This is a genomic window from Streptomyces sp. NPDC048521 (assembly GCF_043199855.1).
In the GTDB taxonomy this organism is placed as follows: domain Bacteria; phylum Actinomycetota; class Actinomycetes; order Streptomycetales; family Streptomycetaceae; genus Streptomyces.
This window is the reverse complement of the sequence record NZ_JBICWR010000006.1, coordinates 415,601-461,600: the sequence shown is the minus strand read 5'-3', so window position 1 is coordinate 461,600 and position 46,000 is coordinate 415,601. Positions and strand designations below refer to the sequence as shown.

Annotated in this window: 32 protein-coding genes and 2 pseudogenes; 18 read left to right on the top strand and 16 right to left on the bottom strand. The window is 71.9% G+C overall.

Annotated elements, in window-relative coordinates; translation table 11 throughout:
- Positions 1 to 149: 149 nt before the first annotated feature.
- On the bottom strand, positions 150 to 6,647 hold the full coding sequence (locus ACGFRF_RS17945) for an RHS repeat-associated core domain-containing protein (protein ID WP_393740856.1): 6,498 nt from the start codon (positions 6,645 to 6,647) through the stop codon (positions 150 to 152).
- Positions 6,648 to 7,092: 445 nt separating this feature from the next.
- On the opposite strand from ACGFRF_RS17945, the gene ACGFRF_RS17940 reads away from it, so the two are divergent.
- Entirely contained in the window at positions 7,093 to 8,073 is a 981-nt protein-coding gene (locus ACGFRF_RS17940) for a Tat pathway signal sequence domain protein (protein ID WP_393740854.1), read from the top strand.
- 17 nt (positions 8,074 to 8,090) lie between these two features.
- Here the strand turns inward: ACGFRF_RS17940 and ACGFRF_RS17935 are convergent, their stop codons facing one another.
- Positions 8,091 to 9,038 (bottom strand): ABC transporter substrate-binding protein, encoded by a 948-nt coding sequence (locus ACGFRF_RS17935; RefSeq protein WP_393740852.1) that lies wholly within the window; start codon positions 9,036 to 9,038, stop codon positions 8,091 to 8,093.
- Between the two features lie 440 nt (positions 9,039 to 9,478).
- Between ACGFRF_RS17935 and ACGFRF_RS17930 the strand changes: the two genes are divergently transcribed.
- From ACGFRF_RS17930 to ACGFRF_RS17885, 10 genes and pseudogenes are all read left to right on the top strand, one after another.
- Complete coding sequence (locus tag ACGFRF_RS17930; protein ID WP_393740850.1) at positions 9,479 to 10,336, top strand: amino acid ABC transporter permease; 858 nt, start codon at positions 9,479 to 9,481, stop codon at positions 10,334 to 10,336.
- Positions 10,333 to 12,090, top strand: a complete 1,758-nt coding sequence (locus ACGFRF_RS17925) for an FAD/NAD(P)-binding protein (protein WP_393740848.1) — start codon at positions 10,333 to 10,335, stop codon at positions 12,088 to 12,090. Before ACGFRF_RS17930 ends, ACGFRF_RS17925 begins: the two co-directional genes overlap by 4 nt.
- Before the next feature lie 28 nt (positions 12,091 to 12,118).
- Positions 12,119 to 12,880, top strand: coding sequence for an amino acid ABC transporter ATP-binding protein (locus ACGFRF_RS17920; protein ID WP_393740846.1), 762 nt, complete (start codon positions 12,119 to 12,121; stop codon positions 12,878 to 12,880).
- 215 nt (positions 12,881 to 13,095) lie between these two features.
- Positions 13,096 to 14,175 carry an LLM class flavin-dependent oxidoreductase gene (locus tag ACGFRF_RS17915; RefSeq protein ID WP_393740844.1) on the top strand — a complete coding sequence of 360 codons (1,080 nt, stop codon included), beginning with the start codon at positions 13,096 to 13,098 and terminating at the stop codon, positions 14,173 to 14,175.
- Positions 14,172 to 15,431, top strand: a pseudogene (locus ACGFRF_RS17910) (NtaA/DmoA family FMN-dependent monooxygenase); the annotation flags it as partial. The gene ACGFRF_RS17915 and the pseudogene ACGFRF_RS17910, both read left to right, overlap by 4 nt.
- A 27-nt stretch (positions 15,432 to 15,458) precedes the next feature.
- On the top strand, positions 15,459 to 16,241 hold the full coding sequence (locus tag ACGFRF_RS17905) for a DUF1684 domain-containing protein (RefSeq protein ID WP_393740892.1): 783 nt from the start codon (positions 15,459 to 15,461) through the stop codon (positions 16,239 to 16,241).
- Positions 16,242 to 16,464: 223 nt separating this feature from the next.
- Entirely contained in the window at positions 16,465 to 17,367 is a 903-nt protein-coding gene (locus ACGFRF_RS17900; RefSeq protein ID WP_393740842.1) for a S1 family peptidase, read from the top strand.
- A gap of 266 nt (positions 17,368 to 17,633) precedes the next feature.
- Positions 17,634 to 18,716, top strand: coding sequence for a S1 family peptidase (locus tag ACGFRF_RS17895; RefSeq protein ID WP_393740840.1), 1,083 nt, complete (start codon positions 17,634 to 17,636; stop codon positions 18,714 to 18,716).
- A gap of 340 nt (positions 18,717 to 19,056) precedes the next feature.
- Entirely contained in the window at positions 19,057 to 22,563 is a 3,507-nt protein-coding gene (locus ACGFRF_RS17890) for a DNA polymerase III subunit alpha (protein WP_393740838.1), read from the top strand.
- The gene (locus tag ACGFRF_RS17885; protein ID WP_393740836.1) at positions 22,560 to 23,534 is read left to right on the top strand and encodes a hypothetical protein; all 975 of its coding nucleotides are present in this window, start codon (positions 22,560 to 22,562) and stop codon (positions 23,532 to 23,534) included. Before ACGFRF_RS17890 ends, ACGFRF_RS17885 begins: the two co-directional genes overlap by 4 nt.
- Positions 23,535 to 23,551: 17 nt before the next feature.
- On the opposite strand, the gene ACGFRF_RS17880 is transcribed toward ACGFRF_RS17885, so the two are convergent.
- Positions 23,552 to 23,926, bottom strand: coding sequence for a cupin domain-containing protein (locus ACGFRF_RS17880; RefSeq protein ID WP_393740834.1), 375 nt, complete (start codon positions 23,924 to 23,926; stop codon positions 23,552 to 23,554).
- Positions 23,927 to 23,956: 30 nt separating this feature from the next.
- On the opposite strand from ACGFRF_RS17880, the pseudogene ACGFRF_RS17875 reads away from it, so the two are divergent.
- The 3 genes and pseudogenes from ACGFRF_RS17875 to ACGFRF_RS17865 form a co-directional block, all read left to right on the top strand.
- Positions 23,957 to 24,325 (top strand): annotated as a pseudogene (locus tag ACGFRF_RS17875) (MarR family winged helix-turn-helix transcriptional regulator); the annotation flags it as partial.
- Between the two features lie 170 nt (positions 24,326 to 24,495).
- Positions 24,496 to 25,356 carry an esterase/lipase family protein gene (locus ACGFRF_RS17870; protein WP_393740832.1) on the top strand — a complete coding sequence of 287 codons (861 nt, stop codon included), beginning with the start codon at positions 24,496 to 24,498 and terminating at the stop codon, positions 25,354 to 25,356.
- A gap of 254 nt (positions 25,357 to 25,610) precedes the next feature.
- A complete protein-coding gene (locus ACGFRF_RS17865; RefSeq protein WP_393740831.1) occupies positions 25,611 to 26,081 on the top strand; it encodes a GNAT family N-acetyltransferase in 471 nt (156 codons plus the stop codon).
- A gap of 29 nt (positions 26,082 to 26,110) precedes the next feature.
- Here the strand turns inward: ACGFRF_RS17865 and ACGFRF_RS17860 are convergent, their stop codons facing one another.
- Positions 26,111 to 26,245 (bottom strand): hypothetical protein, encoded by a 135-nt coding sequence (locus ACGFRF_RS17860; protein ID WP_393740829.1) that lies wholly within the window; start codon positions 26,243 to 26,245, stop codon positions 26,111 to 26,113.
- Between the two features lie 137 nt (positions 26,246 to 26,382).
- Between ACGFRF_RS17860 and ACGFRF_RS17855 the strand changes: the two genes are divergently transcribed.
- Positions 26,383 to 27,003, top strand: coding sequence for a class I SAM-dependent methyltransferase (locus ACGFRF_RS17855; RefSeq protein ID WP_393740827.1), 621 nt, complete (start codon positions 26,383 to 26,385; stop codon positions 27,001 to 27,003).
- A 24-nt stretch (positions 27,004 to 27,027) separates the two neighbouring features.
- Here the strand turns inward: ACGFRF_RS17855 and ACGFRF_RS17850 are convergent, their stop codons facing one another.
- Both ACGFRF_RS17850 and ACGFRF_RS17845 read right to left on the bottom strand, forming a co-directional pair.
- A complete protein-coding gene (locus tag ACGFRF_RS17850; protein WP_393740825.1) occupies positions 27,028 to 27,528 on the bottom strand; it encodes a DUF402 domain-containing protein in 501 nt (166 codons plus the stop codon).
- Positions 27,509 to 28,438: a GNAT family N-acetyltransferase gene (locus ACGFRF_RS17845; RefSeq protein WP_393740823.1), complete on the bottom strand. Its 930-nt coding sequence runs from the start codon at positions 28,436 to 28,438 to the stop codon at positions 27,509 to 27,511. Before ACGFRF_RS17845 ends, ACGFRF_RS17850 begins: the two co-directional genes overlap by 20 nt.
- Before the next feature lie 71 nt (positions 28,439 to 28,509).
- Between ACGFRF_RS17845 and ACGFRF_RS17840 the strand changes: the two genes are divergently transcribed.
- Complete coding sequence (locus ACGFRF_RS17840) at positions 28,510 to 28,878, top strand: GntR family transcriptional regulator (protein ID WP_393740821.1); 369 nt, start codon at positions 28,510 to 28,512, stop codon at positions 28,876 to 28,878.
- A 173-nt stretch (positions 28,879 to 29,051) separates the two neighbouring features.
- Here the strand turns inward: ACGFRF_RS17840 and ACGFRF_RS17835 are convergent, their stop codons facing one another.
- Together ACGFRF_RS17835 and ACGFRF_RS17830 are read right to left on the bottom strand one after the other, a co-directional pair.
- Positions 29,052 to 29,822: a DUF72 domain-containing protein gene (locus ACGFRF_RS17835; RefSeq protein ID WP_393740819.1), complete on the bottom strand. Its 771-nt coding sequence runs from the start codon at positions 29,820 to 29,822 to the stop codon at positions 29,052 to 29,054.
- A 39-nt stretch (positions 29,823 to 29,861) separates the two neighbouring features.
- Entirely contained in the window at positions 29,862 to 30,956 is a 1,095-nt protein-coding gene (locus ACGFRF_RS17830; protein WP_393740817.1) for a DUF5925 domain-containing protein, read from the bottom strand.
- Positions 30,957 to 31,085: 129 nt separating this feature from the next.
- Between ACGFRF_RS17830 and ACGFRF_RS17825 the strand changes: the two genes are divergently transcribed.
- A complete protein-coding gene (locus ACGFRF_RS17825) occupies positions 31,086 to 32,501 on the top strand; it encodes a xylan 1,4-beta-xylosidase (RefSeq protein ID WP_393740815.1) in 1,416 nt (471 codons plus the stop codon).
- A 15-nt stretch (positions 32,502 to 32,516) separates the two neighbouring features.
- Here the strand turns inward: ACGFRF_RS17825 and ACGFRF_RS17820 are convergent, their stop codons facing one another.
- From ACGFRF_RS17820 to ACGFRF_RS17800, 5 genes are all read right to left on the bottom strand, one after another.
- Positions 32,517 to 36,425 (bottom strand): lipopolysaccharide biosynthesis protein, encoded by a 3,909-nt coding sequence (locus tag ACGFRF_RS17820; RefSeq protein WP_393740813.1) that lies wholly within the window; start codon positions 36,423 to 36,425, stop codon positions 32,517 to 32,519.
- Complete coding sequence (locus ACGFRF_RS17815) at positions 36,418 to 37,218, bottom strand: polysaccharide deacetylase family protein (protein WP_393740811.1); 801 nt, start codon at positions 37,216 to 37,218, stop codon at positions 36,418 to 36,420. The genes ACGFRF_RS17820 and ACGFRF_RS17815 overlap by 8 nt, the downstream gene beginning before the upstream one ends.
- Complete coding sequence (locus tag ACGFRF_RS17810; RefSeq protein ID WP_393740810.1) at positions 37,211 to 38,248, bottom strand: glycosyltransferase family 2 protein; 1,038 nt, start codon at positions 38,246 to 38,248, stop codon at positions 37,211 to 37,213. The genes ACGFRF_RS17815 and ACGFRF_RS17810 overlap by 8 nt, the downstream gene beginning before the upstream one ends.
- Entirely contained in the window at positions 38,245 to 39,066 is an 822-nt protein-coding gene (locus ACGFRF_RS17805; RefSeq protein WP_393740808.1) for a glycosyltransferase family 2 protein, read from the bottom strand. The genes ACGFRF_RS17810 and ACGFRF_RS17805 overlap by 4 nt, the downstream gene beginning before the upstream one ends.
- 391 nt (positions 39,067 to 39,457) lie before the next feature.
- Positions 39,458 to 39,889, bottom strand: coding sequence for a hypothetical protein (locus tag ACGFRF_RS17800; protein ID WP_393740806.1), 432 nt, complete (start codon positions 39,887 to 39,889; stop codon positions 39,458 to 39,460).
- A gap of 297 nt (positions 39,890 to 40,186) precedes the next feature.
- On the opposite strand from ACGFRF_RS17800, the gene ACGFRF_RS17795 reads away from it, so the two are divergent.
- Positions 40,187 to 40,993 (top strand): SGNH/GDSL hydrolase family protein, encoded by an 807-nt coding sequence (locus ACGFRF_RS17795; protein WP_393740804.1) that lies wholly within the window; start codon positions 40,187 to 40,189, stop codon positions 40,991 to 40,993.
- 18 nt (positions 40,994 to 41,011) lie between these two features.
- On the opposite strand, the gene ACGFRF_RS17790 is transcribed toward ACGFRF_RS17795, so the two are convergent.
- From ACGFRF_RS17790 to ACGFRF_RS17780, 3 genes are read right to left on the bottom strand one after another with little or no spacing between them, the layout of a single operon-like run.
- Positions 41,012 to 42,640, bottom strand: a complete 1,629-nt coding sequence (locus ACGFRF_RS17790) for a protein kinase (protein ID WP_393740802.1) — start codon at positions 42,638 to 42,640, stop codon at positions 41,012 to 41,014.
- Between the two features lie 44 nt (positions 42,641 to 42,684).
- The gene (locus ACGFRF_RS17785) at positions 42,685 to 44,259 is read right to left on the bottom strand and encodes a nickel transporter (RefSeq protein WP_393740800.1); all 1,575 of its coding nucleotides are present in this window, start codon (positions 44,257 to 44,259) and stop codon (positions 42,685 to 42,687) included.
- The gene (locus ACGFRF_RS17780) at positions 44,256 to 45,647 is read right to left on the bottom strand and encodes a tetratricopeptide repeat protein (RefSeq protein ID WP_393740890.1); all 1,392 of its coding nucleotides are present in this window, start codon (positions 45,645 to 45,647) and stop codon (positions 44,256 to 44,258) included. Before ACGFRF_RS17780 ends, ACGFRF_RS17785 begins: the two co-directional genes overlap by 4 nt.
- Between the last annotated feature and the right edge of the window lie 353 nt (positions 45,648 to 46,000).

Sequence of the window (46,000 nt, the reverse complement as noted above, 5' to 3'; positions counted from 1 at the left end):
CCCCCCCCCCCCCCCCCCCCCCCCCCCCCCCCCCCCCCCCCCCCCCCCCCCCCCCCCCCCCCCCCCCCCCCCCCCCCCCCCCCCCCCCCCCCCCCTCCCCGGTGGGCCGGGGAGCCGGGCGGCGCCGCTGAGCTGCGAACGGGCAACGGCTAATACTCGGGGTAGAACTGACCCACCCTGCCGTTGTTCAGTCCGACGACATAGCTCTCGCCATTGTACTCGCCCCTGATCTGGTACGAGCCGGATGCGCCACCCTTGGCGATCACGTCATCACGCTTTTCGCGGATGATGTGGGTGATCGCATCACCGACATCATCGATGGACATGTCCTTGTCGAAGAAGGACTGCTTCTTCTTGACGGTGCCGTCCCAGTACTTCGGGTGATGACGGGACAGGATGTGCTTCATTCCGGACGCGTCCAGGAGGAACTTCTCACCCCCGATGGTGAGCGAGCGGTTCTTCCACTTCGCCATGTCCTGCGCCATCTTCGCGGGCCGGGACAGCTTCACCGCGTCCTTGATCCGCTTGGTCGCCTTGGGCATTTTGGCGATATCGCCGAACGGGAGGAATCCGATCCCGGCGGCAGCGACGTCCCACCCGTTGCCGTCGGTGATGGCCCGCTTCAGATCGTAGAGATCACAACCGGTTCCGAGGATGGGAATCCAGCCGCAGGCCGCTACATCGATCTCCTTCTGTGCCGCCTTGGGGATCTCCGGCGCGGCCGGGGCCGCTTCTCCCCAGTTCCCCTGGTACGGGGTCATCGGGCAGGAGGAGATGTTGTACCCGGTGTTGCACGTCGGGGTCCCGGTGCTCGTGCCGGAACCTGTGCCGGTGCTCGTGCTGTTCCCGCCGCCCAGGTCGCCCGTGTCCACGAGGGCCCATTCGCCGCCGTCCGGGGTGCGGCCCCCGATGAGGCCGCTCGGGTCGTTGTAGGCGATGGGGTTGTTGGCCGAGTACGAGTAGGCGTTGAGGGTCTGCGGTTGGTACGGCGTGCTCAGCGGGTCCGGGTTGAGGAACCGGCCGAGCGACGCGTCGTACATGCGGGCGCCCAGGATGGACAGACCCGCGGTGTCGTCCTCCGGCTTGCCCAGGAAGCCGCGGTCGGTGGCGGCGGGCAGGGAGGTGCTTCCGCGCTGGGCGCCGAAGGGCAGGTAGCGACGCCGTTGCGCGGTGCCCGTGGCGGTGTCGACGGTCAGCTGGGTCGACGCCTGATCGTCCGACATGATCCAGCTCAGCTTGCTGGTGGTCGGGTCCACCGCGGTGCGCGAGGCGACCGTGGAGGAGCCGTCGCTGTAGTACCGCGTGGCCTTCGGAGTGGCGTCGGTCCTCTTGTGGACCTCCTGACCCGAGAGGTACAGGACGTTCTCGTCCGGGGAGGTGCGCAGCAGGAGGTTGCCGGAGGCGTCGTAGACGTAGCCCGTGGTCTTGGGTCCGCTGGTCGCGGTGACCTGGTTCAGGGCGTTCCAGGCGATGTCGGTCTTGGCCCCGGCCACGGTGCGGCTGATGAGCCGGCCGGCGTCGTCGTAGGAATAGCCGTCGGTGCCGGTGGGCGTCTTCACGCTCGCCACGGCGTGCGGGCGGGGCGCTCCCGGGGTGTACGTCGACTGGTCGGCGGAGTAGCCGGGGTAGACGTAGTCGCGGACGCTGCTGCCGGAGGCCGTGGTGCTGGTGACCTTCTGCAGGTTGCCTATGCCGTCGTAGCCGTAGTCGAGCTGATAGGGATCCTGTCCGGTGCCCGAGTCGGGCAGGAAGGGACCGGCGCAGCCGGTCGTCGCCCCCGAAGTCCAGGCACGCGCGAGTCGGTTCAGCTCGTCGTACGAGAAGCACTGGTGCTGTCCGGTGATCCGGTCGGCCAGGTCGGTGGTCTGGCCGTCGTTGTCGCGCCGGTAGTCGTCGTTCTGGACGGTGCCCTTCGTGCTGGTGGTCGAGGTGATGTTCTTCAGCCAGCCGGTGCCGTTGGTGTCGTCGTAGGTGTAGGAGCGGCGTGCCGTGGTGGTGGTCGTGGCCGGGGTGCCGTAGGTGCGGTCGGTCAGACGACCCACGGTGTCGAAACCGGTGGAGTCGATGTAGACCGCGTTGCCGAGGTCGCTGGTGACCTTCTCCGGGTTGCCGTAGGCGTCGTACTGGGTGGTGACGGTCTCCTTCGGCAGGTCGCCGACGGCCGGGTAGGTCACGCTGGTCTGCTGCCCCGCCCTGTTGTAGGTGTAGGCCGTCTTGTAGGTGCCCTGCAGGCCGCTGCCGTCGGCGGGGACCGTCGTCTGCGACTCGGTGACGTTGCCCTCGGCGTCGTACGAGTTGACGGCGCTGGTGTAGGCGTTGCTGCCCTTGTAGGAGGTCGACGTCGCCAGCTCACCGATGCCGCCCGGGGCACTGTCGTACGTGTTGCGGGTCAGCACGGTCGCCCCGTTCTGCACGGTCAGCAGACGGTTGAGGGCGTCGTAGGCGTAGGTCAGGACGGTGCCGTTGCCGTCCTTGACCGTGTCGACATTGCCGTTCGCGTCGTACGTGGTGGCGGCGATGCCGTTCGGGTCGCTGTCGGGGTCCTTGCCGCCGATGCGCTCGCCGAGCCAGTTGTACGCGTAGGTGGTGATGTTGCCCTTCGCGTCGGTGATCTTGGAGAGCTTGCCGCTGCGGGTGTACTCGTACGACGTCGTGTACGTCGACGGGCCGAACTCGACGACCTTGCTGACCTGGCCGAACACATCGGTGTAGGTGTTGGTGCGCTCACCGGCGGCGGGCATGGTGGTGGTGTAGTCGCCGTGGTAGTTGGTGATCGTCTGACCCTGGGCCTGCGGATCGCCGTTCACCATGATCCGGGACTCGGTGGTGCGGCCGGCGTAGTCGATGACCAGGTCCGTGTAGGAGGGCAGGCTGTCCACGGTCGGCAGGACCATGCCCGTGCCGGCGCCTGATGAGTTGGAGAAGGCGGCGCTGGTGCCGGTGACGTTGCCGGAGGTGTCGTAGCGGGTCGAGACCACGGTCCGCCCGGTGCCGGTCGGTGCCGGGCTCTGCGTCTCGCGGGTGCGGCCCAGGCCGTCGACGTACTCGTACTCCGTCGCGATCTTCCCGCTGGAGTCCAGCAGGGTCTTCGTGGTGATCCGCGGCGGGACGGCGGAGACGAGGTCCGGAACGCCTTCGCTGTTGTCCGAGGTGGTGACGGTGTAGTCGTACTGGAGGGACGGTGTGCCACTGGGGTAAGCGGCGATCTGCGAGGGCTTGAACACCTTCGAGATGCGTCCCACGGAGTCGAGCACGATCCGGGTCGTCTGCCCGTTGGCGTCCTCGACGCGGTACGGGCTGCCCCACAGGCGCGAGTACCACGTGGTGGTGGACTGAGGTGCCGCCGGGCCGCCGCTGCCGTCCGGGTCCGGTGTGGTCACCTTGACGCCGTTCACCGGCCAGGACGTGGTCGGCTGGTACGTGGTCGTGGTGGTCCTGTGCTTGCCGTCCGTGGTGCTGGTCTGGCGGCCGGCCTGGTCGAAGCCGGCTGTCGTCTCGCGGTAGTCGGCGGCGTCCGTGTACTTGCGCACGGTGGTCGGGTGGCCGTCGGACGGCTTGTTGGTGTCGACCGAGGTGGCGTTGTCGTACAGGGTCACCTCGTACGAGTCCTGGTTGGCGGACGCCCGCTTGGCGCAGTCCTCCGCGTAGTGCCGGGTCTCGTCGGGCAGCACCATCCAGCGCTGCACCTGGGAGTCGGTGAAGTAGTCGGTGTTGTAGGCGCGGCCGTAGGTGGTGCACCGGTTGTCGTCGGTCGCCGACAGGCCCCAGTCGTTGGTGCGCATCGGCAGGCCGTACTTGGTGCTGGCCGGCTCTGCGTCGTCGTACTCGTCCTTGACGGTGTGCTCGCGCCAGCCGCTGGAGGTCAGCTCGTCCGTGGTGACCTGCGAGTCACGGACGAACCGGGCGTCGGGCAGGCCCTCGTACTGGGCGGTGTCGTGCACCCAGTACTTGTGCCACACCCGCTTGTGCGACTGCCCGGAGCCGTCACGGTCGCTGGTCTCCAGGACCTTGCCGCTCAGCCACGCGTCGTCCGGGACGGCCGCGCTGCCGCTGTCGCCGTCGTCGACCGTGACGTCGCGGGTGGCGGACGGGTCGGTCTTGGACGTGCGGTCGCCGTCCATGCCGCGGTACAGCCAGTAGTAGGTGGAGGCGGCGTTGGACTTGGTGCCGGTGTGGACCTCGACCTGCTGGTAGCCGCGCCAGTCGGTCCAGGACTCGTACTCGTCCTTGGTCAGCGGGTCGTTGGGGAACGCCCAGGCGGGCTTGCCCACGTAGTCGTAGGTGGTGGTCATCACCGGGTCGCCGTCGTTGTTCGCTCCCGCTCCGGGGCCCGGGTCGACGCTGACCTTGGAGACCACGTACTTCTTGAACCAGCCCGTCTTCTCAGCCGTCGCCCCTTCGGGCAGCCAGCGCTGCTTGAAGCAGGCCTGGGTGTTGTTCGACTCCGAAGGCGGATTGTCGATGTCGCAGGTGTCCTGGTCGTCATAGTTGCGGTAGGTGACGTCGACGAACGAACCCAGGTCGCCGTGGATCTGCGTCACGCGGCGGAAGTTGAGGGTGCCGCCGCCGAGCTGGTTGTCCCGCCACTCACCGTTGATATTGATGGTGGGCAGGGTGATGTCGTCACCGTCGCCGTACCCCCGGCGCTGGACGTAGTCCAGCCACAGGGTGTTGTCGATGGTGCCTTCGGGGTTGGGCAGCCCGTACTTCATCTGGTACTGCATCGCCGGGTCCCACGGCGAGGAGTCGTTGTCCCGGACGAAGGTCTTGACGTCCCACAGCATCTTCGTGGCGAAGAACGTCGGCGAGTACGTCTCACCCGTGATCGTCTTGCAGCCGTCGTCGGCGGACGTGCCGTCGCACATCAGGTCCGTGGGCACATCCGGGTAGGAGTCCGGGTTGCCGGAGATGCCCGGGCAGTCCGCCGGCTCGCTCGCCAGCGGATCCTTGTCCGCCATCCGCTCCACACACCGGCCCACGTAGCGCAGGTCGACCTTGGCCGGCAGCTGGGCGCCCGGGATCTGGGAGGCCCAGCCGTACTCGATGCGCACCGGGTAGGCGGCGGAGTCGTAGACACGCGCCTGGTCGCTCAGCAGGACCGAGCGGTAGTGGTTCTGCTCCTTGTCGTAGAAGTAGGAGGTCTCCACCTCGTCGGCGTCCACGACGCGGTCCAGGCCCCAGCGGTAGGCCTGCGTGCTGACACCGACCCCGCCGTTGTAGCCGGGCTCGCCCGGGTTGTTGCCGAAGACGGGCACGGTCAGCACCGAGTCCGTGGCCGCGTCGGTGCGCTCGGAGCGTCCCCAGCCGAAGTAGTAGCGCATGCCGTCCTGGGTGGATATCACCCAGTACTCGTCGTCCGAGCCGTGGCCGCCGGTCAGGTGCTGCACCCGCCAGCCCGGGTCGTCCTGGACGTGGTAGGAGCCGGTGCCGTTGTTGTCCTGGACCAGGTTGGAGCTGATGCCGTTGAAGTTGATGACGTAGACGGCGCCGTCCGGCTCATTGGTGGAGTTGGGGGAGTCCCAGCACAGGTCACCGACCCAGCCGGTCCCGGTGCCGTCGTCCTGGCAGCCCCGGTAGCGGCGCTCGATGAAGCCGATACCGCCCAGCTCCCAGCCCAGCCCCGCCCAGTTCGCCTGGGTGTTCTGCGCCGAGGTGAGCGCGTCGACGGACTGCGAGTTGTACGACAGCGCCAGCGACGGCGCGCTGCCCGCGGGCGGCTTGGGCGCCTCGATCGGCAGGTTGTAGGTGAACGCGCCGGATCCGACGGAGACGTTCCAGGAGCCGGAGGGCTTCAGGGACGAGGCCCGGTAGTCACCGGCGTCCGAGGACGAGCCCGGGGCCAGGGCGTAGACGGTGCCGCCCGACGTGGCGGACGTGGTCATGGCCGAGGACTGGAAGGTGGACTTCGTCCGCTGGTCGGGCTGGATGACCGAAATCTCGGTCTGGGGGTCCGGATCCGCCTGCACGGTCGCCGTGAGGGTGCCCTTGGCCACGTCGTTGATGACCGGGACGGGGCGGGGGTCGGCCGTCGAGCAGCCCTTCGCCTTCGGCGTGGTCAGGGCGCAGGCGGGCAGGGCGACCAGCCGCAGACGGGAGGCGAAGTTGCCGCCGTAGGCGTACTTGAACTTCGAGTAGTCGATCGAGACGTTGACCGGGCCGGGAGTACCGCGGCCGTCGCGGCGGGTGACCTGGACGCCGAGCCCGATGCCGCTCGTCCGCTTCAGCTGGGCGCGGTCCAGGACCTTGACGTCGACGTCCGTGGGGGCCGGCGTCGCGATCGCGGACCGCCGCTTGGTCAGGGCCGTCGCTGGAGCCGGTCCCACGTGCACGGTGGCCCCGGCCGCAGAGGTGCTGCCGGAGGGCGTCACCGGCAGCGTCCTGCCCGTCTTCAGACCGGACAGGGCGAGGCGGGCACGGGCCGCCTTGGGCCACACCGGGCGGATGGGCTTGGTCTGCGTCGGCTCCGCGCCGTCACGCGGAACGCCGCCGGCCGCCTGCGCGGGCACGTTCACCGGCTGTTTCCGCCCCGCCGTCGCGGCCTTGGCCGTGCCGGCGGCCTCGGCGGCGGGCGCGGCCAGCAACGATGCCGCCAGCGCCACGGCCAACGCCCATGAGGCGTTCTTCCCCTGTCTGCGCGCAAGTCGCACGGACCATCCCCAACCCAAAGAGGCCGGGACCCGGTCCCGGCACAAGTGGAAAGCAAAGCGACCGTGGCCCCGGGCATGACAAAGTGAAAGCCGCGCAAGGCCAGGTCAAAGCTGCACGCTAAGTGGAATGCCTGTTCCGCCGACAGTCCCTCAAACCGGGCTGATCGACAGCAACCGTCTCTTCACAGGCCGTTTACAACTGTGGCGTGCGCCACTTCTGCAGATTGGTTCGGGCCGACGCCCTGAGCTGGGCAAACGACTCTGGCGTAAGGGACAGGTAAGTGATTCAATCCTGCGGCACACGTACCCCGTACACATCGACGCCCCCTCCAGACCGACGAAGGGTCCCGGAAGACAGATGAAGCGCGAGACGCCCCACCACCTGAGCCGACGACAGGTACTGCGGCGAGCAAGTGGACTGACCGCGGCAGCCCTTGTCGGGTCCGTGGCCCTGACGCAGGCGGGTACGGCGTCGGCGGCGGTGGCCGCGTCCAAGCGCTTCGACCTCACCGACCCCTCCGACGAGTGGTTCCGCGAGATCCTGCTCAACGAGACCCGGATCCTGCAGTCGTTCGCGTTCGACAACGCCAACAAGCACCTGTACACCGCCCAGTTGGTGCAGGGCGGCCGGGTCCTGCCCGGTGAGACGCAGGCCGTGAGCGGGACCGACCGGTCCAAGAACGGTGACCTGTGCATCACCCGCCTGGACTGGCAGGGCTACATCATCGGCCGGATGTACCTGAAGGGCTTCGGGCACGGTGTGTCCATCGGCGTGGAGCCCTCCGGCAACAGCGCCTACCTGTGGACCGAGTGCGACTCGGTGCCCGACAGCGAGAACAACGGCTACGGCACGAAGATCGCCCGCTTCAAGTTCGCCAACGGCACCGTCATCCAGCCCGACTCGCCCCAGGTCACCCGCTACACCCCGGTCCCCGGCTCGGACCACAACACCGTCGCGATCGACCCCGTCACCAACCGGATCGTGCACCGGCACCGGATCAGCGGCACCTGGAAGTACAGCCTGTACGACCTGGCGACCTTCAAGGCCGGCACCTTCACCCCGCTGGCCACCGTCACCCAGCCCTCGGTGCTCACCGGCCCCACCTTCCAGGGCTACACGTCCATGGGCCAGTACCTCTACACCCTGGACGGCACCGCCTACACCTACGACGCCGACGGCAACCGGACCAGCACCAGCAACACCTACGTCACCTCGATCGACTGGAACACCGGCACCGTCTACGAGCGGCGCCTGAGCAAGGCCGGCGAGAGCCTCTTCTACCGCGAGCCGGAGGGCCTGGCCATCCAGATCCCGGACACCGGCACCCCCACCGTCGCCCGTCTCCACCTCGGCTTCGGATCCGAGGAATCCCTCTCCCGGACCGACAAGAAGGCCAGCTTCTACTACAAGGACCTGCTCGTCTGACCACCTGCCACGGGGGCTCAGTCCTTCAGTTCCGGCGGTGAGACACGGGACTCGGTGATCGCCGAGCCCGTCGTCCCCCACTTCTTGAGGATCCTGTCGTACGTGCCGTCGGCGATCAGCTTGTTCACCGCCGCCCGGAAGGCCGGGGCCAGGTCGGTGCCCTTCTTGAAGGCGAAGCCGACGTCCAGGCGGTGGTACTCGTTCAGGAACCGCAGGCCCGGCTGGTGGGCGACGGCGTAGCGCAGGCCGTTGATCGTGGACATCACGACGTCGCTGCGTCCCTGCTGCACCGAGGACCAGAGCGCACTGGGCTCGGAGTACGTCTGCACCTGGTACGGCTTCTTGCCCGCGTCGGCGCACACGTGCCGGTTGTCCTCCAGTGTGGCCTCGAAGGTCGTACCGGCGCCGGTCGCGACGTTCAGGCCGCACAGCTGCCTGAGGTCGGTGATCTTGGACAGCTTGCTGTCCCTGCGGGTGGCGAAGCCCTGGCCGTCGTTGACGTAGGTGACGAAGTCGATGGTCTTGCGGCGCTCGTCGGTGACACCGAAGTTGCTCGCGCCGAAGTCGTACTTCCCGCTGTCCAGGGCCGGCAGGATCGCCTCGAAGCTGGCCTGCTCCACCTTGAGTTCGATGCCCAGGGTCTTGGCGACCGCCTTGGTGAAGTCGACGTCCTGGCCGGTCAGGGTCCTGCCGTCGGAGAGGTAGGTGGTGCCGGGCGGGGTGCCGCCGACGCTGACCGCGACGGTGAGGTGCCTGGTGCCGGCCGGCAGCAGCTTCGCGGCCGCGTCGTCCTTCTTCACGGCGGAGACGACGTCCGTGGTGGGCACCTGGTCGGACGTGGCCGCCACACCGGCGGCGTCCGTCCGGCCCGCGTCACCGGATCCGGAGCCGCAGGCGGTGAGGAACAGAGCGGCCGACGTGATGGTGACAAAAGGAAGAAAATGGCGATAAACGGGCGTACGCATCGGGTGGCGATCTCCTGAAGCAGCAGGGTGTGAGCAGCGCGAGCGGAAGGGCGCGAGGGGGAGGGGTGCGCGAGGGGAAGGGTGCGCGTGTGAAGGCGTGAGGAAGACAGGGAGAACGCGAATGCGCCCGCTACCGGGCAGGCGCGCGCAGGGGGTCAGCTCAACAGGAAGAGGACCACACGCGACCGAAGTCGATGTGGGAGCGGGTGACCAGCCACTGCTGTGGATGCATGGGCCAAGTGGAACAGGCATCCGGTTCCGCGTCAACTGACCTGAGACGTACGGCTCACAGTGTGGACAGCCTTGACAGCGCAGGGAAACGCCCACGTACTCTCGGTGCACGGCCCTGCTGAGGGGCTCGGCCGTGTCCGCGCCACGCGGCGCACTCGTGTGAAGGCACCACCCCGTTCTGACGAATCGACGCGTCACGGAGCCTTCGCATGTCATCCGACACCCTCGCCAAAGTCCCCACCGCACCGGAGATACCGGAGCCGGCAGGCGCCCCACGGGTGGTCCCGCAGCGCCGGTACGGGCAGTGGGCCGCCGCCGTCGTGGTCCTCCTCCTGCTCGGGTTCGCCGTCAACTCGGTCGTGCGCAACAAGGCGTTCCAGTGGGACGTCGTCGCCGACTACTTCACCTCGGACTCCATCCTGCGCGGACTGTGGCTCACGCTGTGGCTGACCGCGGTGGTGATGGTCCTCGGCTTCGCCCTCGGTACCCTGCTCGCCGTCTTCCGGCTGTCCGCCAACCCGGTGCTCCGGGCGGTCAGCTGGGGATACGTGTGGCTGTTCCGGTCGATCCCGATCCTGGTGCAGCTGCTGCTGTGGTTCAACATCGGGGCGCTGTACCCCGAGGTGCTCGGCGTCAGGACGGTCAACCTCCTGAGCCCGGTCGCCGTCGCCGTCGTCGGCCTCACCCTGCACGAGGCCGCCTACGCCGCCGAGGTCGTCCGCGGCGGCATCCTCTCCGTGGAACGCGGGCAGATCGAGGCCGCCCAGGCGCTCGGTCTGAGCCGGTGGCGGCGCCTGCGGCGGATCGTGCTGCCGCAGGCGATGCGCTCCATCGTGCCCCCGGCCGGCAACATGCTGATCGGCACCCTCAAGGGCACCTCGATCGTCAGCGTCATCGCCGTCAACGACCTGCTGTTCTCAGCCCAGTTGATCTACCACCGCACCTATCAGGTGATCCCGCTGCTGATGGTCGCCACTCTCTGGTACGCCGTCGTCACCTCGGTGCTCGGCATCGGCCAGTACTACGTGGAGAAGCACTACGCGCGCGGCACGGAGAGCGCCCGATGAGACCACAGCTGGTGATCGTGGGAGCCGGGCCGCGGGGGACCGGCGTCCTCGAACGCCTCGCCGCCAACGCGCCCGAGCTGTACCCCGGTACAGGCCTCGACATCCACCTCGTCGACCCCCATCCGCCGGGCGGCGGACGCATCTGGCGCGAGGAGCAGTCCCCGCTGCTGTGGATGAACTCGCACGCCGAGGACGTCACCATGTTCACCGACGAGACGGTGGTCATGGACGGACCGGTACGCGAGGGCCCCACCCTGCACGAGTGGGCCGCGCTGGACGGCCGCACCTTCGCCGACCGGCAGCTCCAGGGCCGCTATCTGCGCTGGGTGTACGAGCGGGCCCGCGCCGAACTGCCGCCCGGCGTCACCGTCCGCCACCACCCGCGGCGTGCCCTGCGGATCAGCGGATCACGCGAGGGCCGCCAGCAGGTGTGGCTGGAGGGCCGCCCACGACCCCTCCTCGCCGACCTGGTGATCCTCGCCCTCGGCCACCTGGACGCCGAACCCGACGACACACAGGCCGAGTTGGCCGCCTACGCCCGTGCGCACGACCTGGTGCACCTGCCGCCCGACTTCACCGCCGACAGCGACCTGTCCTCGCTACGGGCCGGCGAACCCGTCCTGGTGCGGGGCTTCGGGCTGGCCTTCGTCGACCTGATGGTGCTGCTCACCGAGGGACGCGGCGGACGCCACGAGGGCGACACCTACCTCCCCTCGGGCCGGGAGCCGGTGCTGTACGTCGGCTCGCGGCGCGGGGTGCCGTACCACTCGAAGATCGGCTACGACTGGACCGGCGGCCGGCCCCCGCTGCCCCGCTTCCTCGGACCCGCCGAGGTCGAGGAGCTGCTGGCCAGGCCGGAGGGCTTCGACTTCCGGCGCGATGTGTGGCCCCTGGTCGAGAAGGAGCTGGGCTTCGCCCACTACCACCGGCTGTTCACCGCGCACCCGGAACGCACGGGGATGGCCTGGACCGACTTCGAGGAGAAGTACGCGGCCACCGCAGGCCCCGCCGAGGCCCGGGCACTGATCGCCGCCGCCGTGCCGGACCCGGCCGACCGTCTCGACCTCGCCGCGCTCGACCACCCGCTGCACGCAGTGCGGTACGCCTCCCACGAGGCGTTCCAGGAAGGGCTGCGGGACTACATCGAGGGCGACCTGAGCCGCCGTCACGACCCCTCGCACAGCGCGGACCTGGGGGTCTTCCTCGGGCTGCTCTCCGTGTACGGGCAGCTCGTCCGGCTCGGGAACGTCGGCCCCTGGTGGCACGGGTTCTTCAGTTACCTGGCGTCCGGTCCGCCCGGTCCCCGACTGCGCCAGATGCTCGCGCTGTCCCGGGCCGGCCTGCTCCGGTTCGTGGGCGCCGACATGGCCGTCACCGCCGAGGACGGGGTGTTCCGGGCCACCAGCCCCACCGTGCCGGGCTTCGCCGTCGAGGCCCGGGCGCTGGTCGAGGCCCGGCTGCCCGAGCCCACCGTCGGACGGGCCCGCGACAGCCTGCTGCGCGAGCTGCAGGGGGACGGCGCCGCCGAGACCCCCGAGGGGCTGCTCCGGGTCGACCCCGGCGACGGCCGCATCCTGGACGGCGCCGGGCGCCCGCATCCCCGGCGCTTCGCCCTCGGCCCCTACACCGACGCCCGTACCCCCGGTGCCTTCACCCGTCCGCGCACCGGCGGGGCCGCGTTCCGGCAGAACGACGCCACCGCCCGGGCGGTGCTGGCCTTCCTGCGGGACCTGGCCGGCCGCGCGGCCGCGTAAGCCTCCCACTCGTAAAGGAACCCACGCCATGACCGTCATGGTCGACATCAGGTCGGTGCACAAGAGCTTCGGCTCGCTCGACGTGCTCAAGGGCATCGACCTCCAGGTGCGTGCCGGTGAGGTCACCGTCGTGCTCGGCCCCTCCGGCTCCGGCAAGTCCACGCTGCTGCGCACCATCAACCACCTGGAGAAGGTGGACCGGGGCGAGATCAGCGTGGACGGCTCGCTGATGGGATACCGGCGCGCCGGGGACAAGCTGTACGAACTGCCCGAGCGCGAGGTGCTCCGGCAGCGCACCCGGATCGGCTTCGTCTTCCAGAACTTCAACCTCTTCCCGCACCTCACCGTCCTGGACAACGTCGTCGAGGCGCCGGTGTCCGCGCTGAACCGGCCCCGGAAGGCGGCGGTGGAGCGCGCGCACCGGCTGCTGGAACGGGTGGGGCTCGGTGACAAGGCCGACGCCTACCCACGGCAGCTGTCCGGCGGGCAGCAGCAGCGGGTGGCCATCGCACGGGCGCTCGCGCTGGAGCCCAGGCTGCTGCTGTTCGACGAGCCGACCTCGGCGCTCGATCCCGAGCTGGTCGGTGAGGTCCTGGACGTCATCCGGGACCTGGCGGGTCAGGGCACGACGATGATCGTCGTCACGCACGAGATCGCGTTCGCCCGGGAGGTCGCCGACACGGTGGTCTTCATGGCCGACGGAAGGATCGTCGAGCAGGGGCCGCCGGGTGAGGTGCTGGAGCAGCCGCGGCATGAGCGGACGCGGGCGTTCCTCTCCAAGGTGCTGTGAGGGATGGCCGTGACTGCTGGTGGTAGCACTCGGTCCGGCACCGCCGGTTCGCCCCGTCGTGCTTGCTCGCCGTCGCGGCGGGGTGGAGCGGGCCGGTGGGCCGGAGGGAGCCGGCGGCGTGCAGGAGGCCGGTGGGACGAACCGGTGGGACGAAGGGGAGCGGTCCGGGGGGTCGGCATGAGTGCGCGGTACGGCAAGCGGTTCGGGGTGTCGGCATGAGTGCGCGCTTCGGGCGTGGGCTGTTGCATCTCGCCGCCGCCGTCGACCAGCCCGGTTCCCTCGACGCCGGCTCCTACGTCGAGCTGGCCCGGCTCGCCGAGCGCGGTGCGCTGGACTTCGTGACGCTGGACGACTCCTTCGCCCGGCCCGGCCCCGACGCGCTCTCGGTGCTGTCCCGGGTGGCGCCCGCGACCCGGCGGATCGGGCTGGTCCCCACGGTCACCACCACGCACACCGAGCCCTTCCAGGTGCAGGCCGCCGTGGCCACCCTGGACTGGGTCAGCCGGGGCCGGGCCGGCTGGCGGATCGACGTGTCCACCACCGAGGGGGAGGCCCGGCTGTTCGGCCGCCGGCACGCTGCCCCGGCAGCCGGCCTGTGGCAGGAGGCCGGTGAAGTCGCCGACGTGGCGGCACGGTTGTGGGACAGCTGGGAGGACGGCGCCGAGATCCGGGACGCGGCGAGCGGCCGGTTCCTCGACCGGGCCCGGCTGCACCACGTCGACTTCACGGGGACCGCCTTCTCGGTCCGCGGCCCCTCGACCGTGCCCCGGCCGCCGCAGGGCCACCCCGTACGCGTGGTCGACGCCACCGAGGGCCCCGCCCGGACCGTCGCCGCCCGGTACGCCGACGTGGCCCTGGTCCGCGCCGTGTCCCCGGCGCAGGCCGCCGCCGCCCGTGACGGACTCCGCGCACAGGCGGGGGAGTTCGGGCGGAAGCCGGACTCCCTGCGGGTGCTGGCGAGCCTGCTGGTGGATCTCGGCGACGGCGAGCACGCGGCCGAGCCCGGGCACGGGGGAGGGGGCCCACGGCCGACCGCGCAGGGCCCGCTGTACCGGGGCGGCCCGGTCGACCTTGCGGAACTGGTCGCCGGCTGGCACGCCGACGGCGTCACCGACGGCTTCCACCTCGTCCCCGTCGAGCCGCGCCGCGATCTGGAGCGGCTGGTCAACGGCACGGTGGCGCTGCTCCAGCACCGCGGGCTGTTCCGCACCTTCTACCCGGGCAGCACCCTGCGCGAGCACCTGGGCCTGGCCCGGCCCGCCAACCAGTACGCCGTGACCGGGGGGACGTCATGACCGTACGACGGCAGGTGCACCTCGCGGCCCTCTTCCCGGGCACCGAGGCCACCACCGGGTGGGCGGGTCAGCGCGCGGACGCGCGGATCGCGTTCTCCTCCTTCGAGCGCCTGGCCCGGGTCGCCGAGCGCGGGCTGTTCGACTTCCTGCTGCTCGACGAGGGGCTGCGGCTGCCCGAGCACCAGGGCCGGATCCACGACCTGGAGCCGGTGGGATGGCCGGAACCGGTGGCCGTGCTGAACGCGCTCGCCGGGGTCACCACACGGCTGGGGCTCGCCGCCACGGTGCACGCCGGCTCCGCGGAGCCGTACGAACTCGCCCGCACGATCGCCACGTTGGACCATCTCAGCGGGGGCCGGGCGGCCTGGCGGGTGGGGGCCGCGCCGGACGACCGTCCCGGCGAGAACCTCCGTCCCGCCGCCCACCCCGACCGGTCCACGAGGACGAACGAACTCGTCGGGGTGGCGGGGGGTTTGTGGAGCTCCTGGACGCCTGACGGGCAGCCGCGGCCGTTCGCCCACCAGGGCCGGCACTTCGACATCGCGGGCGAGTTCGGGCTGCCCCGGTCACCGCAGGGGCAGCCGGTCGTGATCCAGGCGGGGGAGTCCGAGGAGGCGCGGGAGTCGGCCGCGGCCTCGGCCGATGTGTTCCTGGCCCGGCACGGCTCGCCGGCGGCGGCCCGCTTCCGCTACGCCTACGTCAAGCAGCGGCTCGCGGCGTACGGCCGGGCACCGGAGGACCTGAAGATCATGCCCGGTGTGACCGTCGTCCTCGGGGACACCGCCGCCGAGGCCCAGGAGCGGGCCGCCGGGATCAGACGGCAGCGGATCACCCCCCAGTACGCGCTGTACGCGCTGGAGCGGCTGTGGGGAGTGGACCTCTCCGGTCACGACCCCGACGGTCCGTTGCCCGGGATCGCGCCCCGCGGCCGCGACGGCGAGACGTTGGCGCTCGTCGAGAGGTGGCGGGCGCTGGCGGAGGAGAAAGGTCTGTCCAGCCGGGAGACCGTGATCGAGGCGAGCGGCCGGCAGTCCTTCGTCGGCACTCCGGAGACGGTCGCCGCCGACCTCCACACCTATGTCCGCGAGGGGGCCGCCGACGGTTTCGTCCTCGTCCCCCAGCTCACGGCCGACGGGCTGGAGGAGTTCGTGGACCGGGTGGTGCCGCTGCTCCAGGCACGCGGCGCGTTCCGTACGGAGTACCAGGGCGGCACTCTGCGCTCCCATCTCGGGCTGCCTCACCCGGTGGGGGAGCGCCGACCGCACAGGAAAGGAAACGATGACATGACGACGGAAGCACCCGACGCGTGGAAGCAGTGGCACGAAAGGCGTGTGGAGACGGTGTCGGCGCCCTACGGCCCGCTGGCGCTGACCGCCACGCACTGGGTCGAGGACTATCCGGACGGGCGACTTCCGGACATTCCCGGGATCTGGGTGGCGGATGATGAGGGGGTTGTGCTCACCGCCGCCGGGACCGACGGCCTGACCGTGGACGACCGGCCCTTCACCGGCGCGGTCCACCTCGCCGCCGACCGCGGTCCGGAGGCGACGTCGCGCGTCGCGCTCGGCGACAAGCGGCTGTTCGTCCTGGTCCGCGAGGGCGTCTGGGGCGTACGCGTCTACGACCCCGGATCCGCCGCCCGCCGTGCCTTCCGGGGCATCGAGGCGACCCCGTACGACTCCCGCTGGTCGGTGCCGGGGCGCTACACGCCGTACGACGACACGCGCACCGTCCGGGTCGGCAACGCGGACGGCCGTGAACGCGGGCTCGCCCTCACCGGAGAACTCGCCTTCACCCTGGCCGGAAAGGAACGGACGCTCCGGGTCGCGCAGCAGGCGGACGGGCGGCTGTGGGCGGTGTTCGCCGACGCCACCAGCGGCGACAGCAGCTTCCGGTTCCGCTTCCTCTACCCGGAGGCACCGGACGCCGAGGGCCGCACCACCGTCGACCTCAACCGCGCCCAGCTCCCGCCGTGCGCCTTCGCCGACCACTTCATCTGCCCCTTCCCGCCGCCCGGCAACACGCTGGACGTGGCGATCGACGCGGGGGAACGTGGCTTGAGTTGACGTCAGGGAACCGCGGCGAAGGCGGGTGCGCGACGGGGCGCACGGAGGTGGTGCACAGTCCGACGGCCGAAAGGCACCCTTGTGCCGACCGGCCGTTCGGCCGAATACTCCGTCCAGCGCTTGTCAGGGACATGCGTGTTCGGAATCCGGCCGAATCCCTGGCTGCGCCTCACGGGCCCCGACCCCACGCGGGCCCCCCGACTTCCCTTGGAGGGAACGAAACGTGAGGATCAAGCGCATCACTCCCCGCAGCGGCACCGCCAGACGGACCCGGCTGACCGCCGTGGCCACCGGCTTCCTGGCCGCAGCGGCGTTCGCCGCCCCCACCGCGAACGCCGACGGCACGCACACGTTCAGCGCCACCCAGCTCACCAAGGCGAGCGACTCCGTCCTCCAGGCCGACATCGCCGGCACGGCCTGGGCGGTGGACAGCAAGACCAACCGCGTCGTCGTCACCGTCGACAGCACGGTCTCCCAGGCCGAGATCGCCAAGATCAAGAAGCAGGCCGGCGGCACCGCGGACGCCCTCGTCATCAAGCGGACGCCGGGCAAGTTCAACAAGCTGATCTCCGGCGGCGACGCCATCTACGCGAGCAGCTGGCGCTGCTCCCTGGGCTTCAACGTCCAGGACGCCAGCGGCAATTACTACTTCCTGACCGCCGGGCACTGCACCGACGGCGCGGGCACCTGGTGGTCGAACTCCTCCCACACGACCACGCTCGGCACCACGGCCGGCTCCAGCTTCCCCGGCAACGACTACGGCATCGTGCGCTACACCAACAGCTCGGTGACCAAGTCGGGCGCCGTGGGCAGCCAGGACATCACCAGCGCGGCCACGCCCTCCGTGGGCACGACCGTCTACCGCCGCGGCTCCACGACCGGTACGCACAGCGGGCGCGTCACCGCGCTCAACGCGACGGTCAACTACGGCGGCGGCGACGTCGTCTCCGGCCTGATCCAGACCACGGTCTGCGCCGAGCCCGGTGACTCCGGCGGCCCGCTGTACGGCGGCACCACCGCGTACGGCCTCACCTCCGGCGGCAGCGGCAACTGCTCCTCCGGCGGTACGACGTTCTTCCAGCCGGTCACCGAGGCGCTGAGCGCCTACGGAGTCCACGTCTACTGACGGACTCCCGGCACGTTACTCCGGCCGGTGACGGCACTGTGCCCCCGCACGCGACCTGCGTGCGGGGGCTTCCGCTTGCCCGGATCCGCGCGACCAGGTGAAGGGGGGCGTTTTCCGGCCAGAGGAGGCGGTCGCGGTGCGCGCAGGTGTCACACGCACCTGGTGTTTGCAGTGCGAATTCCCCGGGTGGCTATCCCCGGTTCAGGTGAGGCGGGGGCGCGCGACGCCGTGTGCGCGACCCGAAGTCGACCTTGTTAGGACGTGAGTTGAAGCACCGACGCATATTCGGGCGGCGGACCGCCCTGGCCGGCGCCGGCATCGCCGCACTGGTCGCAGCAAATGTCACCTTGCAGAATGCGAACGCCAGTGAGCCTGCGACGTCTGCTCCCCGGCTACGAGTGTTGTCCGCGCCCGCGGCCGGAAAGCTCGCTTCGCGTCTCGACAGCGACCTCGGCGCCGACGCGGCGGGCAGCTACTACGACGCCCGGGCGAAGAGCCTCGTCGTCAACGTGCTCGACCAGGCTGCCGCGAGGACCGTCGAGGCGGCCGGGGCCAAGGCCGGATTCGTCACCCACTCCCTCGCCGAACTGGGCGCCGCACGCTCGGTGTTGCGCAGGGACGCGACCGTCCCCGGCACTTCCTGGGCGACCGACCCGGTCAGCGACAAGGTCGTCGTCACCGCCGACAGGACGGTGTCCGGCGCGCAGTGGGCCAAGCTGAGCAAGGTGGTCGACGGGCTCGGCGGCAAGGCCGAACTGAGGCGGTCGAAGGGGGAGTTCAAGCCCTTCATCGCCGGCGGTGACGCGATCACCGGTTCGGGCGGGCGCTGCTCGCTCGGCTTCCACGTGGTCAAGGACGGGCAGCCGTACTTCCTGACCGCCGGTCACTGCACCGAGGCCGTCTCCACCTGGTGGGACGCCGACGGCAGGCGGATCGGGCAGAACGCCGAGTCCCACTTCCCGGGGACCGACTTCGGTCTGGTGCGGTACACCGCCCCGGTGGACCACCCGAGCGGGGTCGATCTGTACAACGGGTCCATCCAGAAGATCACCGGCGCCGCCGAGGCCACCGTCGGGATGAAGGTCACCCGCAGCGGCTCGACCACCCACGTGCACTCCGGCACGGTCACCGGCCTGAACGCCACGGTCAACTACTCCGAGGGCATGGTCACCGGCCTGATCCGGACCGACGTGTGTGCCGAACCCGGTGACAGCGTTGGCTCGCTGTTCTCGGGGAGCGACGCCGTGGGGCTGACCTCCGGCGGCAGCGGGGACTGCGCCTTGGGCGGGGAGACCTTCTTCCAGCCGGTCACCGCGGCCCTGTCGGCCACGGGCACGCGGATCGGCTGACCCCGCGGCGGCGCGCGGATCGGCTCACCCGGCGGGCGCGCGGATCGGCTGCCCCGGCGGCGGCTCACACGAAGCCCCGCCCCGATCGCTCGGGGCGGGACTTCCTGCTTCCAAGGGCTCAGCGGCTCCCGCACGCACCGCCGGCCGTTGCGGACGCCCGCGATCACGGGTCCGCCTCGGCCGTGTCATGTCCTCGCGGTCCAGGCGGCGGGCGTTTGCGCAGGTGGAAGGCGGTCGAACGGGTGTCGTACACATGTTCGGGAATGGGGGTATGGTGGGTGAGGAAGTAGGGAACTGATGTTCGAGAGCCGTTCGGGACTCACGAGTGCGGGAGGTGCGTGTGCCGGGCTTCGCGCATCTGCACACCGTCTCCGGGTTCTCCCTGAGGTACGGGGCCTCCCACCCGGAGCGGCTGGCCGAGCGCGCCTCGGAGCGGGGCATGGACGCCCTCGCCCTCACCGACCGGGACACCCTCGCCGGTACCGTCCGCTTCGCCAAGGCCTGCGCCAAGGTGGGCGTCCGTCCGCTGTTCGGGGTGAACCTGGCGGTGGAGGCGGCTCAGGCCGTACGGCCCGACAGGCGCCGTACGCCGGTCAGGGGCGGTGCCTTCGTGGACGAGTCGGCTCCCCGGGTGACCTTCCTCGCCCGGGACGGCGCGCGGGGATGGGCCGGCCTGTGCCGGATCGTCACGGCCGCGCACGCGGGTGCGGCCACACCGCTGCTGCCCTGGTCCGGCCATGAGGGCGAGGGCCTGCTCGTGCTGCTCGGCCCTGGCTCCGACGTGGGACGCGCGCTCGCCGCGGGACGTCCCGACCGGGCCGCGACACTGCTCGCCCCGTGGCGCGAGGTCTACGGCGACGCCCTGCGGCTGGAGGCCGTCTGGCACGGCCGGACGGGTACGGGGGCCGGTTCCCTGCGGCTCGCCGCCCGTACCGTCGGCTTCGCCGCCGAGCAGGGGGTGCGGCCCGTGCTGAGCAACGCCGTCCGGTACGCCGATCCCGGTCAGGGACCGGTCGCCGACGTGCTGGACGCCGCGCGGCGCCTGGTCCCGATCGACCCGCGCGGGGAGCTGGACTCGGGGGAGGCCTGGCTGAAGGACGCGCAGGGCATGCTCCAGGTCGCCGAGCGGGTGGTGGAGGCGGCCGGCTACCGGCGCGACACCGCCCACCGGCTGCTGGAGCAGACCCGGGCCACCGCCGCCGAGTGCCGGGTCGACCCCGAGGACGACCTCGGCATCGGCACCGTCCACTTCCCCGAGCCGCACCTCGTCGGTGCCGGACGCCGCACCGCCCAGCGGGCCCTCGCCTCGCGGGCGGCGGCCGGAATGATGCGGCTCGGCTACGGCGGCAGGCGTGCGTACTGGGAGCGGATGCACCACGAGCTGGACATCATCGCCCACCACGGTTTCGCCTCCTACTTCCTGACGGTCGCGCAGGTGGTGGACGACGTGCGGGAGATGGGGATCCGGGTGGCCGCGCGAGGCTCCGGCGCCGGGTCGCTGGTCAACCATCTCCTCGGTATCGCGCACGCCGATCCGGTCGAGCACGGGCTGCTGATGGAGCGCTTCCTGTCCAAGGAGCGCGTGGTGCTGCCCGATATCGACATCGACGTGGAGTCCGCGCGCCGGCTCGAGGTGTACCGGGCGATCATCGACCGGTTCGGCGGCGAGCGGGTCGCCACCGTCTCGATGCCGGAGACCTATCGGGTCCGGCACGCGATCCGGGACGTGGGCGCCGCCCTGTCCATGGACCCGGCCGAGATCGACCGGGTCGCCAAGTCCTTTCCGCACATCCGGGCGCGGGACGCCCGCGCGGCGCTGGCGGAACTGCCCGAGCTGAAGCGGCTGGCGGGCGAGAAGCAGAGGTACGGCAGGCTCTGGGAGCTGGTCGAGGCGCTCGACGCCCTGCCGCGCGGAGTCGCCATGCATCCGTGCGGGGTGCTGCTCTCCGACGCCTCCCTGCTCGCCCGTACGCCGGTGGTGCCGACCAGCGGCGAGGGGCTGCCGATGTCGCAGTTCGACAAGGAGGACGTGGAGGACCTCGGACTGCTCAAGCTGGACGTGCTGGGCGTGCGGATGCAGTCCGCGATGGCGCACGCGGTCGCCGAGGTGGAGCGGGCGGCGGGCGAGCGGGTCGACCTGGACGCGGTGGCGCCGGGTGACCCGGCGACGTACGGGCTCATCCGCTCCACCGAGACGCTCGGCTGCTTCCAGATCGAGTCGCCGGGCCAGCGGGACCTGGTGGGGCGCCTGCAGCCGGCCGGCTTCCACGACCTGGTCGTGGACATCTCCCTCTTCCGGCCCGGGCCGGTCGCCGCCGACATGGTGCGGCCGTTCATCGAGGCGCGGCACGGGCGGGCACCGGTGCGCTATCCGCACCCGGACCTGGAGGAGCCGCTGAAGGGGACGTACGGGGTCGTCGTCTTCCACGAGCAGGTCATCGACATCGTCGCCATCATGACCGGCTGCGGCCGGGGCGAGGCCGACCGGATCCGGCGCGGGCTGTCCGATCCGCAGTCGCAGGCGCGGATCAAGGTGTGGTTCGCGCAGCACGCGGCGGCCAGGGGGTACGACGCGGAGACGATCCAGCGGACCTGGGAGATCATCGAGGCCTTCGGGTCGTACGGCTTCTGCAAGGCGCACGCGGTCGCCTTCGCGGTGCCCACCTACCAGTCGGCCTGGCTGAAGGCCCATCACCCCGCCGCCTTCTACGCGGGGCTGCTCACCCACGACCCCGGCATGTATCCGAAGCGGCTGCTGCTGGCGGACGCGCGGCGGCGCGGGGTGCCGATCCTGCCGCTGGACGTGAATGTCTCCGGGGTCGCACACAGGATCGAACTGGTGTCTGAATCCCCTGCGGTGTGGGGGCTGCGGCTCGCCCTCTGCGACGTGCACGGCATCAGCGAGGCCGAGGCGAAGCGGATCGAGGACGGCCAGCCGTACTCCTCCCTGCTGGACTTCTGGGAGCGGGCCCGGCCGAGCCGGCCGCTCGCCGGGCGGCTCGCGCAAGTGGGCGCGCTGGACGCCTTCGGCGCCAACCGGCGTGATCTGCAACTGCACCTGACCGAGCTGCACCGGGGCGTCCGGGGCGGCGGCGGGGGCCAGCTGCCGCTGGCGGGAGGCCGGAAGACGGCACCGGCCGGTCTGCCGGACCTGTCGCCGGCGGAACGGCTCAGCGCCGAGCTGGGCGTGCTGTCCATGGACGCCTCGCGCAACCTGATGGACGACCACCGGGAGTTCCTGCAGGAGCTGGGCGTGGTATCGGCACGCCGGCTGCGCGAGGCCCGGCACGGCGAGACCGTGCTGGTCGCGGGCGCCAAGGCGGCCACCCAGACCCCGCCGATCCGCTCCGGCAAGCGGGTCATCTTCTCCACGCTCGACGACGGCACCGGCCTGGTCGACCTCGCCTTCTTCGACGACTCCCACGACGCCTGCGCGCACACCGTCTTCCACTCCTGGCTGCTGCTGGTGCGCGGAGTGGTGCAGCGGCGCGGCCCGCGCAGCCTGAGCGTGGTGGGCTCGGCCGCCTGGAACCTCGCGGAACTGGTGGACGTGCGCCGCGAGGAAGGGCTCGACGGGGTCGCGGCCCGGCTGGCCGAACCGTCCGGCACGGCCGGGGACGGGTCCCCGGCGGGAGACGACGGCGGCCCGTCCCGGGCTCGGCTCGCCGGTTCCGACGGGCTGCCCCCGCCGGCGGGCTCCGCGGCCCGTGACCCGATGGAGAGCCGGACGATCCGCATGCCCACGGGGTACGAGATGCACCCCTGGGCGGATCTGCGCCCCGCGGGCGAGGGGTCCGCGGCGGTGGGAAGGAAGTTGTGGCACCAGAGTCCGGGGAGTGCGGGATGACCATCCTCTGCGTACGATTCCAGCTGCCGCCGACGTACGAGGCGGCCCTGCCGGGGCTGCTCGGACTGCTGGAGGAGTTCACGCCGGTCGTCGAGGCGCTGCCACCCGACGGGGCGCTGGCCGATCTCCGGGGCGCCGAACGGTACTTCGGACGCACGGCCGTGGAGCTGGCCTCGGTGATCCGGGTCCGGGCCCTCGCCCGGTACGGCGTCGACTGTGTGATCGGCGCCGGGCCCGGTCCGATGCTGGCCCGCATGGCACTGCGCGACGCCCGGCCCGGGGTGACCTGCGCGGTGCCCGAGGACCCCGACGGCATCGCGGAGTTCCTCGCCGAGCGGCCGGTGTCCGCGCTGCCCGGCGTCGGCACGGCGACCACCCGCACGCTGAGCGAGTACGGCCTCGACACCCTCGGCCTGGTCGCCGCCGCGCCGCTGTCGACGCTGCAGCGGCTGATCGGCGCGAAGGCGGGCCGCGAGCTGCGCGAGAAGGCGGGCGGGATCGACCGGGGCCGGGTCGTGCCGAACGCCGTCTCACGCTCTCTGGTCGCCGAACGCCCCTTCGACATCGACGAGTTGGATCCCGACCGGCATCGCGGGGCGCTGCTGTCGGCCGCCGAGGAGATCGGCGCCCGGCTGCGCGCGGTGGAGAAGGTCTGCCGCACCCTGACCCTCACCGTGCGCTACGCGGATCGCTCCTCGACCACCCGCAGCCGCACCCTGAAGGAGCCGACCGCCCACTCGGCGGCCCTGACCAGGACGGCCTACGGCATGTACGAGGCGCTCGGCCTGCAGCGCGCCCGGGTCCGCGCGCTGGTCCTGCGCGCCGAGGCCCTGGCCCCCGCCGACCAGGCCTCCTACCAGCTCACCTTCGACCCCGTGGACGAGAAGGTCCGCCGCATCGAGGAGGTCGCGGACCGCGCGCGGGCGAAGTTCGGGCCCCGGGCGGTGATGCCGGGAGCGCTGGCGGCGTGACCGGGGCCTGCCGTACGTCAGTTGGCCCACGGCGGGGTGATGCGCGTGCCGTCGGTGAGCCGGGCCTCCAGGCCGACGGAGGTGGTGACCCAGGAGATCGCGGTGTGGCCGGTGGGATTCTCCACGGCCAGGGTCGCGCCGGGGTTGACGATCACCGTGTCGCCCGCAGAGATCCGCTCGGTGTGACCGTCGAGCGTCATCAGCAGCTCGCCGACGAGCAGATGGAAGATCTCCTCCCGGTTGACGGTGTGGGCGGGCGCCCGGGTGCCGGGCGGGATCTCGCCGCGCCAGGCGCACAGCTCCCTGCTGCCGGTGAGCGGAGTGGCGTACGAGACGAAGCGGGCGCCGTGGATCTCGTGGGTGACGGCTGCCGAGGAGCGGACGACGGGCATGGCGGTGATCTCCGTTCGGGACGTTCGTAAGGGGTGGTCGCGCGTGGCTTCACGGACCTCCGGCCCGCCCACGGCTTCGCCTTCGCGCGGCTCGCCCCGGACGGGGCCACCGCCACCGACCTCGCCGCACATCTCGGGGTGACCAAGCAGGCGGCGAGTCAGCTGGTGGACGAGATCGTGCGCAAGGGGTATGCCGAGCGCCGGCCGCATCCCGAGGACGCGCGGGCCCGGCTGATCGTGCTGACCGAGCGCGGCCGGGCCTGCACCCGGGCGGCGGAGGAGGCGGCCGCCGAGGCGGTGGGGGGATGGGCCGAACTGCTGGGCGAGGGTGAAGTGCGCGTGTTGCGGGACATTTTGGCCCGTATCGCTCCCTATGGTCCGATCACGCCTGCCTGGTGACGATCCGTCAGTGGTTCGCTGAGGCGCTGGTTATCACTGGAAGTTTTTACTGACGCGTAACTTCACACTTGCACTACCCGCCCGTAACTTGACGAGTGAACAGCATCCTCGTGATCCGGATCACAGGGTTAGGCCGTCGCACCTCCCTTGAGCCGCAAGGAGATCACACGATGCTGCCCTGGAAGCGAGTGCTCAGACCCCTCGCCGCGCTGCTCCTCACCGCCGCCGTCGCCACCCTGCCCGCCGCCACCGCCCACGCCTCCGAGGCTACCGACAGGGGCTGGAACGACTTCTCCTGCAAGCCCTCCGCCGCCCATCCCCGCCCGGTCGTCCTGGTCCACGGCACCCTGGGCAACTCCATCGACAACTGGCTCTCCCTCGCCCCGTACCTGGAGCAGCGCGGGTACTGCGTCTACTCCCTCGACTACGGCCAACTGTCCGGCGTGCCGCTCTTCCACGGACTCGGTCCCATCGACAAGTCGGCCGAGCAGTTGTCCGCCTACGTCGACAAGGTGCTCGCCGCCACCGGAGCCGCCGAGGCCGACCTGGTCGGACACTCCCAGGGCGGGATGATGCCCCGCTACTACCTGAAGTTCCTCGGGGGAGCGGACAAGGTGAACGCCCTCGTCGGCATCGCCCCCGACAACCACGGCACCGACCTGAACGGCCTCACCCACCTGCTGCCGTACTTCCCCGGCGCCGAGGCCCTGATCGAGGCCGGCACCCCCGGCCTCGCCGACCAGATCGCCGGCTCCGCGTTCCTCACCAAGCTCAACGCGGGCGGCGACACCGTCCCCGGAGTGCACTACACGGTCCTCGCCACCAAGTACGACGAGGTCGTCACCCCCTGGCGCAGCCAGTACCTGAGCGGCTCGGACGTCCGCAACGTCCTGCTGCAGGACCTGTGCCCGCTCGACCTGTCCGAGCACGTGGCGATCGGCCTGTTCGACCGGATCGCCTTCCACGAGGTGGCCAACGCGCTCGACCCCGCCCACGCCACCCCCACCACCTGCGCGTCGGCCTTCAGCTGACGCCGCCGGGGCCTGTCCGGCCTGAGCCGCCGGACAGGCCCCGGAACCCTCACCGGCGACGACCGCCGCGGCGGTCGCGAGTGGGCATGCGGAACTCCTCCGAACGGTCCGTGGGGTGCGGCTGGATCCCGTGGGGTGATCAGAAACTAACCCCGGGAAACCACGCAGTCGCCTGCTGGAGAGGGCCGGGGGAGATCCTTATGGTGCCGTTAAGGGAGTGCTCAGGCTGCGCTCAGGTGGGTAGCGTGCGCGGCATGATCGACAACGAGACGGGGCCGGTTCGGGTGGCTGCCGCCGGCGACGTACCGGCCGTGCGAGCGGTGACGGACGCGGCCTATCGTCACTACATCGAGCGCATCGGCGTGGTGCCGCAGCCCATGGAGGCCGACCACGCGGCGAACGTGGCCGCCGGGAAGGTGTTCGTCACCGGGGAGCCCGTCATCGGGCTGGTGGTGATCGAGGCGTTCGCCGACCACCTGTTCCTGGACAGCATCGCCGTCCGTCCCGACGCCCATGGCACGGGCGTCGGGCGACGGCTGCTCCGCTTCGTCGACACGCGCGCGCGTGAGCTGGGCCTCGATGAGATCAGGCTCTACACGAACGCGATGATGTGGGAGAACCGGAAGATCTACCCGAAGTACGGATACGAGGTCGTGGAACGCCGCGTCGACGGCCCCTACGACCGGATCCACTACCGCAAACGGCTGGCTGACGGATCCGACTGACGGGTTCTGGCCGGCGGGTCCCGACGGTCTCAGCCGTCGGGCCACCAGGTGCGTGCGATGTCCTTGCGCACTTCCGGACGCACCGCGGGGCGCTCCTCCGCCTCTTCGCGGATCCGGCGGCTGTCCGTCCTCTTCAGGGGCTTCTGCACGGTGGTGCGGCGCATGGCTGCCTCCTCAGGGTCTACCGGGTTCCGCGTTGTCACGGAGATAGACGCTTGTGGCGAGAGTTCCTCATCGGTCCCGGTCTGTCAGTGGCGGCTGTCACGTCCGCGCTGTCAGTGGCGTGTGTCACTCTCCGGGCATGACGAGCGAGAGCGAGCACACGGTTGCGGTCGGCCCCGCTGTGGACTGGGATGCACAGGCCGCCACTTTCGACGACGAGCCGGACCACGGCCTGGCCGATCCCGAGGTCCGCGCGGCCTGGGCGGCCCGGCTCCGGACCTGGCTGCCCGAGCACCCCGCCGACGTCCTCGACCTGGGCTGCGGCACCGGCAGCCTGTCGCTCCTCGCGGCCGAACGGGGACACCGGGTGACGGGTGTCGACCTCTCCCCGGCGATGGTCGAGCGGGCCCGCGCCAAGCTCGCCGGGCAGGACGCCGTGGTGCTGCGCGGGGACGCCGCCGCCCCGCCGGTGGGGCAGCAGCGCTACGACGTCGTCCTCGCGCGACATCTGCTGTGGGCGCTGCCGGACCCCGCCCGCGCGCTGAGGGACTGGCGGGACCTGCTGCGGCCCGCGGGCCGTCTCGTGCTGGTCGAGGGCGTCTGGGGGACCCTCAGCCCGGTCGGCATACCCGCCGACCGGCTCACGTCCCTCCTGGAGCCGGTCGCCCGGCACGTGCGCGTGGAGCGACTGTCCGACCACCCCGTGCTGTGGGGGAAGCCGGTGGACGACGAGCGGTACGCGGTGGTGGCCACGCTGTAGCCGGCGGGCGGGCACACGAAGGCCTCAGACCAGCAGGTCCTCGAAGCCGCCCTCACGGGCCAGCGCCTCGAGTTCGCCGAGGGCGGCCACGGCGGCGGACGCGGCCTCGGGGTCCTTCTCCGCCAGCCCGCTCTCGGCGAACTCGTCCTCGTCCAGACGCCGCACGTCCGCACCGTCGGCGGAGCGCCACAGGTCCAGGTCGAGGTCCTCCACGACCAGTTGCGTCCCGGAGACCACCGCGGGGCGGGTGATGTCGCAGTACCAGCCCTTGACGGAACCGTCCGCGGCGCGGACCTCCTTCACCGAGTACCAGCGGTCGCGCCAGTAGTACTCGGTGAACACGTCACCCGGTTGGAAACGCACGAAGCCGAAGTCGCGGACGCCCGAGCCCGCCCAGGGGGCCCGGACGGCGACCCGGGTGCCGTCGTCCTGGAGCAGCTCGGCCGGGTAACGGATCTTCGTACGGCCCGCCTTGACGAGGACGACCTCCCACCGGGTCGCCGGATCAGCCGAGTTCACGGACATGACGCACCTCCGTGGCGCAGATCTCGTACCCGAGCCACTTGTTGATCGCGATCATGGGGTCATTGCCGGCGTCGTTGCCGGTGAAGGCCTCGGTGAGACCGGCGGCACGGGCCCGGTACAGCGAGTGGATCTTGGCGAGCCTGGCCAGACCGCGGCCGCGGTGGGCGCGAGCGGTTCCGGTCATCGCGGTGGAGTAGCGGGTGCCGCCGTCGGTGTAGGCCACGCTGAAGGCGACCGGACGGCCGTCGACACACGCGGCCACCGTCAGGTCCAGGTCCAGCAACGGATGCTTCCAGTTCTGTTCGACCCAGGCCTCGTAGTCCGTGAACTCGAAGTCGACGTCGCCCGGTTCGTCCAGCAGCGTCTCGGCGTCCAGCTCGAACAGCGGACGCGGGTCGTCCGCGAACTCCGCCGCGGTGCGCAGCTCGACTCCCGGCGGGGTCTTCGGGAGCGGGGGGAGAGGGGCGTGCGCCAGGTCGAGCCGGAGGAAGTGGGCGGATCGGCTGCTGCGGTAGCCGTGCCGCTCCGCGAAGGCGCGGTTGCCCGGCTCGTCGAGGACCCAGCTGAGCAGCCTGGTCGCCCCCTGCGCGCCGAGGTGCTCCTCGGCGGCCCGCAGCAGCAGCCCGCCGGCGCCGCGCCGGGTCCGGTCCGGTCGGACGTAGATGTTCAGCAGGCCCTGGCCGGGGTCGGGGCTGTCGTGGGCGAGGTGGACCTGGGCCGTGCCGATCACCTCCCCGTCCTCCTCCGCGACCAGGGGGCGGTAACGGGCGTCGGGGTGCATGTGGAGGGCGTTGTGCCGGACCGAGTCCGGGGTGAACAGGATGTACGGCAGGGCGAGCCCGCGGACCCGGGCGAAGCCCTCGGTGTCGGTCGGCACGTCGGGGCGGAGGTCACGCACGATCACTGTCATGGGGAGGCACCGTACGTGGCGGGGACACGGGGGTGCCTCTCATTTTCCGGCGGGTGCGGGACAATCGCCCTGTGACCCTGAAGATCCGCATCGACGACAGCGCGCCCCCGTACGAGCAGGTGCGGGCGCAGATCTCCGAGCAGGCGCGGTCCGGGGCGCTGCCGGTGGGGTACCGGCTGCCGACCGTCCGGGGGCTGGCCGAGTCCCTGGGGCTCGCGGTGAACACGGTGGCCAAGGCCTACCGCGCCCTGGAGAGCGACGGGGTGATCGAGACGCGGGGGCGCAACGGCACGTTCGTGGCGGCCGCCGGCTCGGCCGCGGAGCGTGAGGCGTCCTTGGCCGCGCAGGCGTACGTGGAGCGCGTGCGGCGGCTGGGGCTGGCGGAGTCGGAGGCCCTGGCAGCAGTGCGGGACGCCCTGCGGGCGGCTTACGGGGAGTAGGGGGTTCCCGGTTCCGGGCCCTGGTGAGTTCGGCACCGCCGGGATGCGTCGCCGTGGTTGAGCGCCGCTGCGGCGGAGAGGAAGGTGCCGGCGAGGGTGTCGGCGGGGCGGGACGCGGTTGCCGCGGAGGTGGGGGTGTCGGCGGGGCGGGACGCGGCCGCTGCTGACAGCGGTCACCGGAGGTGCGTGGGTTCCGGAAGCCGGGTCACCGTCAGGCCCGCCCGCCGTGCCGTCCTCCCGAAGGCCACCGCGTCCTGCACCGCCGCGCCCCCCGGATCGTTGTTGAAGTACGCGTACACGTCCTCCTCGTCGGACCAGGTGGTCGCGACGCGGTCCACCCAGGTCTCCAGGGAACGGCGCCCGTAGCGCGGCCAGGGCTGGGCGCGGCCCTGGTGGAAGCGGACGTAGCCCCAGTCGGCGGTGCGCCACAGCGGCGTGGCCGGGCGCGCCAGGACGTCCGCCCAGCACAGGGCCGCGGCCCGGGATTCCAGCACCTTCCGGACCTCCGGCGTCCACCAGGAGTCATGGCGGGCCTCGACCGCGACCCGCGTACCGGGCGGGAAGCAGGCCAGGCAGGCGTCCAGCAGGGGCGGGTCGGCGCGCAGGGTGGGCGGGAGCTGGAGCAGGACCGGCCCCAGCCGGTCGCCGAGGCCCGCCGCGTGCGTCATCAGGCGGTGGACCGGTTCCTCGGGCTCCTTGAGGCGCTTGATGTGGGTGAGGTAGCGGCTGGCCTTGACCGCGACCACGAAGTCCGGCGGGACCCGCTCGCGCCAGGCTTCGAAGTTCTCGCGTGAGGGCAGCCGGTAGAACGCGTTGTTGATCTCCACGGTCGCGAAGAGCCGGGTGTACTCCTCCAGCCACAACCGCGCCGGGACCCCGGCCGGGTAGACGAGGTCCCGCCAGTCCTTGTACTGCCACCCCGAGGTGCCGACGAACAAGGTCATAGCACCATCAAAGCACTCCGGGTGCAGGCCCGCGTGGCCCTACAGGTACAGGCCCGCGTCCGCTCCCTCCCGGGCGCCCGGCACCGAGGTCGGTGTCGTGCCCCGGCGCAGCGCGTACAGCTCGGCCAGCGTGGCCCCCTCCCGGCCGACGCCCTCCTCGGTGCCGAGCCAGTTCACCGCCTCCTGGCGGGTCAGCGGGCCCACCTCGATACGGGCCAGGCAGCGGCCGGGGCGGACCACGGCCGGATGCAGGCGCTCCAGGTCCTCGTTGGTGGTGACGCCGACCAGGACGTTGCGGCCCTGGCCGAGCAGGCCGTCGGTGAGGTTGAGCAGCCGGGACAGGGCCTGGCCCGCCGTGTGCCGGGCCTCGCCGCGGATCAGCTCGTCACAGTCCTCCAGCAGCAGAAGCCGCCAGCGGCCCTTGCCCGCGCCGTCGTCCTCGCCGATCGCGATGTCCATCAGATAGCCGACGTCGGAGAAGAGGCGTTCCGGGTCGAGCACGCAGTCGACCTGGCACCAGTCCCGCCAGGAGCGGGCCAGCGTGCGCAGCGCCGAGGTCTTGCCGGTGCCGGGCGGCCCGTGCAGGAGGAGCAGCCGGCCCGCGATGTCCTCGGGGGTCGTCTTCATCAGGCGGTCCAGGGCGTCCGCCACCGGTGCGGTGTAGTTGGGCCGGACCTCGTCCCAGGTGCCGGCGGAGATCTGCCGGGTGGTGCGGTGCGGACCACGCCTCGGGGAGACGTACCAGAAGCCCATCGTCACGTTCTCGGGCTGCGGTTCGGGCTCGTCGGCGGCGCCGTCCGTGGCCTGGTCGAGGATCCGCTTCGCCAGCTCGGCGGTGGTCGCGGTGACCGTGACGTCCGCGCCCCGGTTCCAGCGGGAGACCAGCAGGGTCCAGCCCTCGCCCTCGGCGAGGGTGGCGCTGCGGTCGTCGTCGCGGGCGATCCGCAGCACGCGGGCGCCGTCCGGCAGCAGGGTCGCGCCGGAGCGCACGCGGTCGATGTTCGCCGCGTGCGAGTACGGCTGCTCGCCCGTCGCGAAACGGCCGAGGAACAGCGCGTCGACGACGTCGGACGGCGAGTCGGAGTCGTCGACGTTGAGCCGGATCGGCAGAGCGTCGTGTGGGTTCGCAGACATGCCGCCATGATCCGGCACGGATGCGCTCCGCGCACGGCATTTCCGCCGCTTGTTCCGGGTGTTCCAAGACTGTTCCGGGTGTTCCCAAGACCTGCCCGCTGTCCTGCTTCCGCCGTTACTGTGTCCTTGATGGGACGTCATGGGTGGGATGTGGAGACTCGGCGGTGGCGGCTCACCGCCCTGCTCGGTGTGGGTGTGGCCGCGCTGGCCCTGGTCGTGACCCTGTTCAGCACGCTGTCCGGCGGCCCCAGCACGGCCGGCACCACACGTGACGGCGACAAGGTGCACGGCACCCCCGCGACCCCGGCCGCGGCGCCGCAGCCGTACGTCGGCTGGGGCTTCACCCACACCCAGTACAGCGCCGACCAGGGCGCGACGGCCGCCACGCGGCGGGTGGAGCGACTGCTCGGGCAAGGCGGCGGGCTGCCGCAGAACCAGCACATCATGGGCTGGGGCGCCGACAACCCCGAACCGGTCGAGGGCCGCTACGACTTCGGCGCGCTGGACCGCCGGATCGACTTCGTCCGCGCCTCCGGCGGCACCCCGGTGATCACGCTGTGCTGCTCCCCGGACTGGATGAAGGGCGGCAAGGCCGGGGCCGGTTCCACGGACTGGAGCCAGGCCGCCCTGGAGACCGCCCCCACCCCCGCCCACTACCAGGACTTCGCCGACCTCGCCGCGACCGTCGCCCGGCGCTACCCGGACGTGCGGCACTTCATCGTCTGGAACGAGTTCAAGGGCTTCTGGAACGACACCGAGGCCCGCTGGGACTACGAGGGCTACACCAGGATGTACAACCTCGTGTACAAGGCGCTCAAGAAGGTCGACAAGGACGTCATGGTCGGCGGGCCGTACCTGTCCATGGACAGCGTGGACCCGCGCGACGCGAACGCCTCCACCGCCCTCAAGGGCCCCTGGGGCGCCATGGACCAGCGGGCCCTGGACGCCTTCGCGTACTGGAACACGCACAAGGCGGGTGCCGACTTCGCGGTGGTCGACGGCTCCAGCTACACCCGCGACGACGAGCTGCTGCCGGACGAGTTCGCGGCCACCGGCAAACTCACCGCGGTCGGCGAGTGGGTACGGCGGCAGACCCACGACCTGCCCCTGTGGTGGGCCGAGTACTACGTGGAGCCCGGCGACGGCGACGACGAGCGCAAGGGCTGGTCCGAACCGCACCGCGTGGCCGTCCAGGCCACCGGGATGATCGCCATAGCGAAGGGCGGCGCCGACACCGGCTTCTACTGGAACCCGGAAGCGAGGACGGGCGCCTGCGCCGGCTGCCTGTGGACCCCGACCGACAGCGCCGGCGGCGGCCGGGAACTGCCCATGTACGACCTGGTCTCCAGGTTCGCCAAGGCGTTCCCGCCGGGGACGAGGTACGCCTCGGTACCCGTCGCCGCGGACGACAGGCCCAACGTCCGGGTGCTGGCCACCGACACGGCCGTCCTGGTGGTCAACACCCTCGGCCGGACGATCAGCGCCCAGGTCGACGGCAAGCGGTTCGACATGCACGCCTACGAGGTGAAGTGGCTCGACCGCTGAGCCCCGCACCCCCCGTCACTTCATCGTCAGGAACCGCTGCACCAGCGAGGCCAGCACCACCGCGAGCAGCGGCAGCGCGAACCAGAAACCGCCCTGCAGCAGCCGGAGCCGGCGCACGCTCGGCCGGACCGCGACCCGCACCACCTCACGGGCGGCCAGCAGCAGGATCAGGACGACGGTGGCCAGCGCGCCGACCACCGACCACGGCGTCCACGTCACCTGCGGCCCGATCGGCCCCGGCGCCGGCTGCGGCACCGGGCCCGCCGGCCGCTCGCGCAGCGCGTACAGGGTGACGTCCTCGTTGACCATGACCTTCGTCAGCTGCTGCCGGTCGTCCAGGTTCTCGATCAGCCGGGTCTCCCAGGTCGCCGAGTAGCCCGCGTCCAGCTCCAGATAGGTCACCTGGCTCCGGTTGATCATCAGGTACGCGTTCGGGCCCGCGTCCTTGAGCGCCTTGACCAGACCCGAAACCAGCACCGGGTCGGTCGGCGCCAGGGTCGGCACATAGGTGACCCGCTCCATGTCCCGCGCGCCCCACGGCATCGCCGGCGTCACGTCGTTGACCGGGTCCTGGCTCAGCCACAGCAGCCGTGCCGTCGGCGTGTCGTGGGCGTACACCCAGTCCATGGCCGCCACCTCGCCCGGCCGGATCCGCTCGAACGGCTCGTTGCCCCAGCGGGCCACCAGGAAGCCGCCCATCAGCAGCAGCCCGGCGAGCAGCGCGGCCACCGGGGCCAGACTCACCCGGTCCCGGGAGCGTTCCCCGGCGGTGACGCCGGTGCGCGGGAAGAGGGCGAGGGCACCCAGCAGAGCAGCGCCCGGCACGGCGAACATGAAGACGCGCAGCGCCATCTCACCGCCGTACGACTGCATGCCGAACCCCAGGAACGGCACGAAGGTCAGGATCAGCAGGGAGCGTTCGCGGTACTTGTGGAAGCGGCGCCGCCACCAGCCCCAGCAGGCCAGGCCCAGCACCGAGCCGGCCAGCAGCACCCTGGTGTACAGCACCAGCTTGTGCGTCGAACTCCCGCCCTCGATACGGCCGGAGACGGAGGTCGAGACATTGCCGCCGACCCCGCCGACCCCGCCGAAAAGGTCGTCGAAGTGACCGGACCAGTACGGCTCGGCCATGAAGCCGACCCAGGCCGCGACCAGCACCGCGAACAGCAGGGGCAGGCCACGCAGTTCGGACCGGCCGCACAGCACCAGGGCGGCCAGCACGCCGAGCATCACGAACGGGGTGAGCTGGTGCGCGGGGACGCTCGCCGCGTACAGGCCGATCAACACCAGCAGCAGCACGGCCCGTTGACGCCGGTCGGTGGGCTCCACCTCGGCCTCGCCGGGCCGGATTCTGCTCCAGATGACGCGTGGCGGGCGGAACCAGACCAGCAGGATCGCCACGAAGACCAGGTACAGCAGATAGGTGAAGCCCTGGGGGGAGAAGTAGTCCTGGCCGACCCAGCCGCTCAGCACGAAGATCCAGATGCCGGTCCACTTCGCCCGCCAGCTCGCTCGCAGCGACCTGGTGAGCAGGAACATCGGGGCCAGGTAGGCCAGTTGGACGGCGGTCGGCCACCAGCGGATGATCTCCGTGAAGTCGGTGACCCCGCAGGCCCTGCCGACGAACGCGGCCACGGCGAAGAAGCCCGGCCAGCTCCAGCGGGCGTCCAGGTCCGGCACGGCGGAGCCGGTGCGGTCGATGTAGTCGATGAAGCCGAGGTGCTGCCACGCCGTGGGGAACCGCGGCATGGTCTCGATCACCGCGGGCAGCGCGTGCAGGGACACCACCGTCGCCACCAGCGTGACCAGCAGCAGCGCCCGGTGCTCGCGGCGCAGCCAGAGCAGCGCGGCGAAGACCGTGATCAGCAGCGCCGCACCCACCAGCGTGGGCAGCGGCAGCACCGAGGCCAGGCCGAGGCCGCCCATCCGGTCCAGGTCGGCCTCGCCGAGCCGGAGCGCGGGCACCCAGTACAGCAGCAGCGCGGCGATCAGCAGACAGCCGAGGACGACGCCCGAGCGGGTGGGCAGCACCCGCTCCCGCAGCGACACGGGCGCCGGCGGCTCCTCCGGCACCGGGTCCTCCGGCACCGGGTCCTCCGGCACGGCCTCGTCCGGTACGGACCCCGGTGCGGCGGCGCCGGGCGCGGCCTTGGTGAAGCGGGCGCGGACACCGCCGACGGGTCCGGCGACCTGCGCGAGGGGCGCGTCGAGTCCCGCCCCGGTGAACGGCGCGCCGAGTTCCCCTTCGGTGAACGGTGCGTCGATCTCCGCCGCCTCCGGCTCCTTCAGCAACTCGGTCTGCGCCGGTCCCGGCGAGGCCTCGGTGCCGGGTGCCCGCTCCTCCACCGGCAGCCCCAGCGGGGGCACGGGCACCGGTGTGCCCGTGGGCGGTGTGCCGGGCCCCGGGCGCACGTCCGGTCGCCGCTCCACATGGTCGAAGTCCACGTGGAGGCCGAGGGCCAGGGTCTCGGAGTCCAGGGCCCAGGCCGGGCTGTGCCTCCGCGCCGGGGAGCCGCTCGGGATCTCCGGCGCCCCCAGGTCGGTGAGGTCCCCGTCCGGTGCCGCCGTCTCGGGTACGGCGGCGGGCGCGGAGCGCACCGTCCTCCACAGCTTCGGCGCGGCGATCGCCACGATCACCGCGAGGCTGGAGATCTCGGCGACACCCGCGCCGGTCAACCCCATCCGGGGCAGGAGCAGCAGGGTCAGGCCCAGCACCAGCACGCACAACAGACCCTGCATCCAGGCGAGTTCGGCGGTACGGCTCTGCGCGCGCAGCACCGCGAAGCAGGTCTCCATCACCACGCGCAGCACCGCGCCGACCGCGAACCAGCGCAGCAGCGGGGTGGCCGCGTCCGCGTAGCCGTCGCCGAACACGCCCAGGATCCAGGGCGCGCCGATGAACAGCAGGCCCGCGATCGGCAGCATGATCCGGGCCATCCGCCGGAGCGCGGCCCGGGTGTCGGCGGCCAGCCGGGCCGGGTCGTGCGAGCCCTCGACCGTGAGGGACGCGCCCATGTTGATGGCGAGCAGGTTGGTCGTGCCGCCGATGGTGGTGGCGATGTAGAAGTACGCGTTCTCCTCGGAGCTGACCTGCGCGGCGATGATCACCGGGACGAGGTAGACCACGGCGAGGGAGAACAGGGAGCCGGTGTAGTCCCCGGCCAGGAACCTGCCGATCTGCCGGAGGGCCGGCGGATCGGCGTGGTCCTGCGTCGCCTCGACGTGCCGGGGCACCAGCCGGCGGAACACCAGCCAGCCCAGCGGCAGCACCGAGGTGGCGATCGCGGCCACCCAAGACACGAAGACACCGGTGGTCGGGACGGCGGCGGCGAACGCGACGAGCAGGGCCAGCTTCACCGCCGAGAACACGGTGTTGCCGACCGGCACCCAGGGCGCGCTGCGCAGTCCGGTCAACACGCCGTCCTGCAGGGTGAGCAGGTTCCAGGCGGCGACGGCCGCGATGAAGCCGAGCCCGTTCAGCGTCCCGTGCAGGAACCGGTACGACGGCCCCCACGCGTCCAGCGTCAGCAGGAAGAGGCCGGCGGCCAGGGCGACGATCAGCGAACTGCCCGCGTACGTACGCAGGACGAGCCGGCCGGTGCGGTCCCCGGACACCGGGATGAAGCGGGCCAGGGCACCGGTCAGGGTCACCGCGGTGAGCCCGGCGAGCAGCTTCATCGCGGCGATGGCGGCCGAGCCCTGGCCGACCGCCGACTCGGAGTAGTAGCGTGCCGCGGCCAGCCAGAAGCCGAGCCCGAGGACGGCGGAGATGCCGGTGTTGAGCATCAGCGCGTAGGCGTTGCGGAACAGCGGGCTGGCGCCGGAGGACCGGCCCGTCCCGGGCAGCCGCAGACGGCGCCGGGTCTTCACGGGCGCCTCGGCGCCGGGCGTCTCGGCCTCGGTTGTGGTGGTCGTGTCAGACACGGGAACGGATGGCCTTCCGGCGGACCTGGCGGGCTCTGCGGACGAGGGCGTACCCCTTGGTGAGGGCACGGTCCCGGGCGAAGTTGCGGGCGACGGCGCGGCCTTCGAGCAGCCGCTCGAACTCCTCGAGGCCCGTGCCGCGGCGGACGGTGACGCGGTGCAGTGCGTACGGGCCCTGGCGGCGGCGGGCCAGGCCGTTGCCGACGGCGAGCGCCTGGGCGTACCCGGTCGCGCGCACGGCCTGGCGGACCCGGCGGCTCGAGTAGCCGTACGGGTAGGCGAACGACAGCGGGCGGGCACCGACTTCGTCCGCGACGATTCGCGTGCAGCGGGTCAGCTCCGTGTGCAGGTCGCCGTCGCCGAGCTGGTCGAGCTGCGGGTGGGTGTGGCTGTGCCCGCCGATCTCCACACCGGCGGACGCCAGTTCGCGCACCTGCCGCCAGTCGAGCATGGTGTCGAGGCCGCCCCCGGTGTCGTACGCGCCCCTGATCCAGCCGGTGGAGACGAACAGTGTGGCCGGGAAGCCGTGCTCGGCGAGCGCGGGCAGGGCGTGCCGGTGCACGCCCTCGTAGCCGTCGTCGAAGGTGATCAGCACCGGCCGGGCGGGCAGCGGGCGGCCGGAGCGCCAGCGGGCCGCGAGATCGGCGGTGGTGACCGGGGTCAGGCCCAGGCCGCCGATGAGCGCCATCTGTTCCGCGAAGGCCTCCGGCGCGACCGACAGGGCACGGGTGGCGTCGTTGGGAGCGGCCGCGACGGAGTGGTACATGAGGATGGGCACGGGCACGTCACTCATGGGCGTTCCCCTCGAGGCCCGCTGCCGAGGGCCGGTCCGCGCCGTCCGGGGCCGTACCCTCGATCCGCGTGACGCGGAACGTCGTCCCGGCATGCCGCGTCCGCAGGCTGCCCACCGCATAGCCGCCGGCGGCGATCAGCACCCCCGCGACGATCGCGCCCGCGCGTCCCGCCCCGCCCGGCCGGCCGAGCAGGGTGTCCCGCAGGCCACGGACGACCCCGGCCGGCAGCACCCGGGTGGTGTACCGGCGTTCGGACTCCAGGCCCTTGCCGGCGCCGACGCTCCGGGCGACCAGGGCCTTGGACAGCCCCTCGGCGTAGGTGCGGGTGCGGAAGTAGGCGAAGTGCTCGCGGGGTCCGGGCACCCGGTGGTGGATGACCGCGCGGTCGTCGATGAGCAGCACGGCGTCGGGGCGGGCCCGGGTCAGGCGGATGCACAGCTCCGTCTCCTCGCAGCCGAGCGGGCGGCGGTCGCCGTCGCGGCCGATGCCGGTGGCGAAGCCGCCCGCCACCTCGAACGCCGTGCGCCGGAAGGAGGCGTTCCCGCCCAGGACGTTGCGGACCCGGACGCGGCCCGGCGGCAGCCCCTTGTAGGTGCAGCCCACCACCCAGTCGAACTCCTCCGGGAACCACACGGGCCGCCGGCCCGACGCCCAGACGGGTACCGTCCGGCCGCCGACCGCCAGCACACGGGGGTCGGCGTACCCCTCGGCGAAGCGGCGCAGCCACTCCCGTTCGGCCACGGCGTCGTCGTCCAGGAAGGCGATCACCTCGCCGTGGGAGGCGGCGATGCCGGTGTTGCGCCCGGCCGACAGTCCGCGCGGGCCCGCGTTGGGCAGGACCCGGATGCCCTCGGTCTCCTTGTACTCGCGGGCCAGCCGGTCCCTCAGGGCCGGGTTGTGGTCCACGACCAGGAGTGTCTCCAGCGCCGGATACGACTGCGCGCGCACCGAGGCGACCGCCGCGAGGATGTCCTCCCAGCGGTCCTCGGTGTACACGCAGATCACGACGGAGATGCCGGGATCTCTCAAGACACCTCTCCCCGCCCGGTGTACGCCTGCGGCGAGCGGTGCGTGCGCCGGCGCAGGTCACGCCGGTTGGAGCGCTCCGCGAGGATCACCTTCAGCACCCGCAGTCCGTCCCGAACGGCCCGCAGATTGCTCGTGCCGTGGATGCGCAGATACTCGTGGCTGGGGATCTCCTGCACCTTCAGCCCCGCCTTGACCACTCTGATGTTCATCAGCGTCTCGACCTCGAAACCGGTGCAGTCGAGGTCGATCTTGTCCAGGCAGTGCCGCCAGAACGCGTTGTAGCCGTAGCAGAGATCGGTGTAGCGGGCGCCGAACTTGCGGTTGACGACGGTGCACAGCGCCCAGTTGCCGAGCTTGCGGATGAAGGTCATGTCGTCCGTGCCGCCGCCGTTGGCGAAGCGTGAACCCTTGGCGAAGTCGGCGCCGGAGACCAGCGCGGAGACGTACGACACGATCTCGTTGCCGTCGGCCGAACCGTCCGCGTCGACCATCACGATGATGTCGCCGCTGCAGGCCTCGAACCCGGTGATCAGGGCATCCCCCTTGCCCTTGCCGCGCTGTTCGACGACCTTCACGTCCGGCCACAGGGAACGGGCCACTTCGACGGTGTCGTCGGTGGAATCGCCGTCCACGAGCACGACTTCGTGGATCCAGTCGGGAAGCGTCTTGAAGACGTACGGCAGATTCTCCGCCTCGTTCATGGCGGGAATCACCACGCTCACCGGCGGAGTGATCGCCAGGTGCGAGGAAATGGGCCGGTAGTGGGCGGCGATCGAAGGATCGTGACCCGAACTCGGCGGGCGCAGAACAGAACTCATGAGTCTTTTCCCTCTCGTCCGGTGGGCCGCCCTCCCCTGGGCGGCCCGGCTGTGTGTCCGGTTCGAAAGGGGGGTTCTCATCTTCGGTACGGTGCATCGGTCTCCGTGCCCGCAGACGAGCTGGCAAAGCTGGCCGGCCTGTTGGAGAAAAACGGCAGCCGGTCGCGCGGCACGGCTCGGTCACCGTTGCGGTCACCGAGCACGGCACCCCCCTACCGCGCCCCGCGCCGGAGACGCCGCGGCCCTGAGCCCTCCCCTGGAGCCGTGGTTCGACGTGCCGGTGCGGGTGAGATGTATGACGGTATTGACGATTGATGCCGAAAGGCAAGACCTGGACGGCTGCCTCACTTTTTTGTTGGTTTGGCCGTTACACAACTTTGGCCCAAGTCGTTCACTCCTGTGCGCGTTTTCCGGAAATTCGTTCCCGGAGGAGAACCAGGAGGAGAACAGCCAGGCTCAGCACGGTCACCGCGACCACCCCGCCGTGGACCGACCAGCGGTGCACGGCCAGCATGCCCTGGGCAACCAGCATGTCGACCACCACCGCGCCCGCAAGGGCGCACACTGCCCGGCCGAAGGGATCCAGCCCCCGCAAGGCCGCGGCGATGGCCACGGCCGGCGCCATGAGCAGGAAGAACAGCGTGCACGGGCCGCGCAGCGGCGAAGCGGAATCGATGAGCGCGAGCAGTGCGCCGACCGCTCCGACAGCGGTCGCGGCGCCCGCGAGCAGCGGCGACAGGTCCCTCCCCGGACCTTTCCGTGTGCCCTCGGTGTCCGTTGCGGCGCCGTCTGGTGAAGGTGTCTTGATACCTAAGGTCTGCATTGGCGACTTTGCCCCCCGAAGCGCCGGATGCCGGGCTTCAATGTGGCGCAGTCCTATGCGGGCCGTCAAGACGACGGCCCCTCGTTGAACAACCGTTCCCCCCCCGGCGCCTGGAGGGGCCCTGGGCCGATTCGTTGACGAGGTGTCACCATATCTGACATGAACATGCAATACATGAACAGTGAACGTCTCGGGTCGATCCTGTTGAGATCACAAAAGTCTTGGCATGAACACTTCCCGTCAACACGCGTAGTTGCTACGAAAGTTATGGCAGAGATCCTGCTAAAGGGAGGTTCCATGAGACGTTCCCGACTTACCGGATTCGTGACCTCGCTCCTCCTCGCCGCCGGCCTCGGTCTCACCGGGGCCGCTTCGGCGCAGGCCTCCTCGACGGCCGCGACCGGTGGCTATGTGGCCCTCGGCGACTCCTACTCCTCCGGAGTGGGCTCCGGCAGCTACATCAGCACCAGCGGCAGCTGTGACCGCAGTACGAAGGCGTACCCGTACCTGTGGAACGCCGCCCACAGCCCGGCCTCGTTCGCCTTCAACGCCTGTTCGGGCGCCACGACGGACGACGTGCTCGCGGGCCAGCTCGGCTCCCTGAACTCCTCCACCTCACTGGTGTCCCTCACCATCGGCGGCAACGACGCCGGCTTCGCCGACGTCATGACGACCTGTGTGATCCAGTCCGACAGCGCCTGCATCTCCAAGATCAACACGGCGAAGGCGTACGTCACCAACACGCTCCCCGGCAAGCTGGACACCGTCTACAACACGATCAGCGCCAAAGCCCCGTCCGCCCGGGTGGTCGTCATCGGCTACCCCCGCTTCTACCTGCTCGGCCAGAGCTGCCTCGGTCTCTCCGAGACCAAGCGGTCCGCCATCAACGACGCCTCCGACACCCTCAACGCCACCATCAGGACCCGCGCCACCGCGCACAACTTCGTCTTCGGCGACGTCCGCACCACGTTCTCCGGCCACGAGATCTGCTCCAGCAACTCCTGGCTGCACAGCGTCAACTGGCTCGACATCGGCGAGTCGTACCACCCCACCGCGGCCGGCCAGTCCGGCGGCTATCTGCCGGTGCTCACGAACGCGGCCTGACCCGTACGGGCTCGCCGGTCAGGGTGAACTTCCGGGCGAGCCCGAGGCAGAGGCGGAGGCCCCGTCCGACGGGGTCTCCGTCGGCGTGCAGGTCACCGAGAACGGCACCGGCTCCGACGCGGTGCGCACCGGACCGCGCACCTCCACGCTGATCTCGTTCTCGATCGTCCCGCCGGCCAGGCCTTCGGGGTACGCCGTCACGGTCAGCCGCACCCGCTCCGTCCTCCCGCCGCCGGCCGGGAAGGACAGCGTCTTCCACCCCGGGTCCGACACCGACCCGTGCGCCAGTACCCACCGGTACTCCACCGCCGCGGGCAGGTGCCCCACCGTGAACGCCGCGGTGAACGCGGGTGCCTGGGCGGTCGGCGGCGGACACGCCCCGGAGTACCTCGGGTGACTGCCGGTCAGGGTGACGTGCACGGACTGGGCCGGCTCGCTGCTCGCCGAAGGGCTGTTGTGCGTGGGCGTGGGCGCCGCGGTGTCCGACTCGGTGGTGCCGCTCGCCGAGGGAGAGGGCACACCGCCGCTCGCCCGGCCGGTGCTCGCGGTGCCGTTCCCCTCGCCGCTCCCGCCGTTCCGGTCGAGCAGCGCGTACGTCAGCCCCGCCAGCGCGAGGACGACCGCGAGCACACCCGCGACCAGGACCAGGGCGGCACGCCGGTCCCGCTCCGGCCGCGCACCCGGCTCCGCGGCCGTGGTCCCGGGGTCCGGGTATCCCGTGGGCAGCGGCATCGGCGGCGTGCGGGACGGCTGCGCCCGCGAGGGCCGGGCCGCCACGGTCGGAGCGTACGACGCCGGCAGCGTGTCCGCCCCGGGCACCCCGCCCGCCGCGACCACCCGCAACTCCCGTTCCGCCCGCTCCGCGGACAGCCGTTCGGCCGGGTCCTTGCGCAGCAGCCCGGCGATCACCGGCGCGAGCGGCCCGGCCCGGCGCGGAGGCGGCAACTCCTCGTCCACCACGGCCCGCAGGGTGCTCAGCGGGGTGTCCTGCCGGAACGGCGAGACGCCCTCGACCGCCGCGTACAGCAGCACACCCAGCGACCACAGATCCGACTCGGGGCCCGGCGTACGCCCCAACGCCCGCTCCGGCGCCAGGAATTCCGGCGAACCGATCACCTCGCCGGTCATGGTCAGCGCGGAACTGCCCTCGACCGTGGCGATCCCGAAATCGGTCAGGACCACCCGGCCGTCGTCGGCGAGCAGCACATTGGCCGGCTTCACATCCCGGTGCAGCACCCCGGCGGCGTGCGCGCCGCGCAGCGCGGACAGCACCTCGGCACCGATGTGCGCGGCCCGCTGCGGGGGCAGGGGGCCCTGCGCCTCCAACCGGTCGGCGAGGGACTGCCCACGTACCAGCTCCATCACGATCCAGGGCCGGCCGCCCTCCAGCGCCACGTCGTACACGGTGACCACGTTGCGGTTCGCGACCCGGGCCGCCGCCCACGCCTCGCGCTCCAGACGTGCGTACAGCCGCTCGACGTCCGCGGCGGGCAGCCCGGCCGGTGCCCGGACCTCCTTGACGGCCACCTCGCGCTGCAGCACCTCGTCACGGGCGCGCCACACCGTCCCCATGCCGCCCTCGCCCAGCGGGGACAGCAGACGGTAGCGGCCCGCGATCACACGTTCGCGGCCCGGCTCTTCGGACACGGGCGCCCCCAAGGCATCTCGCGCGAATCCTCCACAAAAGTAGCTCAACCGAGCGCGGATGCGGCCCCCTCGAGCATCAATCCCGTACCCAGCGCGACGACGACCAGCGCGGAGACGAGCGGTAGCGTCCGGCGCACCAGGGCGGCGAGCGGGTGCGCGGTCCAGCGCGGGCGCCGCTCCAGCGCCCGGGTCACCCCCGACCCCAGCCGGACGACGGCGAACCCGGCCGCGGTGAGCGTCAGCGCCAGACCGGCCCCGTACGCCACGACGAGCAGCAGCCCGAACCAGGCCTTGCCGAGTGCTGCCGCGCCGACCAGGACGACCACGGCGGAGGGGCTGGGCACCAGACCCCCGGCGAACCCGAGCAGGATCGTGCCGCGGACAGTGGGTGCGGTGGGGTGGATGTGGGTGTGGCCTCCGTGGGTGTGCACCACACCGCCGTGCTGGTGGTGGTTCCCGTGGTGACCGTGGCTTCGGTGAGGGTGGCCTGGTCCGTCGTGGTGCGCGGGGTGATCGGCACGGGCAGCCTCCGGGTGCGCACCGACCAGGGCCAAGGGGCGTTCCCCGGCTTCCTCATGGGGGTGCGGGTGCGGGTGCGCGTGCGCGCGGTCGCGCCAGGCCCGGCGTACGAGGCCCGCGCCGGCCGCGAGCACCAGGGCGCCGCTCGCGATGCCCAGCCAGGCGATCACCGAGGGCGTGGCGGCGGAACCGGCCGTGACGAGCAGTCCCAGGGCGACCACGCCGAAGGTGTGGGTCACCGTCACCGAGGCGGCCAGGGGCAGCACGTCCCGCAGCCGTGCCCGGCCTCCGCGCGCCGCCGCCGTCGCGGCCATCAGGGTCTTGCCGTGGCCCGGCGCGAGGGCGTGCAGCGCACCCAGGGCGACCGCGATGAGCAGCGCCAGCGCGGCGAAGCCGACGGTGAGGTCACGGCGGGCCACCAGGTCGTCCAGGGCCTGGGTCCAGCGGTCGGCGCCCCTGGGCAGCACTCCGGCGCCCGGGGCGTCCTGCCGTTCCTCGGCGAGTGCCGGGCCGCCGGGGCGCACCCGCAGGGAGGCGGCGGCGTCGTCGGCGGGGGAGGACAGCAAATCCTGGGGGTAGGCGGTCAGTTCGTGCGAGACCGACGTCTTCGGCACGTCCGTCGCGGTGAGCGTCATCCGGTCGCCGCGCGCGGTGATCTCCCGCCAGCCGGGCCCGCCGGACGCACCGGCTCCGCGGAAGCCGAGGGCGACGGCGCCCCGGGGGAGCGGAGCGGTCAGCCGGCACTCCACGCGGAGGGTGTGCAGACCGGCCTGACCGGGGCGCAACCGTGCCGTGCCGCCGGCGGCGGAAAGCGTGGCCGGACGCCCGCCGACGGTGAGCCCGCTCTCCTCGGCGGCCCGGGCACACCGCTGCCGGGCCCACGCCGTCAGGCCCAGCCGCTCCAGCTCGGGCCCGGCCTGGGTCGCCGGGATCTCGGCGAGGTCCTCCACATGGTCGACGCGCAGCTGTCCGGGAGCGACGACCAGACCGTCGTAGCGGTTGACGGTGAAGTTGCCGAGGGGGTGCGCGCTCGCGGTGCCGGCCGGGAGAAGCGCGGCGGCGCACACGGCGAGGAGGACGAGGAGCAGACGCGGCTTCACTCCGTACCCTCCAGAGCCTCGCGGGCCCGCGCGGCGCCGAGCGGGGAGAAGCCGGGGTTCAGTCTCAGGGCCGAGGTGAGCGAGGCGCGGCCGCCCGTGCGGTGGCCCGTGGCCAGCTCGATCATGCCGCGGTGGTAGAGGAAGGCGGCGTTGCGGTAGCCGGTGGCCGTGGCCGTGCGGGCGTACGACAGGGCCTCGGCGTCACGGCCATTGACGTGGAGCGCCCAGGCGAGGGCGTCCGCCGTGTGCACGGTTTGCCGGCGGGCCCATTCGGCGCGGGCCGCCCGCAGTGCGGCAGCCTTGTCGCCGTGGTCGGCGGCGGCCAGAGCCGTGTCCAGGTCCGCGTTGACGCCGTTGGCACGGGCCAGGGCGGTCCACGCGTCCACCAGGGCGTACTGCCGCCGGGCTCGTGCCCGGTCGCCGGCCGCGCCCCGCGCCTCGTACAGCTCACCCAGTGCGACGAGCGGGCCGGGCAGCGGATACCGGGAGACCACCGCCTCCAGCCCCCTGATCGCCGCGGTGCGGTCACCGCTCGCCGCCTGCGCGCGGGCCCGGCCCTCCAGCGCCGGCAGGTAGCCGTCGTCCGCGGCGAGGGCACGGGCGTAGTAGGTGAGGGCCGACGTGTGGTCGCCCTGGTTCCAGGCAAGTTGACCGAGCTGCGCGGACACGTACGCCGTGTCGCCGGGCGAGGTGGCCGCGGACAGCGCCTGCTGGAGAACCCGGCGTGCCGTGGTCCCGTCCCCGCGCAGCTCGTGCACGTACGCGTACCGCGTGAAGACCGGCACGCCCGGCTTGCGCGCGTCGGCGGTCGCGGCGGCCTTCGACGCCTCGGCGTACCGGCCGAGTTCGACCAGGGCGTCGATACGGGAGGACAGCGCGCGCTCGCTGTACGGGTTCTGCCGAAGCGCCCGGTCCGCGTAGGTCAGGGCGCCGGTGAAATCGTGCCGGGCGGCGGCGAGGGCGGCACGGCCGGCCAGCGCCTGGTCGTTGCCCGGGGCGAGGGAGAGCGACCGCCGCAGCGCCTGCTCCGCCTGCGGGTACCGGGAGGGGTCGCCCTTGGTCCGCGCCTGTTCCACGTAGGCCAGCCCGAGCGTGGCCCAGCCGCCGGAGTCCTTGGGCTGGGACCGCAGGTGTGCCTGGAGGGCGGCGATGCTCGCGTCCAAGTCCGCGCCGCCGAGGACACCAGGGTCCACGGCCCTGGAGGCGACCGGCACCGAAGCGGGCGCCGGATCCGCGCCCAGCGCGATCGCGCCCCCGGTCAGCGCGACCGCCAACAACGCCCCGCACCCCCCGAGCTGCACGGCCCGCCAACGCCGCCCGGCGGCCGCCCGCTCGTCCGGCCGAGAGGCCACGTCGGCGCCGTCTCCTTCGTCGGAGCCGGGGGTCACACGTTCGCCGGAGCCGGAGGGCGCGTGCTCGTGGGGCCCGGAGGGCGCGTGGTCGTGGGGGCTGGAGGGCGCGTGGTCGTGCGGGCTGGAGGGCGCGTGGTCGTGCGGGCTGGAGGGCGCGTGCTCGTGGGGGCCGGAGGGCGCGTGCTCGTGGGAGCGGGAGAGTGAGTGGTCGTCCGGGTGGGAGGGCCCCTCGTCCGGGCCGGGGATTGCGCGTTCGTCCGGGTCGGTGGCCGTGCGTTCGTCCGGGTGGGAGGTGGTGTGGTCGTCGGTGCGGTAGGGGTCCCCCTGGTCCGGGCCGGGGGTTGCGCGGTCCTCGGAGCGGGTGGCCACGCCTTCGTCCGGGCGGCAAG

What these genes read in the sequence shown, in the direction of transcription:
- ACGFRF_RS17935 (WP_393740852.1), bottom strand. Translation starts at nt 9,038, where the DNA reads ATGCGTACGCCCGTTTATCGCCATTTTCTTCCTTTTGTCACCATCACG.
- ACGFRF_RS17930 (WP_393740850.1), top strand. Translation starts at nt 9,479, where the DNA reads ATGTCATCCGACACCCTCGCCAAAGTCCCCACCGCACCGGAGATACCG.
- ACGFRF_RS17925 (WP_393740848.1), top strand. Translation starts at nt 10,333, where the DNA reads ATGAGACCACAGCTGGTGATCGTGGGAGCCGGGCCGCGGGGGACCGGC.
- ACGFRF_RS17920 (WP_393740846.1), top strand. Translation starts at nt 12,119, where the DNA reads ATGACCGTCATGGTCGACATCAGGTCGGTGCACAAGAGCTTCGGCTCG.
- ACGFRF_RS17915 (WP_393740844.1), top strand. Translation starts at nt 13,096, where the DNA reads ATGAGTGCGCGCTTCGGGCGTGGGCTGTTGCATCTCGCCGCCGCCGTC.
- ACGFRF_RS17905 (WP_393740892.1), top strand. Translation starts at nt 15,459, where the DNA reads ATGACGACGGAAGCACCCGACGCGTGGAAGCAGTGGCACGAAAGGCGT.
- ACGFRF_RS17885 (WP_393740836.1), top strand. Translation starts at nt 22,560, where the DNA reads ATGACCATCCTCTGCGTACGATTCCAGCTGCCGCCGACGTACGAGGCG.
- ACGFRF_RS17880 (WP_393740834.1), bottom strand. Translation starts at nt 23,926, where the DNA reads ATGCCCGTCGTCCGCTCCTCGGCAGCCGTCACCCACGAGATCCACGGC.
- ACGFRF_RS17870 (WP_393740832.1), top strand. Translation starts at nt 24,496, where the DNA reads ATGCTGCCCTGGAAGCGAGTGCTCAGACCCCTCGCCGCGCTGCTCCTC.
- ACGFRF_RS17865 (WP_393740831.1), top strand. Translation starts at nt 25,611, where the DNA reads ATGATCGACAACGAGACGGGGCCGGTTCGGGTGGCTGCCGCCGGCGAC.
- ACGFRF_RS17860 (WP_393740829.1), bottom strand. Translation starts at nt 26,245, where the DNA reads ATGCGCCGCACCACCGTGCAGAAGCCCCTGAAGAGGACGGACAGCCGC.
- ACGFRF_RS17855 (WP_393740827.1), top strand. Translation starts at nt 26,383, where the DNA reads ATGACGAGCGAGAGCGAGCACACGGTTGCGGTCGGCCCCGCTGTGGAC.
- ACGFRF_RS17850 (WP_393740825.1), bottom strand. Translation starts at nt 27,528, where the DNA reads ATGTCCGTGAACTCGGCTGATCCGGCGACCCGGTGGGAGGTCGTCCTC.
- ACGFRF_RS17845 (WP_393740823.1), bottom strand. Translation starts at nt 28,438, where the DNA reads ATGACAGTGATCGTGCGTGACCTCCGCCCCGACGTGCCGACCGACACC.
- ACGFRF_RS17835 (WP_393740819.1), bottom strand. Translation starts at nt 29,822, where the DNA reads ATGACCTTGTTCGTCGGCACCTCGGGGTGGCAGTACAAGGACTGGCGG.
- ACGFRF_RS17830 (WP_393740817.1), bottom strand. Translation starts at nt 30,956, where the DNA reads ATGTCTGCGAACCCACACGACGCTCTGCCGATCCGGCTCAACGTCGAC.
- ACGFRF_RS17825 (WP_393740815.1), top strand. Translation starts at nt 31,086, where the DNA reads ATGGGACGTCATGGGTGGGATGTGGAGACTCGGCGGTGGCGGCTCACC.
- ACGFRF_RS17815 (WP_393740811.1), bottom strand. Translation starts at nt 37,218, where the DNA reads ATGAGTGACGTGCCCGTGCCCATCCTCATGTACCACTCCGTCGCGGCC.
- ACGFRF_RS17805 (WP_393740808.1), bottom strand. Translation starts at nt 39,066, where the DNA reads ATGAGTTCTGTTCTGCGCCCGCCGAGTTCGGGTCACGATCCTTCGATC.
- ACGFRF_RS17800 (WP_393740806.1), bottom strand. Translation starts at nt 39,889, where the DNA reads ATGCAGACCTTAGGTATCAAGACACCTTCACCAGACGGCGCCGCAACG.
- ACGFRF_RS17795 (WP_393740804.1), top strand. Translation starts at nt 40,187, where the DNA reads ATGAGACGTTCCCGACTTACCGGATTCGTGACCTCGCTCCTCCTCGCC.